The organism is Acinetobacter sp. 1124_18A (assembly GCF_052824995.1).
Genome location: NZ_VTDF01000010.1, coordinates 57,672 through 115,342 on the forward strand (window position 1 = coordinate 57,672; position 57,671 = coordinate 115,342).

Annotated in this window: 56 protein-coding genes, 1 tRNA gene and 2 pseudogenes (2 of these 59 cut by a window edge); 27 read left to right on the plus strand and 32 right to left on the minus strand. The window is 38.0% G+C overall.

The genetic code is table 11. The features are described 5' to 3' along the window. The 3 genes and pseudogenes from FY048_RS16600 to FY048_RS16610 all read left to right on the plus strand — a co-directional run. On the plus strand, positions 1 to 35 hold the end of the coding sequence (locus tag FY048_RS16600) for a LysR family transcriptional regulator (protein ID WP_250375220.1). Its footprint begins 850 nt before the window's first position; the window shows 35 of its 885 coding nt (coding positions 851–885); its start codon lies beyond the left edge, outside the window; the stop codon is at positions 33 to 35. 304 nt (positions 36 to 339) lie between these two features. Then, on the plus strand, positions 340 to 1,527 hold the full coding sequence (locus FY048_RS16605; protein ID WP_440202896.1) for an ammonium transporter: 1,188 nt from the start codon (positions 340 to 342) through the stop codon (positions 1,525 to 1,527). Between the two features lie 210 nt (positions 1,528 to 1,737). Further along, positions 1,738 to 2,446, plus strand: a pseudogene (locus tag FY048_RS16610) (phosphatase PAP2 family protein). 1 nt (position 2,447) lies between these two features. Here the strand turns inward: FY048_RS16610 and FY048_RS16615 are convergent. The 6 genes and pseudogenes from FY048_RS16615 to FY048_RS16640 form a co-directional block, all read right to left on the minus strand. After that, complete coding sequence (locus FY048_RS16615; protein WP_446091900.1) at positions 2,448 to 3,782, minus strand: ATP-binding protein; 1,335 nt, start codon at positions 3,780 to 3,782, stop codon at positions 2,448 to 2,450. A gap of 24 nt (positions 3,783 to 3,806) precedes the next feature. Then, entirely contained in the window at positions 3,807 to 4,481 is a 675-nt protein-coding gene (locus FY048_RS16620) for a response regulator transcription factor (RefSeq protein WP_446091860.1), read from the minus strand. A 14-nt stretch (positions 4,482 to 4,495) separates the two neighbouring features. After that, entirely contained in the window at positions 4,496 to 6,145 is a 1,650-nt protein-coding gene (locus FY048_RS16625; RefSeq protein WP_446091861.1) for a phosphoethanolamine transferase, read from the minus strand. A 182-nt stretch (positions 6,146 to 6,327) separates the two neighbouring features. Beyond that, positions 6,328 to 7,626: a DcaP family trimeric outer membrane transporter gene (locus FY048_RS16630; protein ID WP_446091862.1), complete on the minus strand. Its 1,299-nt coding sequence runs from the start codon at positions 7,624 to 7,626 to the stop codon at positions 6,328 to 6,330. A gap of 272 nt (positions 7,627 to 7,898) precedes the next feature. Beyond that, positions 7,899 to 8,090, minus strand: a pseudogene (locus FY048_RS16635) (hypothetical protein). 73 nt (positions 8,091 to 8,163) lie between these two features. After that, positions 8,164 to 9,423 (minus strand): MFS transporter, encoded by a 1,260-nt coding sequence (locus tag FY048_RS16640; RefSeq protein WP_446091863.1) that lies wholly within the window; start codon positions 9,421 to 9,423, stop codon positions 8,164 to 8,166. Positions 9,424 to 9,550: 127 nt separating this feature from the next. On the opposite strand from FY048_RS16640, the gene FY048_RS16645 reads away from it, so the two are divergent. From FY048_RS16645 to FY048_RS16660, 4 genes are all read left to right on the plus strand, one after another. Beyond that, a complete protein-coding gene (locus FY048_RS16645; protein ID WP_446091864.1) occupies positions 9,551 to 10,177 on the plus strand; it encodes a lysophospholipid acyltransferase family protein in 627 nt (208 codons plus the stop codon). A gap of 66 nt (positions 10,178 to 10,243) precedes the next feature. Beyond that, the gene (locus FY048_RS16650; protein WP_446091865.1) at positions 10,244 to 11,161 is read left to right on the plus strand and encodes a patatin-like phospholipase family protein; all 918 of its coding nucleotides are present in this window, start codon (positions 10,244 to 10,246) and stop codon (positions 11,159 to 11,161) included. Between the two features lie 104 nt (positions 11,162 to 11,265). After that, positions 11,266 to 11,727 carry an NfeD family protein gene (locus FY048_RS16655; RefSeq protein WP_446091866.1) on the plus strand — a complete coding sequence of 154 codons (462 nt, stop codon included), beginning with the start codon at positions 11,266 to 11,268 and terminating at the stop codon, positions 11,725 to 11,727. A gap of 28 nt (positions 11,728 to 11,755) precedes the next feature. Next, positions 11,756 to 12,610, plus strand: a complete 855-nt coding sequence (locus FY048_RS16660; protein ID WP_446091867.1) for an SPFH domain-containing protein — start codon at positions 11,756 to 11,758, stop codon at positions 12,608 to 12,610. Between the two features lie 64 nt (positions 12,611 to 12,674). Here FY048_RS16660 and FY048_RS16665 read toward each other — a convergent pair whose 3' ends face one another. From FY048_RS16665 to prpF, 3 genes are all read right to left on the minus strand, one after another. Continuing rightward, positions 12,675 to 13,043: an MmcQ/YjbR family DNA-binding protein gene (locus FY048_RS16665; RefSeq protein WP_446091868.1), complete on the minus strand. Its 369-nt coding sequence runs from the start codon at positions 13,041 to 13,043 to the stop codon at positions 12,675 to 12,677. 57 nt (positions 13,044 to 13,100) lie between these two features. Beyond that, positions 13,101 to 14,012 (minus strand): polyprenyl synthetase family protein, encoded by a 912-nt coding sequence (locus tag FY048_RS16670; RefSeq protein WP_016137086.1) that lies wholly within the window; start codon positions 14,010 to 14,012, stop codon positions 13,101 to 13,103. A 160-nt stretch (positions 14,013 to 14,172) separates the two neighbouring features. Further along, a complete protein-coding gene (gene prpF / locus FY048_RS16675) occupies positions 14,173 to 15,360 on the minus strand; it encodes a 2-methylaconitate cis-trans isomerase PrpF (protein WP_446091869.1) in 1,188 nt (395 codons plus the stop codon). A 378-nt stretch (positions 15,361 to 15,738) separates the two neighbouring features. Between prpF and FY048_RS16680 the strand changes: the two genes are divergently transcribed. Next, entirely contained in the window at positions 15,739 to 17,094 is a 1,356-nt protein-coding gene (locus tag FY048_RS16680) for an amino acid permease (RefSeq protein ID WP_016137088.1), read from the plus strand. 117 nt (positions 17,095 to 17,211) lie between these two features. Here FY048_RS16680 and FY048_RS16685 read toward each other — a convergent pair whose 3' ends face one another. Next, positions 17,212 to 17,466, minus strand: coding sequence for a TIGR03643 family protein (locus tag FY048_RS16685; protein ID WP_446091870.1), 255 nt, complete (start codon positions 17,464 to 17,466; stop codon positions 17,212 to 17,214). 310 nt (positions 17,467 to 17,776) lie between these two features. On the opposite strand from FY048_RS16685, the gene FY048_RS16690 reads away from it, so the two are divergent. After that, a tRNA-Arg gene (locus FY048_RS16690) sits at positions 17,777 to 17,849 on the plus strand. Between the two features lie 13 nt (positions 17,850 to 17,862). Here FY048_RS16690 and hchA read toward each other — a convergent pair. The 4 genes from hchA to FY048_RS16710 all read right to left on the minus strand — a co-directional run bounded on the left by hchA (position 17,863) and on the right by FY048_RS16710 (position 21,865). After that, positions 17,863 to 18,738 carry a glyoxalase III HchA gene (hchA, locus tag FY048_RS16695; protein WP_446091871.1) on the minus strand — a complete coding sequence of 292 codons (876 nt, stop codon included), beginning with the start codon at positions 18,736 to 18,738 and terminating at the stop codon, positions 17,863 to 17,865. Positions 18,739 to 18,946: 208 nt separating this feature from the next. Further along, positions 18,947 to 19,960, minus strand: a complete 1,014-nt coding sequence (locus FY048_RS16700; protein ID WP_446091872.1) for an NAD(P)H-quinone oxidoreductase — start codon at positions 19,958 to 19,960, stop codon at positions 18,947 to 18,949. Between the two features lie 32 nt (positions 19,961 to 19,992). Further along, on the minus strand, positions 19,993 to 20,889 hold the full coding sequence (locus FY048_RS16705) for an AraC family transcriptional regulator (protein WP_446091873.1): 897 nt from the start codon (positions 20,887 to 20,889) through the stop codon (positions 19,993 to 19,995). Positions 20,890 to 21,046: 157 nt separating this feature from the next. Continuing rightward, positions 21,047 to 21,865, minus strand: coding sequence for an undecaprenyl-diphosphate phosphatase (locus FY048_RS16710; protein WP_446091874.1), 819 nt, complete (start codon positions 21,863 to 21,865; stop codon positions 21,047 to 21,049). Between the two features lie 348 nt (positions 21,866 to 22,213). Here FY048_RS16710 and FY048_RS16715 point away from each other — a divergent pair, with 348 nt between their 5' ends. After that, complete coding sequence (locus FY048_RS16715) at positions 22,214 to 23,014, plus strand: PaaX family transcriptional regulator C-terminal domain-containing protein (protein ID WP_446091875.1); 801 nt, start codon at positions 22,214 to 22,216, stop codon at positions 23,012 to 23,014. Between the two features lie 104 nt (positions 23,015 to 23,118). Further along, positions 23,119 to 24,111, plus strand: coding sequence for a fatty acid desaturase family protein (locus tag FY048_RS16720; protein WP_446091876.1), 993 nt, complete (start codon positions 23,119 to 23,121; stop codon positions 24,109 to 24,111). A gap of 48 nt (positions 24,112 to 24,159) precedes the next feature. Here the strand turns inward: FY048_RS16720 and FY048_RS16725 are convergent, their stop codons facing one another. Further along, positions 24,160 to 25,185 (minus strand): AraC family transcriptional regulator ligand-binding domain-containing protein, encoded by a 1,026-nt coding sequence (locus FY048_RS16725; RefSeq protein WP_446091877.1) that lies wholly within the window; start codon positions 25,183 to 25,185, stop codon positions 24,160 to 24,162. Positions 25,186 to 25,341: 156 nt separating this feature from the next. Between FY048_RS16725 and FY048_RS16730 the strand changes: the two genes are divergently transcribed. After that, entirely contained in the window at positions 25,342 to 26,040 is a 699-nt protein-coding gene (locus tag FY048_RS16730) for an NAD(P)H-dependent oxidoreductase (protein WP_446091878.1), read from the plus strand. A 579-nt stretch (positions 26,041 to 26,619) separates the two neighbouring features. Then, the gene (locus tag FY048_RS16735; protein ID WP_446091879.1) at positions 26,620 to 27,942 is read left to right on the plus strand and encodes an OmpP1/FadL family transporter; all 1,323 of its coding nucleotides are present in this window, start codon (positions 26,620 to 26,622) and stop codon (positions 27,940 to 27,942) included. Positions 27,943 to 28,000: 58 nt separating this feature from the next. Here FY048_RS16735 and thrH read toward each other — a convergent pair whose 3' ends face one another. After that, complete coding sequence (thrH, locus tag FY048_RS16740) at positions 28,001 to 28,618, minus strand: bifunctional phosphoserine phosphatase/homoserine phosphotransferase ThrH (protein WP_003655338.1); 618 nt, start codon at positions 28,616 to 28,618, stop codon at positions 28,001 to 28,003. Between the two features lie 184 nt (positions 28,619 to 28,802). Between thrH and FY048_RS16745 the strand changes: the two genes are divergently transcribed. Continuing rightward, entirely contained in the window at positions 28,803 to 29,537 is a 735-nt protein-coding gene (locus FY048_RS16745; protein ID WP_004639063.1) for a phosphoadenylyl-sulfate reductase, read from the plus strand. A gap of 171 nt (positions 29,538 to 29,708) precedes the next feature. Next, on the plus strand, positions 29,709 to 31,094 hold the full coding sequence (locus FY048_RS16750; protein WP_042897680.1) for a WS/DGAT/MGAT family O-acyltransferase: 1,386 nt from the start codon (positions 29,709 to 29,711) through the stop codon (positions 31,092 to 31,094). Positions 31,095 to 31,122: 28 nt separating this feature from the next. On the opposite strand, the gene FY048_RS16755 is transcribed toward FY048_RS16750, so the two are convergent. From FY048_RS16755 to FY048_RS16780, 6 genes are all read right to left on the minus strand, one after another. After that, the gene (locus FY048_RS16755; RefSeq protein WP_002116397.1) at positions 31,123 to 31,296 is read right to left on the minus strand and encodes a PA1571 family protein; all 174 of its coding nucleotides are present in this window, start codon (positions 31,294 to 31,296) and stop codon (positions 31,123 to 31,125) included. Between the two features lie 139 nt (positions 31,297 to 31,435). Beyond that, a complete protein-coding gene (gene rng, locus FY048_RS16760; protein ID WP_252612065.1) occupies positions 31,436 to 32,890 on the minus strand; it encodes a ribonuclease G in 1,455 nt (484 codons plus the stop codon). Between the two features lie 107 nt (positions 32,891 to 32,997). Beyond that, positions 32,998 to 33,558 (minus strand): Maf-like protein, encoded by a 561-nt coding sequence (locus FY048_RS16765; protein WP_035365917.1) that lies wholly within the window; start codon positions 33,556 to 33,558, stop codon positions 32,998 to 33,000. Next, positions 33,546 to 34,037, minus strand: a complete 492-nt coding sequence (gene mreD / locus FY048_RS16770; RefSeq protein WP_016137108.1) for a rod shape-determining protein MreD — start codon at positions 34,035 to 34,037, stop codon at positions 33,546 to 33,548. Before mreD ends, FY048_RS16765 begins: the two co-directional genes overlap by 13 nt. Then, positions 34,024 to 34,881, minus strand: a complete 858-nt coding sequence (gene mreC / locus FY048_RS16775; protein WP_016137109.1) for a rod shape-determining protein MreC — start codon at positions 34,879 to 34,881, stop codon at positions 34,024 to 34,026. The genes mreD and mreC overlap by 14 nt, the downstream gene beginning before the upstream one ends. A 16-nt stretch (positions 34,882 to 34,897) precedes the next feature. After that, complete coding sequence (locus FY048_RS16780; RefSeq protein WP_016137110.1) at positions 34,898 to 35,938, minus strand: rod shape-determining protein; 1,041 nt, start codon at positions 35,936 to 35,938, stop codon at positions 34,898 to 34,900. Between the two features lie 133 nt (positions 35,939 to 36,071). Here FY048_RS16780 and gatC point away from each other — a divergent pair, with 133 nt between their 5' ends. The 8 genes from gatC (at position 36,072) to FY048_RS16820 (ending at position 42,915) form a co-directional block, all read left to right on the plus strand. After that, positions 36,072 to 36,386, plus strand: a complete 315-nt coding sequence (gene gatC, locus FY048_RS16785) for an Asp-tRNA(Asn)/Glu-tRNA(Gln) amidotransferase subunit GatC (protein ID WP_000107699.1) — start codon at positions 36,072 to 36,074, stop codon at positions 36,384 to 36,386. Between the two features lie 53 nt (positions 36,387 to 36,439). Further along, positions 36,440 to 37,918 carry an Asp-tRNA(Asn)/Glu-tRNA(Gln) amidotransferase subunit GatA gene (gatA, locus tag FY048_RS16790; protein ID WP_446091880.1) on the plus strand — a complete coding sequence of 493 codons (1,479 nt, stop codon included), beginning with the start codon at positions 36,440 to 36,442 and terminating at the stop codon, positions 37,916 to 37,918. After that, positions 37,918 to 39,387 carry an Asp-tRNA(Asn)/Glu-tRNA(Gln) amidotransferase subunit GatB gene (gene gatB, locus FY048_RS16795; RefSeq protein WP_446091881.1) on the plus strand — a complete coding sequence of 490 codons (1,470 nt, stop codon included), beginning with the start codon at positions 37,918 to 37,920 and terminating at the stop codon, positions 39,385 to 39,387. Before gatA ends, gatB begins: the two co-directional genes overlap by 1 nt. 112 nt (positions 39,388 to 39,499) lie before the next feature. Beyond that, positions 39,500 to 39,967: a hypothetical protein gene (locus FY048_RS16800; RefSeq protein WP_446091882.1), complete on the plus strand. Its 468-nt coding sequence runs from the start codon at positions 39,500 to 39,502 to the stop codon at positions 39,965 to 39,967. Between the two features lie 139 nt (positions 39,968 to 40,106). Next, on the plus strand, positions 40,107 to 40,514 hold the full coding sequence (locus FY048_RS16805; protein WP_336040490.1) for a hypothetical protein: 408 nt from the start codon (positions 40,107 to 40,109) through the stop codon (positions 40,512 to 40,514). Further along, positions 40,511 to 41,119, plus strand: coding sequence for an Nmad2 family putative nucleotide modification protein (locus FY048_RS16810; protein ID WP_336040489.1), 609 nt, complete (start codon positions 40,511 to 40,513; stop codon positions 41,117 to 41,119). The genes FY048_RS16805 and FY048_RS16810 overlap by 4 nt, the downstream gene beginning before the upstream one ends. Continuing rightward, positions 41,106 to 42,254 (plus strand): hypothetical protein, encoded by a 1,149-nt coding sequence (locus FY048_RS16815; RefSeq protein ID WP_336040488.1) that lies wholly within the window; start codon positions 41,106 to 41,108, stop codon positions 42,252 to 42,254. The genes FY048_RS16810 and FY048_RS16815 overlap by 14 nt, the downstream gene beginning before the upstream one ends. Beyond that, positions 42,241 to 42,915: a uracil-DNA glycosylase gene (locus tag FY048_RS16820; protein WP_336040487.1), complete on the plus strand. Its 675-nt coding sequence runs from the start codon at positions 42,241 to 42,243 to the stop codon at positions 42,913 to 42,915. Before FY048_RS16815 ends, FY048_RS16820 begins: the two co-directional genes overlap by 14 nt. Positions 42,916 to 42,979: 64 nt before the next feature. Here FY048_RS16820 and FY048_RS16825 read toward each other — a convergent pair whose 3' ends face one another. From FY048_RS16825 to FY048_RS16835, 3 genes are all read right to left on the minus strand, one after another. Next, positions 42,980 to 43,498, minus strand: a complete 519-nt coding sequence (locus FY048_RS16825; RefSeq protein ID WP_446091883.1) for a hypothetical protein — start codon at positions 43,496 to 43,498, stop codon at positions 42,980 to 42,982. Positions 43,499 to 43,608: 110 nt separating this feature from the next. Continuing rightward, complete coding sequence (locus FY048_RS16830; protein WP_446091884.1) at positions 43,609 to 44,379, minus strand: hypothetical protein; 771 nt, start codon at positions 44,377 to 44,379, stop codon at positions 43,609 to 43,611. Positions 44,380 to 44,417: 38 nt separating this feature from the next. Beyond that, the gene (locus tag FY048_RS16835) at positions 44,418 to 45,482 is read right to left on the minus strand and encodes a DUF1176 domain-containing protein (protein WP_446091885.1); all 1,065 of its coding nucleotides are present in this window, start codon (positions 45,480 to 45,482) and stop codon (positions 44,418 to 44,420) included. Positions 45,483 to 45,604: 122 nt separating this feature from the next. Here FY048_RS16835 and FY048_RS16840 point away from each other — a divergent pair, with 122 nt between their 5' ends. Beyond that, the gene (locus tag FY048_RS16840; protein WP_446091886.1) at positions 45,605 to 46,354 is read left to right on the plus strand and encodes a DUF4850 domain-containing protein; all 750 of its coding nucleotides are present in this window, start codon (positions 45,605 to 45,607) and stop codon (positions 46,352 to 46,354) included. Between the two features lie 39 nt (positions 46,355 to 46,393). Here FY048_RS16840 and sbmA read toward each other — a convergent pair whose 3' ends face one another. The 6 genes from sbmA to FY048_RS16870 all read right to left on the minus strand — a co-directional run bounded on the left by sbmA (position 46,394) and on the right by FY048_RS16870 (position 52,514). After that, positions 46,394 to 47,590 carry a peptide antibiotic transporter SbmA gene (sbmA, locus tag FY048_RS16845; protein ID WP_446091887.1) on the minus strand — a complete coding sequence of 399 codons (1,197 nt, stop codon included), beginning with the start codon at positions 47,588 to 47,590 and terminating at the stop codon, positions 46,394 to 46,396. Between the two features lie 237 nt (positions 47,591 to 47,827). Then, positions 47,828 to 49,063 carry a threonine ammonia-lyase gene (locus FY048_RS16850; protein WP_446091888.1) on the minus strand — a complete coding sequence of 412 codons (1,236 nt, stop codon included), beginning with the start codon at positions 49,061 to 49,063 and terminating at the stop codon, positions 47,828 to 47,830. Positions 49,064 to 49,266: 203 nt separating this feature from the next. Further along, on the minus strand, positions 49,267 to 50,241 hold the full coding sequence (locus tag FY048_RS16855; RefSeq protein ID WP_446091889.1) for a patatin-like phospholipase family protein: 975 nt from the start codon (positions 50,239 to 50,241) through the stop codon (positions 49,267 to 49,269). Between the two features lie 170 nt (positions 50,242 to 50,411). Next, positions 50,412 to 51,887, minus strand: coding sequence for an alanine/glycine:cation symporter family protein (locus FY048_RS16860; protein ID WP_446091890.1), 1,476 nt, complete (start codon positions 51,885 to 51,887; stop codon positions 50,412 to 50,414). Between the two features lie 98 nt (positions 51,888 to 51,985). After that, positions 51,986 to 52,153: a hypothetical protein gene (locus FY048_RS16865; protein WP_446091891.1), complete on the minus strand. Its 168-nt coding sequence runs from the start codon at positions 52,151 to 52,153 to the stop codon at positions 51,986 to 51,988. 157 nt (positions 52,154 to 52,310) lie between these two features. Then, positions 52,311 to 52,514 (minus strand): hypothetical protein, encoded by a 204-nt coding sequence (locus FY048_RS16870; RefSeq protein WP_446091892.1) that lies wholly within the window; start codon positions 52,512 to 52,514, stop codon positions 52,311 to 52,313. Between the two features lie 509 nt (positions 52,515 to 53,023). Between FY048_RS16870 and FY048_RS16875 the strand changes: the two genes are divergently transcribed. Next, positions 53,024 to 53,731 carry a nitroreductase gene (locus tag FY048_RS16875; RefSeq protein WP_446091893.1) on the plus strand — a complete coding sequence of 236 codons (708 nt, stop codon included), beginning with the start codon at positions 53,024 to 53,026 and terminating at the stop codon, positions 53,729 to 53,731. A 25-nt stretch (positions 53,732 to 53,756) separates the two neighbouring features. On the opposite strand, the gene FY048_RS16880 is transcribed toward FY048_RS16875, so the two are convergent. Then, positions 53,757 to 54,971 carry a multidrug effflux MFS transporter gene (locus tag FY048_RS16880; RefSeq protein WP_446091894.1) on the minus strand — a complete coding sequence of 405 codons (1,215 nt, stop codon included), beginning with the start codon at positions 54,969 to 54,971 and terminating at the stop codon, positions 53,757 to 53,759. Between the two features lie 127 nt (positions 54,972 to 55,098). On the opposite strand from FY048_RS16880, the gene yccS reads away from it, so the two are divergent. Together yccS and FY048_RS16890 are read left to right on the plus strand one after the other, a co-directional pair. Then, positions 55,099 to 57,273 (plus strand): YccS family putative transporter, encoded by a 2,175-nt coding sequence (yccS, locus tag FY048_RS16885; RefSeq protein ID WP_446091895.1) that lies wholly within the window; start codon positions 55,099 to 55,101, stop codon positions 57,271 to 57,273. A gap of 100 nt (positions 57,274 to 57,373) precedes the next feature. Beyond that, a protein-coding gene (locus FY048_RS16890; protein WP_446091896.1) for a hypothetical protein crosses the window boundary here: on the plus strand, positions 57,374 to 57,671 show its 5' portion. It continues 278 nt past the right edge of the window; only the first 298 of its 576 coding nucleotides appear in the window; its start codon is at positions 57,374 to 57,376; the stop codon falls past the right edge of the window.

Consider the following 57,671-nt stretch of genomic DNA (forward strand, 5'->3'; position numbering starts at 1 on the left):
TTGAAGTGGCTCAAGAAGTTTGGTCGAATCATTAGTTCAAATACAAACAACTCTTTTAAATTTTAATAACGAACTTTTTTAGGTCAATTTACAAGCACATTAGTTGATTGTTAACATAAAAGCATGAGTATTGCTCTTATCTCGAGCAATTCGCTGCACCATTTGTCGTCAAAATCCCATTATCCAATCTAAATTGGTGCGCTTATTGCATATTCACTTTTATGCAATTGAGTTTGTTTCGACAAACTTAGGTTTTTAGATTCCTTAAATCTATTTTGGTGCAATTTACAGACCCAGATTTGTTCCAAAATGGAATTTAGCACTTTTTTCGAGCATGCTATGCAAAATGTAGATCTATTTTTCTTATTACTTGGTGCTGTTTTGGTTCTTGCCATGCACGCAGGTTTTGCATTCTTGGAACTTGGTACGGTTCGCCATAAAAATCAGGTGAACGCACTAAGTAAAATTCTGACTGACTTTGCCCTCTCTGCAATCGCATATTTCTTTGTTGGCTACTATATTTCTTATGGCCAACATTTCTTCCATGATGGTACTGTTTTATCAAGTGATCATGGCTACAACCTTATGCGTTGTTTCTTTTTACTCACTTTTGCTGCTGCAATTCCTGCCATTATTTCGGGTGGTATTGCCGAACGTGCAAAAATGCGTTCACAAGCAATTGCAACACTCGCTTTAGTTGCGCTGGTTTATCCATTTTTCGAAGGCATGGTCTGGAATGGTAACTACGGTCTGCAAAAATGGTTAGAAGCAACTTTTGGTGCAGCTTTTCACGACTTTGCAGGTTCAGTCGTGGTGCATGCTATGGGTGGTTGGATTGCCCTTGCTGCCGTGATTTTATTGGGTGCCCGTTCTGGTCGTTATAAGAAAGATGGTCGTGTAAGTGCTCATCCGCCATCTTCTATTCCATTTTTAGCGCTCGGTTCATGGATTTTAATTGTAGGTTGGTTTGGCTTTAACGTGATGAGCGCGCAACGTGTTGATGCAATTTCTGGTCTAGTTGCCATTAACTCACTCATGGCTATGGTCGGCGGAACCATTACAGCAAATGCGATTGGGAAAAATGACCCTGGTTTCTTACACAACGGCCCACTTGCGGGTTTAGTTGCAATCTGTGCGGGTTCTGACATTGTTCATCCGGTCAGTGCGCTTGTTATTGGTGGTGCAGCCGGTGCAATGTTCGTATACCTATTTACCTACACACAAAACAAGCTCAAAGTTGATGATGTGTTGGGTGTATGGCCTTTACACGGCGTATGCGGCGCATTTGGTGGTATTGCAGTGGGTTTATTTGGTCAAAAATGGCTTGGTGGTTTAGGCGGTGTATCTTTTGCCTCACAGCTCATTGGTACAGTACTTGCGATTGCTATTGCGCTCGCTGGTGGCTTTATTGTTTATGGCCTACTCAAAGCAACTATTGGCATTCGTTTATCTCAAGAAGATGAGTTTAGAGGTGCAGATTTATCTATTCATAAAATTTCTGCAAACTCTGAAGAAGGTATGTTTTAACTCAACAATTAATAAGCAGGATCAAAATATCCTGCTTATCATTACGTTTTAAAGTCTTTGCTCACCCAAATTAATTAAAAAAATAATATATAGCTATGAATTATAAATATTATTTTTAAGTCTTAACTTTATTTCAACATTAATTTTTGTTTAGTTTAAGATCAATTTAAGTTTTATTTTATGTAATGCCCTCAACTCACACTCAAATTGATGTTGCACGGCAATGAATCAACAAAAACAATTTTTCCAACTTCAGCTTATTTTTCTTGCCCTTAGTTTTTTTATACTTTTATTTATATTTCCCGTGGGTGGGAAAATTGATATGTATTTCATCCAGCCTTGGATGGATTCAACAGGTCATTTTTTTAATCGGGACAATTGGTACCTTGTAAGGGTTAATCATGAAATCGTAAAACAAATTATTACTACCGTTTATGTGATCTTTTTATTTCTGTGGATTGCGTCATTTAAAGTCGAAAAATTGAAACTTTATCGCTGGCAATATGGCTATATGTTTTTTGTCAGCATGATTGGTAGCGGTGTAGTTGGCTTATTAAAATCACAATCTGCTCACGCTTGCCCTTGGAATATGGTTCATCCGACTGCTTTAACTTATGTATGGGATTTTACCGCTACACATGGTCATTGTTTTCCAGGTGGTCATGCAAGTGCAGGCTTTATTTTAATGACAGGCTTTTTTGTTTATCGCCTTGAGCAACCAAAACGTGCTTATTTTTATCTCATCGCGGGCATTATCTTAGGCTTTCTGATGGGCTGGGGACAAATGATGCGTGGCGCCCATTTCCTTAGCCACAATTTATGGACTGGCTGGGTCGTTTGGGCAGTGAATATCTTATTTTATAAAATTTGTATTCACCGCTTTGAGTTTGAAAAACGAATCAAGCAAGAACTTGTTTAAATCAAGTTCTTGCTTCATGAATATGTAGAGCTTTAGGCAGTTTAACTAAAACACAAAGTCCGCCAAGTTCTAAGCTTCGATCTAGTGTCAAAGTTCCGCCTAAACGCTGAGTCGCTCGGTCAACAATTGATAAACCTAAGCCACTGCCCACTTCAAGGTGGTGGTGTACACGATAAAAACGCTTTAAAACCTTATCATAATTTTCAGGGTCAATCCCTGCACCGCTATCTTCAATTTGTATACACGCTTCGCCATCTGTGGCACTAAAGACTGAAATATTAATCATTCCTTCATGAGGCGTGTATTTAATTGCGTTATCAATTAGGTTAAAAATAATTGAGTGTACTGTTGGCTCAACACTATGCATTTCAATAGGTTCATTGCGGACAAATCCTAGATCAATATCTTTTTGCATAGCTAAATTAACAAGCTGTTCAACACAATTTAAAGCGACATCATTGAGTTGAAAAGTTCTGGTCGGTTCAATCACACTTAAAGACACATCTTGCTTAGCCAAAGCCAAAAGCTGTGTAACCAAATGCTGAATACGCGCTAATCCTTTACTTAAGTTTTGCAGCGCTTCATGCTCAGGAAATTGACTGATTAAAATTTTGGTTTGTAAATTTAAAGCTGTGACAGGAGTCCGAAGTTCATGAGCAGCATCTGCAATAAATTGTTTTTGCTCATTTTGAGCTTTAGAAATACGCTCAAACAGACGGTTCATTTCATCAATGGTCGGCAATAATTCTTGAGGATAGTCTAAAACTTCAATGGGTGTTAATTCTTCCGAATCGCGTTCCTTCAACTCATTTTTAAAGTCATCTATCGGCTTTAGGCCTCGACCAATAATTGCAGCTAAAGCAAAAATCGCAAATGGCAAAATAATTAAATACGGAATAAACATACTTCCTGCGAGCTCCCAAGCAAAAGCTTCACGAACTCGTTCTTGTTGACTGACCTGAATCTGGTAATCTTTTAAAGGTAAAATATAAGTTCTTACTACGCCTTGACTAGTTTTATGCGAGTAGAAACCAGCTTGGGTAACAGGTGCAACCAGCAGATGTAAACGGTGAGATAAATGAGCCTGATCTTTATAGGCCCAAATATCTAAAAACAAATCTTCTTCATGATAAGTTCTATGTAAATCGAACTTACTACTTACTGTCCTTAAAGGATACTCAGCTGTTCGCTCTGCTAAATACTGCATTTGAGTATCTAAAATTTCATCAACTTCTTGAAGTGCAACTTTATAGGCACTAAAAATTAATATACAACCTAAGACAACACTGAAAATTGAGGTGCCCCAGATCAGTCGTTTCTTTAATGAATAATGCACTATCATGAAGTTCCAAAATTTAAGTTACGATTGCCCTAAACGGTAACCCAACCCTCGAATAGTTCGAATAAAGTCTTTACCAAGTTTAGCTCTCAAGTGATGCACATATACTTCAATCGTATTACTGGTCACTTCACTATCGAAATCATATAACTTATCTTCCAGATTTGCTTTAGAGAAGATTTTATTTGGATGGCTCATTAAAGGAATAAGAATCGCCCATTCACGGTTCGACAAATCAATCCGTTGGCCTTTAAAGGTTGCAATATGTTGTTCAACATTTAAAACCAAATCGCCATTTTGTAAAAGTTGTTCATGATTCGCAAGCTGAGCCTCTACTCCAGTACGACGCAATAGCGCATGAATACGGGCAAGTAACTCATCAAACTCGTATGGTTTTATCAAGTAATCATCTGCACCGTGGTTTAATCCATCCACGCGGTTTTGCAACTGGTCTCGTGCCGAAATGATTAAAACTGGAGTGACAGCTCTTTGACGGATTTGCTTTAAGACCTGCATACCATCCATCATCGGCAAACCTAAGTCTAATAAAATGATATCAAACTTATTTTTGGCCAAGTGAGCCAGACCATCCAAGCCATTATTGACCCATTCCACCTCAAATTGATGATATTGCAGCAACGTTATTGTTGACTCAGCAATCATAAAATCATCTTCAATCATTAAGATTTTTGTCATGTTCTAGGCTCGCTTTAATTCACATGGGCACATGAGTGCAACATGTCCAGTTGAGGGTTAATGACCTGAGTTTTCACATCCAGCATACTTAACAAACTTGGGAATAAATTATCCTGACTTAACTTTTGTTTCGTTTGTTGGCCTAAACAACTCACTTGCGCAAGATTGTGCTGTTTCCAGTTATCAGAGAACCACATAATCATTGGTACATGTGTTTGTTGAGTTGGTGCGATTGAGTAAGGCGCCCCATGTAAATACATACCATGTTCGCCAGTTGATTCACCATGATCAGATAAATACCATAAACCTGTTTGATATTTCGATACTTCTTTTAAATTATTAATCATCTGACTTAATACATGGTCTGTATATATGATTGAATTATCATAGCTATTTATTAATTCGGTTGGAGAACAGCCCTGTATCGCATTAGTATCGCAAGTCGGTTTAAACTTTTGATATTCCGCAGGCGCACGCTTGTAATAGGCTGGACCATGACTTCCGACTTGATGTAAAACAATTAAACGTGGACGCGTGTCTTCTTTAGGAATAGTAGCTAAATATTCATTTAAGCTATCAATTAAAATATCATCAAGACATTCGCCATCTTTACACCATTTTTGCTGTAGCTTTTCTGGAATTTGATATTGCTCAACACGATCACATGCGCCTTTACAACCAGAATTGTTATCAATCCAAGTTACTTGGTAACCCGCACGCTTTGCAATATCCAATAGGCCTTCACGATGACTTGCTAATTGCTCATCATAGTTAACACGTGGCATGCCAGAGAACATGCATGGAACTGAAACAGCAGTTGCTGTACCACACGAACTTACTTGAGAGAAATTCAAAATATCTTGTTTAGAAAGCTCTGGATTCGTATTTTTAGCATATCCATTAAGTGAAAAACTTTCTGCACGTGCAGTTTCACCCACTACAAGCACCATTAATTTAGGCAAGTTCTTTTGTGTAGGCTGAACTTGATGAGCATCTTCACCATATTTCACAAGAGGAAGATTCTTCTTAGGTGCCTTTTTATGATAATAAGACATTAAAGAAGAAATGGTGTTTTGAGGAGAGATCATACCTTTTAAATCACGATGCTCTCTAAAGATTGCTGCAAAATCAACATAATATGTAAACAGCAAACCACCTACAAGTGCGAAGGCAATAGCTATAGATAATACTTTCTTAACTAAGAGAGGAACTATTCTTTCTTTTTTGATCTTTACCTGAGTAATCAAGAAAATAGGTAAAACAACAAAGAAAACTGTCCAAAGTCCAAAGCGTAATGAAACTAAATCAGAAACCTCAGATACATCTGTTTGTATCATATTTTGAATCTGATCAGGCGAGATGATTACACCTAAGGTATTGACAAAATAAGAGCTAAAACCACCAATGAAGACCAGCAAAATTGCAAAAAACTTGGCCGTCCATTTCCAGTTTAGAATCTGTAAAAGTGCATAATAAGCAGCAATAAGAATAACAACAGTAGCTGCTAAAAATAGAATAGCCTTTACTCCAAAATATGGAGTTAAAAGATGTACTTTGTTATAAAAACCAATATTTAGAATTGCACCTAACCAAATGGCTATAATGAAATTAAACATAAACAGTGAAATCTGTTTATTTTTTAAGGTAGAAAAAAAATTCAGCATCTTGGGGGGAACTACAATCTTTTTATGATGCTTTACTGTAGAAATTGAAACTTAAAAATGACTTAAATAAAAAATGATCTAATACATAAATCTTAAAAAATACTTATTTCAAAATTTTTTCTAACAAAAAGACGAGGTTAAATTTAACCTCGTCTTTTTTAATTTTTAACTAAATGTAGGTCTTAGAAACTATATTTAGCCATTAAACCAACACGGTTATCTTTGTAAGACTTACCATCAAAGGTATCACGCTTACCGTTTACATATTCCAGACCCAAATCAATTGGTTTAACTGGTGTATAAATCACGTTAAGCCATGCTTGTTGAACTTTTTCATTTGCAGAGGCATTTAATCTTGCAAAATCAGTACCGTCATCAGCGAATTGAGCACCATAAGCTAAAGTTGAACGTAGGTTAGGTAAAATCTTATAAGTTCCACCCACTTGTACTGCTACAAATTTATTCTGCTCAATAGAATTACCTTCTACTGCGTAAGGAGTGTTACTACCATATAAGTAACTATTATCACCCACAACATATGATGCATCAGCAAAGAGTTTTAAAGGATCAGACACTTTAAAGTCAGTACCAAGAGCTACGCCCCAACCAATTTTATCATCATCAGCAAGCTGTGATTTATAATTTTCAACTAATGCACGAGCTGAGGCAGAACCTCTGCCGTCTGCATAGCCTTGAGTGATTTTAGCAGTTAATGCAGGTAGGCTATACTTAATACTATCGCCTGTTACTGAAGTAGTGCTATCACCTTTTTCAGCAGAAACAAATAATTGCGTAGTTGGACCTAACTTGTAGTTATAACGTACTTGAGGTACACGTTTAGTACCACCACCAATGTTTGTCGAGAAGTCGATCATTTCTGGTGCATGGTTAGACAAGAAGTTTGAAGTTGTTTGACCAAACAACCAGTTGTTATATGTTACATACGCATGACGAACACGTAGGTTTTCAGATTTGCTATTGTCACTACTTGCAAAGTCGACTTCGAGTTTACCACCAACTTTGGCATCATTTACTGGAGCAGTAAAATCTAAACCAAGGCGTGTCGTTTTAGCAGTCGCACGTAATTTATCATGTGTTTTACCATCTGACTTGCTTACATCAGCAAAGTCACCGTCTGCACCTTCAATAATATAGTTAGCGTCGCCACGAACAAAACCATATAGGTTCACATCAGCGCCAGCTTTAGATTTAAATCCTGCTAACGGCGAAACTGGTGCAGCAACTGGTTGTGCCTTAACTTCAGCTAACTGTACTTGCTGTTGTTGCTGTACTTGCTGTTGTTGTTGCTGCACTTGGCTTTGTTGTTGAATTAAAGCTTTTAAAGCTTCAACTTCTTTACGAAGCTGTTGAATTTCCGCTTTGTCGGAAGTCGCAGCATGTGCCCCACTCATCATTAAAGCTGTAACTGTAAGAGCTAAACTTTTAACAACGAAAGATTTACGATTAAGGAATAGATCCATCAAAAACTCCAAAAATATATTTTATGTTGCCTATCCATGCCAAGTTGATTTACGCCATTAAATTAGGGGGCTAAAAAATCAACTCTCCTCCACTTTGGTTACATTAATTTTATTACCGCAACCAAAACCAATTTCAACGTTATGCAAGACCAAAACCAATAACCAAAGACATAAAAAACTTACTTTGACTTACAGATTTTTACCTTAACTTCATGTTGTAACGAATCCTACACAACTCTCTTATCTTATAGAATGATTAAATCGTTATTTCATTATTCTTTTTTAGACTTTAGGCTAATATCCAATCTACTTGAACATTTTTCTACCCATTTTAATTGATTCACATGATTTTTCTTGTTAACGAAATCCATTTTTACTCCAGTTAGCTTCCATTTGCTACCCAATCAAGATGGCACAATTAATAGCGCATTTAAATAGCTAAAAACATACATTTTTAAAAACATAGACAAAGGTAGTAGATAATGACTAGATCACTCATTACTCGATATTAAATTTCTTTATTTCATTTAGTTAAGATTATTTTTCTTGTAGTTTTGCATGTTTCCAGAGGGAAATAGGGAGCAAAGTAACAGTACCAATAATGACAATAGCTATCAAATAATGGAAATAACCGAAGGCATCTCCAAACACTCCACTCAAACTATAAAGACCCCCACTCACAGTCGCCATGACCGAAACCTGAAAGGTAAAATCGGTACCCGCATATTCTTTTCGACTGTAGTGCATCACTAAAGTCAACATAACCACCAACAACATTGCAGAGAATGCATCCTCTAAAGCATTGACTGTATAAATCGCCCAGACATTGAGCTGAATTTTCTGTTCGTAGGCATAAGCTAAATAGGTATACGCAGCTAAGCTCATGATTTTAAATATTGAAAAAACAATTAAAGCAGTAGGTCTAGAGAAGTATTTAAGCAGCCCGCCTGCTATTGCCGCCCCTGCCAGTGCAGCTATTGCACCGAGCATGGTGATATAAACACCAATTTGAGTAAAACTTAACCCCATATCAACCATTAAAGGTTTAAGCAGTGGCCCAGCTAAACCATCTGCTACTTTAAAAGTAATGAGTACAACTAACCAAGAACGAAGCTCTTTATTTTGAGAGAAATAACTCAAGTAGGCCTTAATCTTTATCACTAAGTTTTGTTGGTTAAGTTTGAGTTCGCGATTTGAATGAGAAGCATGGTCAGGTTCTCTAAATAATAAAACAGGTAAAGTATTTAAAAACACCAAAGCCGCTAATAGCAAAAAAGTGGGTTGCCATGTCAACCAGTCTAAACACCAGAGTACGGCACCGCCCCCGACAATAAACCCTAGTCGGGAACCAATCACCTGAAATGTATTTCCCCAATGTTGCTGGTCATGTTGCAACAAATTAACTGCCAAAGCATCGGTCGCAATATCTTGCGTTGCTCCGGTTAAGTTCATAAAAAGAAGCGAAATGAAAAAGGCGAATAAATAAATGGGCTGGTCTAAAGCTTGGATGGGGAAAAAAGACAAAATGCAAAGTACACCCACCATTAAAAACTGAGTAGGTAGAATCCAACTACGATAGTGTCCTAAACGGGAAAGTGCATGTCGATCAACCCACGGCGCCCAAAAAATCTTGATTGACCAAGGCAACATTAATAGGCCAAAACCACCAATATGGGCAAGTGACACACCTTGTGCCCTCAAAATAACGGGTAAAGCATGGGTCATAAAACCCACAGGTAGCCCTTGCGCCCAATATAAGGAAAATAGCAGAAGATAAAGATTTTGCTGCCGAAACATATATACCTACTTTTTATTTCTTTAATGAGGAATAACATCAAATGTCATGTTGTTCTTACATTTTGCCAATGAAGCATATATTTCAAAAGACTAAGATAAAACAAGGACAAGTTAAAATTTAAAAAATATGGATCAACATTTCCCTAATTTACCTGATTTGGTACCCCAACGCGGCACTGCGTTAAGCCGAGCACTATTTAAGAAACTTTTTTTAGCGCAAGGTTGGACAATTGAAGGCGAAGTTCCTAATTTTCCAAAAGCAGTGGCGATTATTTCCCCTCATACTTCCAATATTGATGGATGGTATGGCTTTCTTGCGATTTTCGGCTTAGGTATCCAAATTACGGTATTAGGTAAAGATGCCCTTTTCAAACCACCTTTTAAACGGGCATTAGACTGGGCTGGTGTCATTCCTGTTAAACGTGACACAGCCAATGGACTTACTGAACAAGTCGTTGCAACCATTCAAAAATATAACAAGATCTGGATTGGGATGGCGCCCGAAGGCACACGTAAAAAAGCAAAAAAAATGAAAAGTGGTTTTTACCATATTGCCGCAAAAGCCAATATTCCCATTGTGATGTTTTCTTTTGATTATGACCGTAAGACGATTCACTGCTTAGGTCACTTAGAGCCAAGTGGTAACTATGATGAAGATCTCACCAAGATTTTTGAGCGTTATAAAGGAAAAATCTCACCCAAAAATCGCAATTGGCTTGCCGAACCTTTACAAAATCTAGTGAAAAAAACCTAGCAAAAATTGAGCGAATCTGGTCTTATGGCCCTTCTTAATTTATCTCGACATAGATTATTTTTAAAGATGAAAATTGCTCAATTTGCCAGTATTGGATTTATCTCTCTAGCACTCTTTGGCTGTGATAAATTTAGCAAAACACCAACGCCGACTACCTCAATTAAAGCCCGTGAACCTGTCATTGCGCTTGCTTTAGGTGGCGGTGGAGCAAAAGGATTTTCACATATTGGTGTGATCAAGGTTTTAGAGTCTCATGGAATTAAGCCTAAAATTGTAACGGGTACCAGCGCAGGTAGCTTTGTTGGAAGTATCTACGCGAGTGGACAAACACCTTATCAATTGCAAAGTCTGGCTCTGAAATTACAAGAGTCTGATATTCGTGATTTAACACTTAATCGCCAAGGTATTATTCTTGGACAAAAGCTACAGGACTACGTAAACCGTAACGTAGGCAATAAACCGATTGAGAAGTTCCCAATCCGTTTTGCGGCTGTGGCAACTCGTCTTGATAATGGTCAAAAGGCAGACTTTATTAAAGGTAATGCAGGCCAAGCAGTACGTGCCTCTTGTAGTATTCCAAACGTGTTCGTGCCAGCCACAATCGGCAATCAAAAATACATAGATGGCGGATTAGTTAGCCCAATTCCGGTTAAAACAGCTCGTGATATGGGTGCAGATATTGTGATTGCAGTTGATATTTCAGCGCGTCCGGCAGGTAATCGCCCAGCTAATATGTGGGGATTACTGGATCAAACAATTAATATTATGGGTCAACAAAGTATTAATGAAGAACTCAAGCAAGCCAATGTTGTGATTCAGCCTAAAGTGGGTCATTTAGGTACACTTGACCTCAAATCAAGTAATCAGGCAATTTTGGAAGGTGAAAAAGCTGCTCAAGCTCAAATTCGCCAAATTGAAACCGCAATTGCGAACTTCAAAAAATCTCCAGCAGCATTTAAGCCAGCACCACGCCCTAAATTCTAATAGAAGTGGTTTTTTTCTATCCACATTTCCTATCATCTGCTACAGTGGTAAAAGTGATATTGAGTCACTTTTACTCACATAAAGATATATAAAAGAGCAGATCTATGGAGTTTGTTGTACAACCTTGGCATTGGTTTGTATTGGGTATCTTACTTATTCTGTCTGAACTAATTTTACCTGCCTTTGCCGCACTCTGGTTTGGTATTGCCGCCATTATGGTGTGCATTCTCTATTGGTTATTTCCAGATATTAGCCTCACAACACAAATTGTATTGTGGATAATACTATCAGTGCTATGCACCATTCTTTGGTTCAAATTTATTAAACCCTTATCAATTGATAAAACGAAAGCGGGATTGCCCCGTGAAGCAACGATTGGTCAAATTGGAATGGTGATTCAAACTGGTCTAGACCATGATCAAATTATTGTTCGCTTTCCAATGCCTATTTTAGGGGCCGATGAGTGGAATTGTCGGAGCACTACTCCTGTTAAAGTTGGCGATCGAGTCAGAGTTATTGATATTTCGGGTAATGACTTAATTGTTCAATCCCACGGTACTTCATAAACATTAAAGATAAAGAGAGGGTATTTTCATGCCAGTTGGTACTATTATTGTTTTAGCCTTTTTGGCGTTTGTGGCTATTACCATTTTTAAAGGGGTTCGTATTGTTCCTCAGGGCTACAAATGGATTGTCCAACGTTTAGGTAAATATCACACGACCCTTAATCCGGGGCTTAATTTTGTGATTCCCTATATCGATGAAGTGGCTTATAAAATTACCACGAAAGATATTGTGCTAGATATTCCGTCACAAGAAGTGATTACACGTGACAATGCCGTATTGCTCATGAATGCTGTAGCATATATTAATTTAACCACACCAGAAAAAGCTGTTTACGGTATTGAAAACTATACATGGGCGATTCAAAACCTTGTACAAACCTCACTGCGTTCTATTGTAGGTGAAATGGATCTAGATGATGCATTGTCTTCACGTGATCATATTAAAGCTAAGTTAAAAGCTGCAATTTCTGACGATATTTCAGATTGGGGCATTACACTGAAAACAGTCGAGATTCAAGACATTCAGCCGTCTCATACCATGCAAGCTGCCATGGAAGAACAAGCTGCGGCAGAACGTCAACGTCGTGCTGCTGTTACTAAAGCCGATGGTGAAAAACAGGCTGCTATTTTAAGTGCAGAAGGTCGTTTAGAAGCCTCACGTCGTGACGCAGAAGCACAAGTTGTTTTAGCTGAAGCATCTCAAAAAGCGATTTCAATGGTGACCAGTGCAGTTGGTGATAAAGAGATTCCAGTTGCTTACCTTTTGGGTGAACAATATGTAAAAGCAATGCAGGATATGGCGAAATCTAACAATGCTAAAACTGTGGTTTTACCTGCCGATGTTTTAAATACAATTCGTGGCATCATGGGAAAACATAATTAATTCAATTACTTAAAGTAAGTAATTAAAATCAAAACGGTGACTATCATGTCGCCGTTTTTTTATATTATTGGTTTTTTAATCTTTGCTGATCTTTCAAAGGTAATTTCTTTACGACTAAATCATAAGAATCGTGAATTAAATCTTGCAGTAAATCGCTAGTTAAACTCTTATGCGGTGTAATCGAAATCCAATGCTTTTTATTCATGTGATAACCCGGAATAATAAATGAATAAAGCTCCTGATATTCCTGACTTTTATATGGATCACATTTGACATTAATCATTTTGACGCCAGCTACTTCTGTCGTCAGCATGAACATTTTTTCTAAAATTTTAAAAACTTCATAGTCAGGTCCAAATGGATGAGCATGTTGGCTAAAAGGAAGATTACGTGCAATTTCAATTGCTTTTTGATGGAGTTGTTCACCATTCATTTTTTTCTCCTTTATTCATTTCACATGAATAGAAGCATCAATATTGATTTAATATTATTAATTCGTACGCGCCAAAAGAAATTGTGAGATATCAACTAATTCTTTGGCATTGTCACCAAAATGAGCTAAAGCCTCAAAAGCTTGATCATGCAATTCTTTGGCATAAATCTGTGCTTGTTCGAGACCCATTAACGCTGGGTATGTCGATTTTTGAACTTGTTCATCCTTTCCAGCAGTTTTACCCAAAGCTTCGGTACTCGAAGTAATATCCAGAATATCGTCTAACACTTGAAAAGCCAGTCCAATGGTCTGCCCATATTGGCGTAATTTTGGAATTGCCTGATCTGTTCCAGAAAAGATGGTGACTGCCCCCATCATAATTGCAGCCTGAATGAGCGCACCAGTTTTATTACGATGGATATTTTCAAGTTCGTCTTGAGCAATTTGCTTAGCTTCAGCTTGTAAATCTAACACCTGTCCACAGACCATTTTAGAGGTGGCTGTTGCTAGAATCTGGATTTGTTTTAATACAATCGCAGCATCAGTACCCTGTCCTTGTTCATCGAACAAACGGCTACCTAAAACCTCAAAAGCCATTGACTGTAAAATATCACCAGCGAGTAAAGCAGTATCTTCACCAAATGCAACATGACACGTCGGCTGACCACGACGTAGTAAATCATTATCCATACACGGCAAATCATCATGAGCCAGTGAATAACAATGAATTAACTCTACAGCAACCGCAGCACGGCGAGCCGCAGCAAAATTTGGATTTGGCTGTAAAGAAGCAGTGGCATAACACAAAGCCGGACGCACACGTTTTCCACCAAGCATGACTGCATGGTGTACTGCACTTTTTAAAGGCTCTGGAATTGAGAACGCGGCCAGTGTCGTCAATAAATCTTGTTGAATACGTTGTTGAGCTTGTTTTAAAACATCCGCATTAACTTGAGAGAGTGATGACACAGTCGCCTCGATAAAATCAGTAGAGAAATTTTATTGAATGTAATGAAGCATTCATGCGCTACATCATACACGATTCACTGTGAAAAGTGGGTGATGAGTTTTTGAAGGTAAACGTAAAAAAGCCTCTACAAAATTGAGAGACTTTTTTACTTAATGACTTTTAGAAACTGTCACCCGGAACACGCACCCAACCTTCCATTAACACACGTGCACTACGGCTCATAATGGCTTTTTTCACGACCCATTGATCATTAATACGTTCCGCTTGAGCACCAACACGTAATGTTCCAGATGGATGTCCGAAACGTACTGCTTCACGTTCGCCACCACCAGCCGCAAGGTTTACTAACGTTCCCGGAATGGCAGCCGCTGTACCAATCGCAACCGCTGCGGTTCCCATCATGGCATGGTGCAATTTACCCATCGACAAAGCGCGAACCAATAAATCGACATCACCCTCTGAAACTGGCTTACCACTTGAAGCGGTATAGTTTTTAGGTTTAGAAACAAAAGCAATTTTTGGTGTGTGCTGACGCGCAGCCGCTTCTGAAATATCTTTAATTAGGCCCATCTGTACCGCGCCATATGCACGAATTTTTTCAAAACGTGCCAGTGCAGTTGCATCACTATTAATATGATCTTGTAATTCTGTACCTTGGTAACCCAAATCTTCTGCATTTAAGAAAATGGTTGGGATTCCGGCATTAATAAATGTCGCTTGAAAACGACCAATATCAGGAACATCTAATTCATCAACAATATTCCCTGTCGGGAACATATCGCCGCCTTCTTCGCCATCATCGGCAGGATCTAAAAATTCAATTTGAACTTCAGCGGCAGGAAACGTCACCCCATCGAGTTCAAAATCACCAGTTTCTTGAACTTGACCATTGGTGATAGGCACATGTGCAATAATAGTTTTTTGAATATTTTTTTGCCAAATTCGAACAGTGCATAGGCCATTTTCTGGAATACGATCTGCATCAACCAAGCCATTTGAAATCGCAAAAGAGCCAACCGCAGCGGTTAAATTACCGCAGTTACCACTCCAATCTACAAAAGCTTGATCAATTGAAACCTGACCAAACAAATAATCAACGTCATGTTCTGGCTGGGAGCTTTTAGCGAGAATAACAGTTTTGCTAGTACTCGAAGTGGCTCCCCCCATCCCATCAATTTGTTTTCCATATGGGTCTGGGCTACCAATGACACGTAGTAAGAGCTGATCTCTTGCTTGTCCTGCAACTTGGGCTTTTTCCGGCAAATCATCAAGCTTGAAAAAGACACCTTTACTGGTTCCACCACGCATATAAGTGGCTGGAATTTTAATTTGCGGTACTGAGCTCATATCAACTGTTATCCTTACTATTATGTTCTTCTATATCAAAACAAGCATTCTTGCTTACCCTTCTCTGCATCTTAAATTGTTTTAAGGCCAAGAGATAGCGATCTGCTTTATACATCAATCGTATTGACGCGAGCATATTTTGAGAATTTAGCAATATGCTTGCAATGACTTAATCTAAGCAAAATCTAAGAAAAAAAGTCTATATTAAATTATATTTTTTAGAGCACTTTTCACTCTATATTGAAATATTAAAAGTAAACCAATGATTTTAAATATATTTTATTATTACTTTTCAGTCACAGCTTATTAATTTGTAGTCTAGGCTAAAATAACTCCATCTATTAGAATAATTTACTTATTCATTGTGAGTGAAGACCTTTGACCAACGAATCTTCTACACTGCAACGAGGACTAAAAAATCGACATATCCAATTAATTGCTATGGGTGGAGCAATTGGTACCGGATTATTTTTAGGCTCGGCGCAAGTGATTCAATCTGCGGGACCATCCATTATTTTAGGATATGCCATTGGCGGCTTAATCGCGTTTTTGATTATGCGTCACTTGGGAGAAATGATTGTTGAAGAACCTGTTGCAGGATCGTTCAGCCATTTTGCTTATAAATATTGGGGGAAATTTCCTGGATTTTTAGCTGGATGGAATTATTGGATACTCTATGTTCTGGTTGCGATGAGTGAACTCACCGCGGTAGCCAAATATATTAATTATTGGTGGCCTCATATTCCAGCGTGGACTTCTGTCTTATTTTTCTTTGTCGTGATTACAGCCGTAAACTTAACCAACGTTAAATTTTATGGTGAATCTGAATTTTGGCTCGCCATTATTAAAGTAACTGCGGTCATCTCTATGATTATCTTTGGCCTTTATTTGTTGTTTACAGCAGATGTGGGTTCAAGCATTTCATTTAGTAACCTATGGACACATGGTGGATTTTTTCCAAATGGCTTTAGTGGTCTGTTCTATATGTTAGCTTTCTTAATGTTCGCTTTTGGCGGCATTGAGCTAATTGGTATGGCAGCAGCAGAAGCAAAAGATCCGAAAAAAACTATTCCAAAAGCAATCAACCAAGTTGTTTTCCGTATCTTGATTTTCTATATCGGTTCACTAACAATTTTGCTTTCATTAGTGCCATGGAACCAGTTAGATCTTGGTGGCCTCGACAAAAGCCCATTCGTCATGATTTTTAGCCAAATGGGAATTGGTTGGGCTGCACATCTTCTTAACTTTATTATTTTAACTGCTGCTTTATCTGTTTATAACAGTGGTATGTTTGCAAACAGCCGCATGTTATACGGTCTAGCTCAACAAGGTAACGCTCCACAAGTTTTCAAAAAAGTAAACAAACAAGGCGTACCTGTTCCAGCCGTATTACTTTCTGCATTATTAATTTTTGGCTGTGTACTGTTGAACTACTTTGTACCCGAAGATGCATTAAGTCACTTAATGTATATCGTCGTTGGTGCATTAGTATTGAACTGGGCAATGATTAGTTTGACTCACCTCAAATTTAGATCAGCAATGAAAGCAAAAGGTGAAAAAACTCACTTCCCTGCACTTTGGGCACCATTTAGTAACTATTTGGTTTTAGGCTTTATTGCAGTTGTTCTCTACATTATGTGGAGCCAAGGATTCAAAGAATCAGTGATGATGATTCCAATCTGGATCGTTCTCATGTTTGTACTATTTAAATTATTGAATTCTAAAAAACAATAATATTATATTTCGTACCTAAACACTAAAAAGCCTCTATTTCGATAGGGGCTTTTTAGTGTTTAATCAGCAAATTACGCGCTGTAAAAATTAAAATTTCATCGACAATAAAATTAGACGTTATGCATATTTATACTGACGCGAACAGTAAGCTCGTTCAATTTCTGGTGAACGTAATTGCTGATGCTTAGTTTTACGCCCTGCCATACGTTTGCGCCAGAGTTTAAAACTATTGGTTTTGAGGTTGTATCTCATTAAACGAATAACTTCGCTTTCACTTAAGCCATATTCTCGCTCAATTGCTTCAAATGGAGTGCGATCTTCCCATGCCATTTCAATAATTCTAGATAAGTCCTGTTCATCATTTTTTTTCATGTCACGCCCTTTTGAATTATACGATAGCCAAATCTGATTTTTGACAAACAACCTTCTAGGAATAACTTCACCTACCCGTTTGCTTGTCTTAAACCTTTTCGTGTTTTGCTTCAGATCATAGAAAGATCAACATGAATTTTTTGTGATTTTTTAGCTTTCTAAACTGTTTTTCTACAAGTCATAAGTGTTCGAAACCGTTGAATGGTTCAACTTTATCTTTATTGCCCACTATGGCAAAAGTTTTAATAACTAAAACGTAAAAAAGCCATTGCCTTTGCAATAGCTTTTTTGTTTATAATCAGAAAATTATGCGCCCTTAGCTTAACTGGATAGAGCAGTTGCCTCCTAAGCGACCGACGTGGGTTCGAGTCCCGCAGGGCGCACATATTTCATAACTTAATCCTTCACTTCAGCCAACAATGTTTCAGCTGCAAGTTTTCCTAAATTATTAGAAGCAAGCGGACTATCACCAGTTAGCAATTTACGGTCTCTATGACATTGACCTGTAATCCCCTTATTTAAAATTTCGACACCGAGTTTTTCAAGGTTTTCACCCACTAGCCAAGGTAAAGCACCTGGCATATAACCAATATCAATATTTGCTCCTTTATCTAATGAGTCAGGGAATACACAAATTTGATAGCCTTTAAAAATATAGTTTTCTGGCTGTTCATCTACTGCCGCAGCCAGTAATGAAGCTGGACCATGACATAATGTAATAATAAATTTATCTTGTTCAACCGCCCATTTAAGAACTTTTTTTACCTCAAGGCTATGTGGAATTTTAGCTAATACACCATGCCCACCCGGAATAAATACAGCCGCATATGGTGAGTTTTCCCCCACTGCATTTTCTAAAATATCAGTTAGCTTTAATGGATTTTTTAATTTATCTGCGTATTTCTGAAAAGTATCTAATACAACTTGTTCTTGCTTTGGCATTGCCCACATTTCAAGTTTGGCAGGATTCCCTGAAAGTGTCGCAACATCAATTTCAAAGCCTGCATTATCTAAATGAAACATCGGTAAAAGCATTTCTACAGGATGATTGCCTGTTGAAAAGAACTTACCGTTTTGCATCTGGATATAGCGTTCATCAGTCGCAATCATTAAAACTTTTTTATTGCCCGTATACGGCGTTGAATAAGTCGTGCCATCGTAATCGGTTTTAGGAGCAGTATATTGACTTAATGAATAAGGTGATGGGAAAAAGGCGTTATCTTCAGCCAAATCTGGAGTAGGATTTTTATCATCAATATTTGCGGTATTCATTGTTACTATCCTTTTTCATCAGTATGGAAAGAAATAATAAAGTAGGGACCAATTTTTATTTCTTGCTCAATTTATAGGTGAAGTCATGGAACTGGTGCAATCTGCCAATAGAATTTGGCAATTTTTATAGAGAAATAGGCATAATTTAGAATTATAAAATTCAGTTTAGGCGAACCTGTCGTTCGCCCAAACTTCAATGATTACAGCTTTACGCATTCATTTCTAAAACGATCTTTCCAATATGATCACCTTGCTCCATACATGCGTGAGCACTTTGTACATCTGAAAAAGCATACGTTTTATAGATTTGAGGTAAACATTTATCTTGAGCCAATAATGGCCATACATGCTCATGCAAAGATTGGGCAATTTCTGCTTTTTCTTGGCTATTACGTGCTCGCATCGTCGAACCCGTAATTGTGGCGCGTTTTAAAATCAGTTTTTGTAAATCAAATTCTTTTGCGATTCGACCACCCATAAAACCAATAATGACAAGTCGACCATCGCGTTTTAATAGATTCAAGTTTTTCGAGAAATAAGAACCACCCACAATATCCAAAATGACATCAACACCTTGGTCTTGAGTATGTTTCAAAACTTCTTGCTCAAAATCTTGGGTTTTATAGTTAATTGCTGTGGTGAAACTAGAGAGTGCTTCAACTTTATCTTCACTACCAACGGTAGCAAAAGTTTTAATCTCTAAAGCTTGGCAAATGGCTAAAGCTGTGGTTCCAATACCACTTGCCCCACCATGAATCAGTGCAGTTTCATTTTCTTTTAAACGACCGATATCAAATAGGTTTGCCCAAACCGTAAAAAATGTTTCTGGAATCGCAGCAGCTTGCGTAAATGATAAATTTTCAGGTATTGGTAATACTTGAGTTGCAGTTACCGCACAGTACTCAGCATAACCACCGCCATTTGTTAGAGCACAAACTTTATCTCCAACCTTAAATTGATCTACTTGTTCGCCCACAGCAACCACAACACCAGCGACTTCAAGTCCTGGTATTTGAGTAACACCCTTTGGCATCGGATATAAGCCCATACGCTGCAAAACGTCAGGACGGTTAATTCCAGCAGCCTTTACCTCAATTAAGACTTCATCTGCTTGAGGTGCGGGAACAACACTAGCATCTTGAACTTTTAGAACCTCAGGTCCACCAGGAGCCGTAATTTCAATAATTTTCATGGTTGTTGGAAGGGTCATAAAATACTCCATGTTTGATTTATATTTGAAAATACTAATCTACGTTAAATAATTGAGGACTTGGGTGGAACGCCAAACAGTCGCTTAAATTCTCGGCTAAATTGAGAGGCACTGACATAACCAACTTCATAGGCTGCTTCTGCCACCCCCATTTTATTGTTCATGATCAACTCACGTGCCTTATGTAACCGAGTAATTTTGATGTACTGTAAGGGCGAATAATTCGTCACCTTTTTAAAAGTTTGATGAAAAAGCGAGAGACTCATGCCCGCTTGTTTCGCCAATTCTTGAACCGTTAAGTTATGATAATAATCACGCTGAATAATTTCACAAATGGTGTAAATCACGCCATTTCGACTTGCCATAGCCGATAAACTCTCGACTAGACTGTTACCTGAAGCCTGCACCACACGATAAACTAACTCTCTTTTAACTTGCTCACCCAATATAAAAGTATCTTGTTTAGAACGAAGTAAATTGAGCAATCTGAGAGCAACCTCTGAAATGGTCGCATTCATGTCAATCACTCTAAGCCCGCAGCTTAATTTTAAATCTTCTGAGTGAGCATCTTCAGTAACCACTTGTTGCTGTTTATCCATTTTAGTAATGAGATCAGTCATCATTTGTGGTTCAAATTTTATTGCTATCGCCAGCATTGGTTCATTATTTTCAACAACAGTATCGCAATCAAACGGTATTGCAATTGAGATGAATAAGCACTGCCCTTGCTGAAATGGAAAGATTTCTTTACCAATATACCCTCGCTTTAATCCCTGTATAACTAAAACAATTGAGGGTTCTTGCAGCACGGCAACAGGTGGTGTGGAATGATCTACACGCATTAAAGTGATGTTAGAGATAAAAGTAGGATAGAGTCCTTCTGCTGGAGCCAAGTGCAAAAATGCATCGACCAAATGTTCTGTAAGATGATTTTGCGGCATAGTTTTATTGTGAGAAGTAATCTAATAATCAATATAACAATGAACCTAAAATGAAAACATCTGTCTTACGTTTACTTTGTATAAATAGGCAATTCAAATCAATTTTTAGGCATAAAAAAACCTAGAACATTCTAGGTTTTTCACTTCATCAGATTATTTAAGCCGATAAATTAAAGAACATTGCTGCAATCAAAATAATTACACCGAGTGCAATTCGATACCAAGCAAATACGCGTAAGGTATGACGCTCTACAAACAGAACCAATGCTTTTACAACAAACAATGCGGCAATAAAAGCAGCAACGAAACCTACCCCAATATTAATCATATTATCGGCGGTCAGTACGTCAGCATTTTTAACCAAATCAAAAGTTGCAGCGCCCAACATGGTTGGCATAGCAAGGAAGAAAGAGAATTCTGTAGCTGCTTTACGTGACAAGCCCGCAAACATTCCGCCCACAATTGTTGCACCTGAACGTGAAGTTCCTGGAATCATGGCAATACATTGAGCAAGTCCGACTAAAAGTGCTTGTTTAAAAGTAATTTTGGTTGCATCGAGTGTCTTATGTTCAAATTGTCTAGATTCAACCCAGAAAATAATAAGCGCCCCGACAATTAAGGCAATCGCCACCACAATTGGGCTGAATAAAACACTTTTAATAAAGTCTACTGCCAAAACCCCAATAATAACTGCGGGGAAGAAAGCGATAAGCACACTGATAGCAAAATGACGTGATTCCACATCACCACTAAAGAAGCCTTTAATCAAGTTAACAATTTTTTGTCGGTATAACCAGCACACTGCCAAAATAGCACCTAACTGGATTACGACCTCAAATACACGACCACCGTCTGAATGGAAATCGATAATATGACCAAATAAAATTAAATGGCCTGTACTCGAGATTGGTAAAAATTCAGTTAAGCCTTCGACAAAGCCTAAAAACAGTGCTTTTATAACTTCAAAATTTTCCATCACTTGCTCAAAAAGTTAATCACCAGAAAAGTCTAAAAATTTGTTTTATATCATGTATAAACCATAATTTTGGCCTAGTTCATGCCCAATATCAGATCATTTCTAGCATTTGTGGTTATTGCCCTTAGCAAAAGGCGGTTTATTTAAAGGGGAATAATGTATCACATCATCATGACAATCTTAGGTTAACTATCGTAAAAAGATGAACTTGCTTAAGAACTACAAAATTTCCTATTTTATAGCTAAAGATTTTTACGCTTATTGACCCTAAAAATGATCTTAAAAAGACATTACAAAAACATGATATTATTTTTCTTACATGCAACTCATATCAAAAATTCTATCTGAATGAAAAATACCAAAATTAATGCACGTCATCTTATTATCGATTTATTTCTTTCCTCCGCTTATCCTCAGCTCACCATTAAACAAATATTGATCGCCGCTAAACTTTTTAATATGAGTGACAACGGTATTCGTGTTGCTACGACTCGGCTATTAAATGAAGGCATGATAGAAAGCGTCGAGCGCGGTATTTATCAACTTTCGCCATCCACCAAAGACTGGGCAAAAGTCATTTTGAATCGTAAAAATGGCATTAAACAGACCAAAGAATGGCAACAGAATTATCTGGCAGTATTTACGGGGACATTAGGGCGTATAGATCGGACCGCTTTAAAAAAGAGAGAACACACTTTACGTCAATTTGGTTTTAGAGAACTCGAAACTGGAATTTATATACGCCCAGACAATTTAGCTTATAGCTTTGAAAAAACATGTGAAGAGCTCGTTTTAGCGGGTCTTGAAAATGAAGCCAAAATTTCTATTATTCAAAAATTTGACTCAAAAACAGTTTCGTTAATTCCTTCTTTATGGGATACCAAGCAGCTTGAAGAAAATTATGAAATGTATAGTCAAGATATCCAAGAATGGCTTTTGAATTATAAAAATTTATCCTTAAATGAGGCTGCTACTCAAGCTTTGTTATTAGGACGTGAAACGATTACCTTACTCATGAATGATCCTCTGCTACCCCATCCATTTGTTGACGAACATGCCCGCAATCAGTTTGCTCAGAATGTACAACAGCTCGATTCAATTGGACAAAAGCTGTGGCAGAAAATTTATGAAAATGAATTAGCCCATTAAAGGGCGATTTATTTTTTACAAACAAATATTACACTTTTTAAAATTTTATGATTATATTAGTAATATAAAATATGGATACCAAAATCTGATTTGGGAGAATAAAAATGAATGCACAAGTCAGTGTGACCGATCTCTTTAGCAGAGAAGAAATACAGGAACTCACACAACCCTCAGATGCATATGGTGCTTGGGCTGTTGCAAGTACGTGGGCTGTTATTGGCGGAACATTTGCCAGCTTAATCATGATGTGGGATTACTTACCGAGCTGGGGCAAATTACTTGCTTGTATGCTTGCTTTAGCAATATTGGCTGGTCGCCAGTTATGCCTAGCGATTTTAATGCATGATGCATCGCATAAAAGCTTGTTCAAAAATAAAAAAATAAATGACTTTGTCGGTGAATGGCTATGCGCCCGTCCAATCTGGAATGATCTACAAAAATATCGCGTACATCATGTTCGTCATCATGCAAAAACGTCTACTCCAGATGACCCCGATCTTTCTTTGGTTTCTGGTTTTCCTGTTGGTAAAAAATCTCTTGCTCGTAAATTCTTACGCGACTTAACGGGTATGACTGGATTAAAATTTAGCTTTGGTCGAGTGTTAATGGATCTCGATTTAATGAAATGGACGGTTGCAAATGATCAAGTCTGGCTGGACCGAAGTAATAAAGATCTCGTTGACTATACTAAAAGTCTTATAAAAAACAGTAGCGGAGCCATTGCAACCAATGTAGCTCTTTATGGTGTTTTAAAAGCTTTTGGTCAACAACGTTTTTATTGGTTATGGCCCCTAGCTTATTTAACACCGTTTCCATTATTTTTAAGAATTCGCTCAATGGCCGAACACGCAGGGATGCAAACAAGTAATACAGCTCTGACGAATACCCGTACAACACGTGCAGGTTGGATTGCTAGAAGCTTTGTGGCCCCTATTCATGTTAATTATCACATGGAACACCATTTAATGGCTTCAGTACCCTACTTCAAATTGCCGCGCATGCATCGTCTATTGAGAAATCGCGGCCATGTTCCAGCGCCACCTAGCTATTTTGAAGTAATTGAATCACTCTCATCTAAGCCAGAAAAATCTATTTAATGAATTCAATTGATAAGTGAAAGGCCATGAATTTTAATTTGTGGCCTTTTAACTTAAATCATCCATCTTATTTTTGGTTTGGAAATATTTAGGCGTGACACCCATCCAACGCTTAAACGCACGAGTGAAGTGAGAAGTCTCGGTATAACCCAGCATTAAAGCCACTTTTTCAATCGACATGTTATTTTGAGCTAAAAGTTTCTGAGCATGCTCTTTTTTCAGGGAGTCTACCAAGAGGGTAAAACTAGTGTGATCAAGAGCTAAATAGCGCTGCAGGGTTCGCTCTGACATATTCATGATTTGAGCAACTTGCCCAACTTTCAATGCCTCAATCTCCCCATTCAAAAGCAATTTTTCGGCAACTTGTTTGACTTGTCCTTTCCAACCACTTTTTAACTTTAATTTCTCTATATCCCGCTTACATTGTGCATTTAACAAAGGCGCTAGCATTGGGTCTGCCGTTAAGACAGGCTGTGCTAAATACTCTTTTGGAAATATCCAACGATTACACTTTTGATTAAATAAACAAGTGACAGCCAGTTGATGACTTATTTGTGAAAAACCTATTGGTTCTGGCATTTGTAATTCAACTTTTCCTAAATGAGAAAGTCCTGTTAATTTTTTTGCAATTTGAACGAAACCGACTAACAAAAAAATGTTGGCATTTGGACTCAGCTGAAATTGATTAACAGGCTGATGAATTGACCAACATGCATCATTATTTTCTTGTTTTAATTCTGGTTTAAAAACTTTACAACGTGAGCCAATGAACTGTTCAAGAATTTTCAACGCTTCTCCTAAATTTGGAGAAACTATGGCGGCCATCCCGACTGAACCATAACATGAAGCAGTCATGCTTAAAGCTAAATACCCTGCTAGTGCAGGCTCTTTGCATAACTCAATCGCCCGTTCAATAAGCTGATTTAAGATATTGAACTCAACATACCAGTAAGGCTTTTTTAATTGTTCTAAGGTTATTCCACTTCCATCTAAAAGCTGCTCACCAGAGACATCCCACCGCTTAACAGTCTCGACAATTAAATTAATATAAGTTCCGGGTAATTCTGGATTCATGAGCAACCCAATGAGCAAAATAAAATGGCGTGAAATGGTAAAAACTGTCAGTTCAGGAACTATGCCATGCTTTTAAATTGAGGCATAGTGATTCAAAACAAAATCCGCTGAATTGCACTAGACAGCACAATTTCTGAAAAGAACACAGGTCGCCTTATGAACATTCTGATTGTCCATGCTCATCCAGAACCACAGTCTTTTACTGCTGCTCTAAAAAGTACAGCCAAGCAAACCTTAGAAAAATTGGGGCACACACTAGAAGTTTCAGATTTATATTCTATGCAATTTAACCCTATTGCGTCCAAAGAGGATTTTTTAGAGCTCGACCAACCTGATTATTTTAACTATGCCCTCGAACAAAGAAATGCCGGTAAAAATCAACTTCTTGCTCCAGATATTCAAGCAGAAATTGAAAAGGTAAAAAAAGCTGATTTAGTGATTTTAAATTTCCCACTTTATTGGACATCTGTTCCAGCAATTTTAAAGGGCTGGATTGATCGTGTGTTCGTCTCTGGCTTATTTTATGGCGGTAAACGGTTTTATAACCACGGTGGAATGTCAGGTAAAAAAGCAATGTTGTGCTTAACACTTGGCGGTAGAACACACATGTTTGGAGAGAACTCAATTCACGGTCCAATTGAAAATTATTTATCACCGATTCATCGGGGTACTTTGGCATATGCCGGTTTTGAAGTTTTACCGCCATTCATTGCTTATCACGTACCCTACATTAGCCAAGAAGCACGAGAAACCCTTCTCGAAGATTATGCAACTTATCTGATCCATCTAGACAAGCTTGAACCACTAAAATTTCCGAAGCTTGAGCAATTTAATGAAAAACTATATCCACTCTAACGCTGTGTTTTAGGTCTAAAAATAGAATAGCCGGATCTATCTTTATATTTTTGGTTATTCTTTCTATTAGTCTATCCCAAGCAGGGAGATCAAAATCGCTCAAAAAAAATAGATCAAATGGTAAAAAAATTAAGAATATAAAAGTTAATCAATAATATACAGATGTAGAGAAACTAGACTTATCAACTAAAAATGACAACTAATACGCATTTCACAATCAATTAATTCATATTTTTACAAAAAAATCTTTGACCATTTTTCTTGGATTTGTGACAGAAATGTCACTAAAACAAACTGGTTTATTGATAGATTAAAAATATAAATATCAATGAATTAAAATAATTTAATAATGAAAATATTCCTTCATATTTCATTCATTATTGGCACTATTTGTATAAAAAGTGAGTACTCCTCAGTTCATATAACAGATTTACTCTTATTGTAATTATGCTATTTTTGTTACATGGAGTTATCAAAGCTTTTATAAGTTGTAATTAGAAGCTTTGAAGGCAACACAGTTTAAACGGTTTAACTCTGTTACTTTTAAAAAAATGTCTTGAAGTTCAAGGAAAGATTAAAATGAAATTAAAACATCTGAGCACTGCAATGATTTTAGCAACGCTGCCTGCAACTGGGGTTTTTGCAGCAGCTTTGGATCGCTCTGGACAGTCAATGTCTGCATTTTTGCAGCCTGGTAACTACTTTGAAGCTGGTATTTCCGCTTTAGATCCAGATGTATCAGGTAAAGATACTTCTGGAAATGCAACAGGAGATATGGCAAATGACTACTATTTCCCTAGTGCAGCATTAAAATTACAACTCACTGATAAATTCTCTTTTGGTTTACTTTACGATCAACCATTTGGATCTGACTCAGAATATAGTGGTAAAAATAATTTTGTAGCAAATCCAAATGACCGTCTACTACCTTCACCTTTAAGTCCAACATTGGGTCAAGCTGGCTTAGGTAATACTATTACTGGCGGTACATCTGTAGAAGTTGATACACAAAATCTTGCTTTAGTTTTTGGTTATCAACCGACAGTAAACTGGAATATTTATGGTGGTGGTGTATACCAAACAATTAAAGGTAATGTTCATTTAAGAGGTTCAGCTTATAGCTTATATAATGGCTATGATGCTGACATTAAAGAAACTGGTGGAGCTGGCTGGTTAGCTGGTGTAGCTTATCAAATTCCAGAAATTGCTCTTAAGGCTTCTTTAACTTATCGCTCTGAAATTGATCATGATGTAAATATCAAAGAGAACATTCCTATTGTAAACTTAGTTGCTGCCAACCCAGCACTTCTATTTGGTGCTTTAGGAATTACTGATCCTGCAACTCAAGCCGCTATTGGTAAACAACTTGCATCACTTCAAAGTGATGGTAAAACTACGATCACAACACCACAGTCTGTGAATCTTGATTTCCAAACAGGGATCATGGCAAATACTGTAGCATTCGCCAATGTACGCTGGGTAAACTGGAAAGACTTTGCAGTACAGCCACATAAGTTTGGAATTGTTTCAAAAGCAGCAGGTGTATTATTACCTCAATTAGGCAAACCTAATGGATTTAATTTAGTAGATTATTCAGATGACCAATGGTCTATCACTGCTGGTGTAGGTCGTAAACTTACCGACAAGTGGGCGGGTAACGTTTCTGTAGGTTGGGACTCTGGCGCAGGCAATCCTGTAACCACTTTAGGACCAACGGAAGGTTACTGGAACGTAGGTTTAGGCGTTCAATATAGCCCTACTCCGCAAACATTTATCGCTGGTGGCGTAAAATATTTCTGGTTGGGTGATGCAGATGCAGTTACAGGCGCTCATTCAGCTGCCGGTACATTTGATGACAACAACGCAATCGCTTATGGTTTAAAACTTGGTTATAAATTCTAAGTTTCAAAACTATTCAGATAAAAAAGGCGCTTTAAGCGCCTTTTTTATTATTTATCTCTTATGCTGGAATGCTACGCTTTGAAACTGAACGGATTGCTTCTTTTAATGCATCATAGCCGTGGATAGCTGGAAACTGCGGAAATTCAGCAATTACGTTAGCAGGTGCGTCAAATAAGAAACCATGGTCAGCTTCACCCAACATGGTTGTATCGTTATAAGAATCACCAGCAGCGATTACACGGAAATTTAAACCATGTAGCGCCTTAACCGACTCACGTTTTTGATCTGGTTGACGCAATTTATAAGCAGTGATCATTCCTTCTTCATCTGTCTCTAATTTATGACAGAAAATTGTTGGCCAACCCAATTGCTTCATTAAAGGATGTGCAAATTCATAGAAGGTATCTGACAAGATCACGAGTTGGAAATGAGTACTTACCCATTCAACAAATTCTTTTGCGCCTGGTAGAGGCCCCATCTCAGCAATAACTTCTTGAATGTCATTTAAGCCTAGACCGTGTTGTTTTAAAATATTAAGGCGCTGAGTCATTAAAACATCATAATCCGGAATATCACGAGTTGTAGCCTCGAGTTCTTTAATCCCTGTTTTTTTAGCGAAATTGATCCAGATTTCAGGAACTAAAACCCCTTCAAGATCTAGGCATACGATTTCCATGAATGCTTCCAACGTTGGTTAAAAATTGCTGTATCATACCATTAAGATTTTCAGTTTTGCGTTGTTATTGATCAAATCAATTTTATTCATAAGGATCGAAATTAAAGTGCTAAGCAGTTTATCAACTATCCTTTAAAATATTTTTCATAACTCAATGCGCCCAAGCCTTTTGCCAGGAACACACATGACCGTTATTCCGACTATTGATATCGTAGATGCTCTTGCTGCTGAATATGCAACCAAAAGCCCTCGAGAAATTTTAGAACTTGCCTTAAGCCAACAAGGTGAAATCGCAATTTCTTTTTCGGGAGCAGAAGATGTTGTTTTAATTGATATTGCTTCACGTTTGGGTAAGCCGTTCCGTGTCTTTAGTCTCGACACTGGCCGACTCCATGCCGAAACTTATCAATTTATTGAAACTGTCCGTAAACACTACAATATCAATATCGAAATTTGTTTCCCTGAATCTGAAGCTGTTCAAAACATGGTAAACGAAAAAGGTTTATTCAGCTTTTTTACAGATGGGCACCAAGAATGTTGTGGTATTCGAAAAGTTCAGCCATTACGTAAAAAACTTGCAACTCTAGATGGCTGGATTACGGGCCAACGTAAAGATCAAAGCCCTGGTACACGTACAGAAATTCCAGTAGTACAAGCTGATGCAGGTTTCTCTGGTCCAGATAAGCAACTCATTAAATATAATCCTTTAGCGAACTGGACAAGTGCTGAAGTATGGAGCTACATCCGTATGATGGAGATTCCATATAACCCTCTTCACGAACGTGGTTTTGTTTCTATTGGCTGTGAACCGTGTACACGAGCGGTATTACCGAACCAACATGAGCGTGAAGGTCGCTGGTGGTGGGAAGAAGCGACTCAAAAAGAGTGCGGATTGCATGCAGGCAACATGAAAAAGTAATTTGTTATCAAAAAACCACTGCTAAATCAGTGGTTTTTTTTATGTCATGTTCCGTACACAAAGTCATATTTTATCTACTCTAAACGCTATATACTTAATTTTACGGTTCTATAATTCTAATAAGAGCTCAGATAAGGGCTTCTTAGAAAAATGCATGAGGCACAATGATTTATGCGTCCATTACACCCAATTGATTTCATTTTTCTGTCACTTGAAAAAAGACAGCAACCCATGCATGTCGGTGGATTATTTTTATTTGAAATTCCTGAAAATGCACCTGAAACTTTTGTACATGATTTAGTAGAAGATATTAAACGCTCAAAAAGCATCCCTATTCCGCCCTTCAATAACCGTTTAAATGGTCTATTTTGGGATGAGGATGAAGAGTTTGATATCGATCATCACTTTCGCCATATTGCTCTGCCTCATCCTGGCCGTATTCGTGAACTGCTGGTTTATATTTCACAGCAACATAGTTCATTAATTGACCGCGCAAAGCCACTTTGGACTTGTGACATTATTGAAGGAATCGAAGGCAATCGTTTTGCCATGTATTTTAAAATCCATCATGCAATGGTTGATGGCGTTGCGGGTATGCGTTTGATCGAGAAATCACTTTCAAAAACACCTGAAGAGAAACACGTCGTTCCTTTATGGTGTGTTGAGAGCAAAAGAACTAAACGACTCAAAGTACCGACACCAAGTACAAGTAAAATTAAGAGTATTTTAGGCGGTATCAAGTCTCAACTCGATATAGCTCCTAAAGTCATGCAAGAGCTATCTCAGACTATATTTAAAGAAATGGGCAAAAATCCTGATTACGTTTCTACCTTTCAGGCGCCAGTGTCGATTTTGAACCAAAGAGTGAGTGCTTCACGTCGCTTTGCTGCCCAATCCTTTGAATTGAGCCGCCTTAGAAAAATTTCAAAAGCATTAGGCGTGACGATTAACGATGTTGTACTTGCAGTATGCTCTGGTGCTTTACGAGAATATTTGATTAGTCAAAATAGCTTACCTAAAAAGCCTCTTATTGCGATGGTTCCAGCTTCATTACGCACCGATGATTCTGATATGAGCAACCGGATTACCATGATTCTGGCAAATTTAGGAACTCATAAAGATCAACCGTTAGAACGTTTAGAAATCATTCGTCGCAGCATGCAGAATTCAAAGCAACGCTTTAGCCGTATGACTGCGAATGAAATTTTAAACTATAGTGCGGTTGTTTATGGTCCGGCAGGATTAAACATCATGTCAGGAATGCTTCCTAAGCGTCAGGCGTTCAATTTAGTCATTTCCAATGTACCAGGACCACGTGAGCCGCTTTATTGGAATGGGGCGAAATTAGATGCTCTCTACCCTGCTTCAATTGTCATGGATGGACAAGCTCTAAACATTACCATGACCAGTTATTTAGATAAGCTTGAAGTTGGACTAACGGCTTGTCGAAATGCTTTGCCAAAAATGCAAAACCTTTTGACTCACTTAGAAGATGAGATTCAACGTTTTGAAGAAATTATTGCAGAGAAGCAGCTGAAACATCATTCAGCAAGTTAGAAAAATTAAGGGGCTTTGAAACGGCCCCTTATTTTTTGATTGTGCGGCACTGGTTAAGCAACTGATGACATACTGAACGAATCATTGCAGTTGTGATCGGCACTTCTTTACCTTGGTCATTCAACATATAGCAGCTATTTACTGGCGTGCTTTCTAAAACATGTTTAAGACCGTTGCTAATTAGGTTTTCACTTACATTCATGGGTTATACCTCTTATTGTTTGCTAAGACGTTAAATAGGGAGAACGTCTACGGCTACTGTATGTAAGTAGTATTTAAAATTCATGAATGAAAGTAAAATTTCAGTTGTAACAAGGATTAAGCGATATCTTGTTACAACTTTAACTTAAAATGATATCGTATTGCTCTTGCGTATATAAATTTTCGACCTGAAATTTAATGACACGGTTGATGAAATGCTCTAAATCGGCCACTGCTGGCGCTTCTGCTGTTAATAATCGGTCAATCACAGAAGGATGAGCAACGACAGTAAAGCCACTCGTTGACTCAAATGCACGGGTATATCGTAATATCTCACGAAATATTTCGTAACACACTGTCTCTGCTGTTTTGACAAAACCACGCCCTTGACAGGTTGGACACGACTCACACAGCAAATGTTCTAACGATTCACGTGTTCGTTTACGCGTCATTTCGACCAACCCAAGTTCTGAAACCTGAGTAATTTTGGTCTTGGCATGATCGCGCTCAAGCATTTTTTCAAACTGACGCATCACCTCTTCACGGTGAATTGCCTCTTGCATGTCAATAAAATCAATAATGAGAATACCACCCAAATTACGCAGTCTAAGTTGACGCGCGATAACTTGAGTCGCTTCCATATTGGTTTTAAAAACAGTGTCTTCAAGACTACGACCACCGACATATGAACCGGTATTAACATCAATCGTTGTCATGGCTTCAGTCTGGTCGATCATCAGATAACCACCCGATTTCAAAGCAACGCGCGTTTGAAGGGCTTTTTGAATATCTTCTTCGACATTATAAAGATCAAATAGCGGTCGCTCACCCGGATAATGAATGAGTCGATTCTGCATATTCGGAACAAATTCTTCGACAAACTCAAGAAGCTTGGCATGAATTTCTCTCGAATCGACATAGATCTTTGCAGTCTCTTCGCTTGCTAAATCTCGAATAATACGCTGAGGTAATGGCAACTCTTCAAAAATTAAGGAAGGAACTGCAACATCAATTTGCTTACGTTGGATGTATTCCCATAATTTACTCAAATAGCACATATCACGTGCAATTTCTGCCTCATCTACACCTTCGGCAGCCGTACGTACAATCACACTACCCGGCAAATTATGTTCAGATTGAATACCTTCAATAATATTACGTAGTCGCTCTCGCTCTTCTTCAGACTCAATACGCTGCGATACACCAATATGGTTACCGTAAGGCATTAAAACCAGATAACGAGAAGGAATTGAAAGATCTGTGCTGAGACGTGCGCCTTTCGTTCCCAACATATCTTTCATTACTTGGACAGTAAGAGTTTGTCCTGGATGTAAGAGTTCAAAAACGTTTGGGGTGGGCTGCGAACGTGGCCAAACCATATCATTGATATGTAAGAAAGCTGTTCGAGATAAACCGATATCAACAAAAGCAGCCTGCATGCCCGGAAGCACTCGCACGACTTTACCCTTGTAAATATTGCCGACTAGACCGCGCTTGACTGTACGCTCGACATACAGCTCATTAACAGTTCCATTTTCGATTAATGCCACCCGACACTCCATAGGCGTGACATTAATAAGTAATTCTTCTGACATACATAAACTCAAAGCATTATAAAATTTTTATTAAAGAGTCAGAGAAGCTGTTAACTTTGCCTAATGTTTATCGACAATGCTATTCAATTAAGAATGATAACAACCCCTTATGTCTTTACTCTTTTTAATAACTGTGCAAATTCGTATAAAGGAAGTCCTACCACATTACTATAACTTCCTTGAATTTGGGGAATATATTGAGAAGCAATCCCTTGAATTGCGTATCCACCCGCCTTCCCCACAGGCTCACCTGTAGTCCAATAATCTTCCATATCTTGCGTAGTCAGATGCTGGAATTCGACTTGTGTTTGCACTACCTGACTTAACAGTTGTTGTTGCGTAGCAATGCATAGTCCAGAAAACACATCATGCCAACGTCCAGATAATTGTTTCCATATCTCAAAAGCATGGCTTTTTGATTCGGGCTTACCAATAATTTGACCATCAAGCCCAAGACTTGTGTCGGCAGCAATAACAATTGCTTCTGGAAAAAGTTTTAATACAGTTTGTGCTTTTTCTCTCGCTAAACGTTCAACATAATGATGAACCAGCTCATTTTCATGTACCGACTCATCAATATCAGGACTATAGATTTCAAAATCTAAACCCAGTTGTTGCAACAGCTCTTTCCGACGAGGAGAGCTAGATGCTAAAACTATATGCGCCATTTTGCCAAACAATAATAGACGATTGGCCATGTGATGATACTTGTCATCAATGGTTGCCAATGTCTAGCAATCGAAAAATGAATTCCACCCATGGTCTGGGTTACCCACATAAATGCTAAATGAGCAATAATGACCAGAGTTGCAATTGTCCATAAATTACCAAAGGTTAAAATACGGCGCTCGCGAATTAAAAATCGGGTAAGAAAAGCCATAATTACAAAGCTTAAAGCATTGAGACCTAAAGGAGCATCAAGCAATAAGTCTGTAAAAATCCCCATTCCAAACGCAAACCAGATCCCACACCACGTTGGCTGACATACCACCCAAAACAGCATAATCATCAACATGAATAATGGGCGCCAACCTGAAATATCGTAGGATAGCGGGTAAACCATGAGCACAGAAGCCACAATCACAGAGATAATTATTACCCATAATGGATCTTGGCGCTTTTCTCGCTTCAGTTTAGCGATCGGCATATGGCTGCTCCTGCGCTAATGACTCTGAGAAAAGTATAACTACATGGTGCCCTGTTGCTAGTTGTGCGGCTGGTGTAACATCAATTTCTGCAAACTCACCTGAATTATGGCGTCTTACTTTGGCAACTGTACCCACTGCGTACCCTGCTGGGAAATGTTCACCCAAGCCTGAGCTAAATACTTTATCGCCCACTTGAATATTCGCACTCGTCGGGACATATTCCATTTTTAAACGGCCCAAATCACCTGTACCAGAAACAATCGCACGCATTCCAGTGCGTTCAAGACGGACCGAAAGTGAGTGTTCTTTATCTGATAACAACATTACACGTGAGCTATGAGGATATACATTAATGATCTGCCCCATAATCCCCTTATCATCCAGAACGGTTTGACCGACCTTTAAATGGTCCATAGAGCCACGGTTAACAATGATGATATGACGCAATGGGTCTGCATCTGTCCCAATCACTTCGGCAATCTCCATACGTCCATCAATAATTAATGGAGTATCAAGAAGACCTCGCAAACGGGTGTTTTCAGCTGACAATTCAGAAAGCTTTTGTAAGCGGACTTGAGCTTGTAAAAGCTCAGCCTGCATCGCAGTATTTTCACGACGCAGTTGTGCTTCAGATTTTGTTTGTTGATTCAGCCATTCTCTCGACAGTACTGGATAACTGGCCAATGCATAAATTGGGTTATATGCAGCGTACAAGACATCCCTTGCTGGCTGAATTACATACGGCATGCGCCAATCAAAGAACAGCACAACCAAGCATGTAATAACCGCAATAATGAACGAGCGGAAAGATGGCGGCTGTCTTGAAAAAATATTCGGTTGCACCGCCTAATCCTTAAACTTAACCAACAAAAAGCATGTCATGGTTCGGATTGTCAAAGAATTCCAATACTTTACCACCACCACGGGTCACACAAGTAAGAGGATCTTCGGCAACCATAACAGGTAAACCAGTTTCTTGAGCTAACAATTTATCGAGGTTACGAAGTAACGCACCACCACCTGTCAACACAATACCGCGCTCGGCAATATCAGAAGAAAGCTCTGGAGGAGTTTGCTCAAGTGCTGATTTCACTGCGCTTACAATGTTTTGTAATGGATCAGAGATTGCTTGAGTAATTTCGTCAGAAGTTACAGTAATTGCACGAGGCACACCTTCTGCAAGGTTACGGCCACGTACTTCGATTTCTAATGTTGTGCCATCAGAAATAGCCATACCTACTTCTTTTTTAATGATTTCTGCTGTGGTTTCACCAATCACGCAACCATGAGCTTTACGAACATAATTGATGATTTGCTCATCAAAAACATCACCGCCGATGCGTAAAGAGTCAGCATAGACACAACCTTGCAATGAAATAATTGCAATTTCTGTTGTACCACCACCAACATCCACAACCATAGAACCACACGCCTGTTCAACTGGCATACCTGCGCCAATTGCAGCAGCCATAGGCTCTTCAATCAAACGAACATCACGCGCACCAGCATTAAATACTGCTTCACGAATCGCACGACGCTCGACCAAAGTTGATTTACATGGTACACATACAACCACACGAGGTGCAGGTGGGAACAAACGTTTTTCGTGAACTTTACCAATAAACTGATTTAACATGGTTTCAGTCACTTCAAAATCCGCAATTACACCGTCTTTCATTGGACGAATTGCAGAAATATTCGCAGGTGTACGGCCTAACATTTGTTTCGCGTCCAGCCCTACTGCAGCAACAATTTTTTGTGAACCACTGTGACGAATTGCCACAACTGTTGGTTCATTTAATATAATGCCGCGGCCTGGTGCATAAATAAGTGTATTTGCTGTACCTAAATCAATGGCTAGATCCGGCGAAAACAAGCCAATTAGTCGTTTTAGAATCACGGTTCGTTCTCAGTTAAACTTTCATGTGGATGCAAGGTGGCAACTTTAAACTAAATGTGATGATTTGAACAAGTCAATCGCTTATTATAACGCACGATATTTTGAAAATTTTTAATACTGATTAGGTGATGTTATGTCTACATCGGATGCACAGCATTCAGCAGATTTAAATGCACAAACAGTTTCAGCAATCGCCAATCTTGCTCGATTGTCGCTCAATGATACGCAATCTGCTGAATATGCTCAAAGTCTAAATAAAATTTTAGGCATGATGGAAACCTTAAAAGGCATTGATACTGAAGGCGTAGAACCTTTAAAGAGTCCTTTTGATAATCCTCAACCTTTACGTGCTGATGTGGTAACTGAAAGCAATCATCGAGATGAGTACCAAGCAGTTGCACCAGCAACTCAAGATGGTTTGTATCTTGTTCCTCGCGTGATTGAATAACTTTCACTCAATTAACCCATCTTCCCTATTTTGAATGTAAAGAAATTTTAATCATGACTGATTTACATCGCTTATCAATTCGTGAACTTGCTGAGGGCTTAAGCCAAGCGAAGTTTTCATCTCGCGAACTGACTGAACATTATTTGCAACGTATTGCGAAACTCGATTCACAAGTTAAAAGCTATGTGACGGTTACACCGGAACAAGCGTTTGCAGAAGCAGATGCTGCCGATGCTGCATTAAAAGCGGGTAATGCAACAGCTTTAACGGGTATTCCTCTTGCTCATAAAGATATCTTTTGTACCAAAGGCATTAAAACGACTGCTGGTTCAAAAATTCTTGATAACTTCATCTCTCCTTACGATGCAACTGTTGTTGAAAAAACTAAAGCTGCTGGTCTAGTCACTTTAGGTAAAGTGAACATGGACGAGTTTGCCATGGGTTCAACTTCGGAAAGCTCGTATGTTGGAGCAACGAGCAACCCATGGGCACTTGACCGTGTTCCGGGTGGTTCATCTGGTGGCTCTGCTGCTGCCGTAGCTGCTGACTTAGCACCTTTTGCTACTGGTACTGACACAGGTGGTTCAATTCGCCAACCTGCTTCTTTCTGTGGCTTAACAGGCTTAAAACCAACCTATGGTCGTGTATCTCGCTTCGGGATCATTGCCTACGCATCATCACTTGACCAAGCAGGTCCAATGGCACGTTCTGCTGAAGACTGTGCTTACCTGATGAATGTGATTGCAGGTCACGATGCAAAAGATTCAACTTCTGTTAAAAAAGAAGTCGATGACTACATTGCGAACTTAAATGGTACATCTGTAAAAGGTTTACGCATTGGTATTCCTAAACAGTACTTTAACGTTGTTGGTTTAGATGCTGACGTAAAAGCTCGTGTTGAAGAGTCTTTGAAAAAGCTTGAAGAAATGGGCGCAACACTTGTTGAGATTGACCTCAACATGACTGAAGCCTATGTCCCAACGTATTACCTCATCGCGCCAGCAGAAGCATCTTCTAACTTATCTCGTTATGACGGTGTTCGTTATGGTCACCGCTGTGAAAACCCAGCTGACTTGATGGATCTTTACAAGCGCTCACGTTCAGAAGGTTTTGGTTCAGAAGTTCAACGTCGTATCCTTATTGGTACTTATGCACTCTCTGCGGGTTATTACGATGCTTACTATGTGAAAGCACAAAAAGTACGTCGTTTAATTCAACAAGACTTCTTAAAAGCATTTGAAAATGTAGACGTGATTGCTGCTCCTTCTGCACCAACGACTGCTTATAAAATTGGTGCAAACTTAAGTCCAACTGAAATGTATTTAGGCGATATTTATACACTTGCAGTGAACTTAGCAGGCTTACCAGCGATTAATGCTCCTGTTGGTTTTGATAAAGACAACTTACCTGTAGGCCTACAATTGATTGGTAACTACTGGTCAGAATCGCAATTGTTGTCAATTGTTCATCAATACCAACAAAACACTGACTGGCACACCAAACGTGCGGCAATTGCTGAGGAGAATGCATAATGGCTGAAGCTCAAAAGTTGAAATTAATTGACGGTTGGGAAGTCGTTATTGGTATCGAGATCCACACTCAGCTTGCAACCAATTCTAAAATTTTCTCTGGTTCATCAACTGAATTTGGTCAAGACCCAAACACGCAAGCAAGCCTTGTAGACTTAGCAATGCCGGGTGTACTCCCTGTTTTGAATGAAAAAGTAGTTGATCTTGCAATCCGCTTTGGCTTAGGGATTGATGCATACATCGATCAAGCATCTGTGTTTGCACGTAAAAACTATTTCTACCCAGATTCTCCAAAAGGCTATCAAATTAGCCAAATGGATAACCCGATTGTTGGCTTAGGCCACATCGACATCCAGCTTGAAGATGGCACAACCAAACGAATTGGTGTAACTCGTGCTCACCTTGAAGAAGATGCGGGTAAATCGATTCATGACCAATTTGAAGGTATGTCTGGCATTGACTTAAACCGTGCTGGTACACCTTTGCTTGAAATCGTTTCTGAACCTGACATGCGTTCGGTTGAAGAAGCCGTGGCATATATCAAATCAATTCACACACTTGTGCGTTGGTTAGGTATTTCCGACGGTAACATGGCTGAAGGTTCATTCCGTGCGGACTGTAACGTGTCTTTACGTCGTCCGGGACAACCATTTGGTACGCGCTGTGAGCTGAAAAACCTCAACTCATTCCGTTTCATTGAGCAAGCGATCAATGTTGAAATTGAACGCCAAATGGAAATTTTGGAATACGGCGGAAGTATTGACCAAGAAACTCGTTTGTTCGATCCAAATAAAATGGAAACGCGTTCAATGCGTTCAAAAGAAGAAGCAAACGATTACCGCTACTTCCCAGATCCAGACTTGTTACCAGTGATTATTGCAGATGAGCAAATTGAAGCTGCTCGCGCTGCACTTCCAGAGTTGCCTGCTGCACGCCGTGCACGCTTTATCGCAGACTTTGGTGTTACCGAGTACGATGCACATGTACTTACGCTCTCACGCGAAATGGCAGACTTCTTTGAAGCTGTTGTGGCTGCTGCGGGCGGTACTGCACAAGGTAAAGTATCGGCAAACTGGGTAATGGGCGAATTCTCAGGCGCATTAAACAAAGCAAACCTAGATTTGGCAGACTCTCCTGTTTCTGCTGAACAATTAGGTGGCATGATTGCACGTATTGTTGATAACACCATTAGCGGTAAGATTGCAAAACAAGTCTTTGGCTTTATGTGGGAATCGGAAGGTAAATCTGCCGATGACATTATTGCGGAAAAAGGCTTAAAGCAAGAAACTGATACTGGTGCAATTGAAGCAATCATTAAAGAAGTACTTGCAGCTAATGAAAAAATGGTTGAAGAATACAAGTCTGGTAAAGAAAAAGCCTTTAACGGTCTTGTTGGTCAAGTCATGAAAGCTTCTAAGGGTAAAGCTAACCCTGCTCAAGTAAATGAATTAATGAAAAAATTAATTGGTTAATCTGATCAGTTCTAGAAAAGAAAACCCGCTTTAGAGCGGGTTTTTTATCTATTTTAAAAACTTAATGAATCCACAATAATTTTAAGCTAAAACTATGCTGAATAGGTTACTCATGACAAATAGATTACTCCTGAGTGCCTGTTTGCTTTTGATCAGCAATTCTAATTTTGCACAAACACCTCAAGTCCCTAAAGCCGATAAGGATGCTATCTTTAAAGCGGCAGGTTTTAAAAAAAGTAAAAAAGGCTGGAAAAGTGATTGTTCAGCCGGTGAAGTTACAGCTTATGCCGATTTAAACGGTGATGGGCTGAAAGATGCAATCGTTTCAGATTACGGCATCATGTGTTATGGCAATACAGGCGTTGGTTATTATGTTGTGGCCCAGCAAAAAAGTGGTCAATGGAAAACCATTTTAAAAGAAGCAGGTATGCCTGAGTTTTTAAAAACGAAAGGAACAGATGGCTGGCCTGATATTGAGAATGGTGGGCCTGGTTTCTGTTTTGCAATCTATCGTTGGGATGGTCAAGCTTATAAAGTTAACCGCTATGAATATGAAGGCAAGGCTTGTGAACCAAACTAATAGAGTTTTTAATTAGGCAGATTAACAAATAAAAACAACCATCAAAAGCTGTTACATAAAAATCTTTTCAGTAGATCTTATTATACATTTAAAAACAAAAATGATACATTTGGTTTATAACAAAATAATGGAAGTTAATATGACAATTATTCTACACGGTACAAACTCTACAACCTTGACGGAGAAAATTAAAAAGGTTTTGACTTCTCCTTATACTAGTAATATCTATACAGAAAATTTAGATGCTAAAAGTCAAGCTATCATCGTTGTTATAGATCAAGATTTATCTTTATTCCAAGAAGATATTTTAGTTAAGATTAGAAGTTCTCTATATACAATAGGCATATGGTCTCAGGATGCTTCATCAAATTATCTACCTAAAAAATTAGAAAATTTTTTTGATTCAATCATTTGTGAAGAAAATATTAACAAATTAAACTCATTATTAGAAAAAAGAAATGTTTTATTGCAAGCACCAGATTGTTCAGAAATCGAAATAAAAGATATTACTAGAGTTAACTGTCAAACAGGTAAAAAATTAAAATGAATTTTTTTTCATATGTAGTAGATAGAGATTTTGGATTTGCACCCAACCCTTTCTTTGGTTATTGCACACTAGCCGACTGTAAACCAAGAACACGAAAAACCGCCCAAGTTGGAGATATAATTTTTGGATTAGCTGGAACTAAGTATCGAAAAGCCAATTCAAAAAAAATAATTTATGCAATGCAAGTTACTGAAATTTTAAGCTTTGATGAATACTTCAAAGATCCAAGATTTGAATTAAAAAAACCAATTATAAAAGCTAGTCCCAAAAGACAATATGGGGATAATATTTACTATAAAGGAAAAAATAGTGAGTATGAACAAATTGATTCACATCACTCTTATAAAAATGGTGTTCAACATCTAAGTAATACTTTACACGACACGAAAGTTGATAAAGTCTTAATTAGTGATAACTTTGTTTATTTTGGCAATAACTCTTTAGATATCCCCTTAGATTTATATATTAATAGCGATACTTATCGAAATATTTCGATTAAAAGACATCATAAAAATAGATTTCATTCAGATTTTAAAGAGGATTTAAGAAACTATTGGGATAAATTACCAAGAGGAATATGGGGAACTCCAAATGAGTGGAAATAATTTTATTGAAGAATATCAAAATCTTGTTAAGAACACCTGTCAAATTGAGATAAATCGCTTCGATTATGCTTTACTCGGACTATATGGAGAAATAGGTAGCTTCTTGTCTATCTCTAAAAGAAAAATTAAAGAGGAAGCTTTAGGAGAGATAACCAAGATCACCCAACTAGAAATTGAAGAAGAACTTGGAGATATTTTATGGTATTTTACAATGGCAACGATTGAGTTAGAATTTTCCTTGGAGGAATTAGTTCAAAAGACAAGTCAAATATTATATAAACCAGAATTTCTTGAGAAAATAGAAGCTAAGTACCTACCTTTTATTGTCGAAAAAGATTCTTTACAGGATCATCAGAAATTTAAAAACCAACTATTATTTAGCTTAAATGAAAAATCCAAGGAATTAAAAAGCAAAGAGGAAAATAGCTTCACCGCTTTTCTTAAAACTTTTTGGAGAATTTTGTTCTTCTATCAAAAAGATTTAAAAAAAATCATAAATACCAACTCAAAGAAAATTAAGAATGATAATTTTGATTGGGATAAAATTAAATCTGAGTACCCAGATATTGAGAAAACTTTTGATCATAGTTTCCCCGAGGATGAACAGCTTCCTCATAAAATAAAAATTGAATTTGTTCAACGATCTTCAGGTCGTATTCATATGAAGTATGGGAATGTATTTCTTGGTGATCCACTAACTGATAATCATAAAGACAAAGATAATTATCGTTATCATGATGTATTTCATATCTCATACGCAGCAATACTTCACTGGTCTCCTGTATTTCGCTCCTTATTAAAAAGAAAGAGAAAAAGCAAGCCTGATTTTGATGAAAATGAGGATTCTGGTAGAGCTATTGTTGTGGAAGAAGGGATTTCTGCTTGGATTTTTAATCAAGCAAAAGAGTATAATTACTTTGAAAACCCTAAAGATATATCAACAAAATTAATAAAGAATGTCCAGCTTTTCGTAAAAGGGTATGAGGTAGAAAACTGCCCTCCCGCATTATGGAAAAAAGCGATTTATGAGGGTTTTAAAGTATTTAGAGAATTAACAAAATATAAAGTTGGAATTATTAATATTGATTTAATAAACAGATCCATAGAATTCGAGAAAATCCATGATGAGAAATAAATTAAAATCTTTCATACATGAAGTATCAAATCAAGATTTTAAAAATTCATTTAATCCGTATAAAGATACATGTGAAAATTTTGACACACAAAATTCCTGTAAAGTCCGTAAAAAAAATTTAGAAAAATATTTGAATTATTTTTCTAAATTAGATTCTATTGATTTATGGATAGGAAGGGATTTAGGTTACAAAGGTGGAAGAAGAACTGGAATCCCTTTTACCAGTGAGAATAATATTGAGACTCTTAATTTAAAACTAGGATTAGACTTAAAAGTCGTATCAAAAAATAAAATCATTTCATCCGAAGTCTCTGCCAACACAATCTGGGAGATTTTCAGTGATCTTCCTAACAATATAATTTTTTGGAATATTTATCCTTTTCACCCTCATGAAACCAACAATCAACTTAGTAATAGAAAATTCAACAGGGAAGAGGAAATTTTTGGTTTAAAAATACTCTATTCTTTGATTACTTCTTTAAAGATAAAGAGAATTATTTGTATTGGTAATGACTCAGCTAATTCATTAAAAAAAATTAAAATAGCTGACATCCCCATAGAAAATGTACGGCATCCTAGCTATGGCGGAGTCACAATTTTTAAAAATCAAATGAAAAGTCTGTATCAAATAAATAATAAAAGACAAATGAATCTTTTTTAAGATTCATTTGTCTTTTTTATTGTATTCTCGATTATAAAATTAAAAGTATATATCTCTTCTTAAATTACCTTGTAACACCCAACTTATTCCAAATATCAGGTGTTAAAAAAGTCATGACCAATTTATTTAAATCAATATAACGCAATGTGCCTTGCAACTGCTGTCTTACCGCTGGATCTTTAACAATATCCTGCCCTGCACTCTGACCTAACTGCTGAAAAGCCTCTCCAACAGCCTTAACACCTTCGGCTTGAATCACGGCCTTAGTCTGTGTTGAGCACTGCTCCACAATCACACGCTGTAATACCTGTGCCAATTTCTGATCCAACTGAGTTTTCTGCTCAGGCGTGACATTACTAAAAGACTTTAAATCTGGATGCGCAGCCAAAGCACTAAAAGTCCATTGCAACACTGTGGTCTTATCCGCAGCAGTCGTCGCTTTCACTAAACAATCACTCAGTTGATCGACTGTTGGCCCTGCCATCGCCACTTGGGTTGTACCCAACACAGCCGCAGCCATCAACACAGAACGACTCAAATGAGAAAATTTACGGCGAGCAATCGCATAAACTTGACGTGACATAGGTCTAGCTCCAATAAACAATCTGTTCTTTGTATCACAGAGCTAGTGGTGTTACCTGTTATGACTCTGTAAATCATCTATTTCTTCAAATTTAACAATTACTTTAATAATTAGCCCATTCCCGCATAATTCCATGCTTCTGGAATATTTGGCTGTTCTGGTGCTTTATTTAAATCAATATTTAAGTTTCTACTACCCTGATAAGATTTTTCATTTGAATCTGAGGCAGGTGATACGCTTAAACTATAACGATAGCGGAATTGCCACATTAGCGGTTTGACTGGGCGAATATCCAAACTTAAAGAATCCTCATCATGACAATTTCCTTGAGAACTTTCATAATCTTGCTCAGAAAAACAAGCTCTGATCATCCGACTAAAACTAAATGGATAGTCCGCAATAAATTGATGTGTAGTGCCAGCATCTGTTAACTCATAAAAACTAGCGCGCTCAATATTCGCACCGCCTCCTGAGTACATTTCAGAAAATGAATCGATTACAGCAATTGCATAACGATTTTGAGCCATGGGAAAAAGCTTAGGAAAGATAAACTGCCCATCAGATGTGCCCTCCTTTTGAGTAGAGAGATTTACATGCCACTGTTTCGATAGATTGAGTCCCGTTGCAGAGTTGTTAAATTGAAGAATATCTTCACCTGACAAAAGCCATAACTGCCGATCTGCTGTTTTTAAAACCCGCCATTGGTCCGGATGCTCGCAGAGATTTTTAACTTGTATGCAAAGTTGTTCCTGCTCATTCTGACTTAATTGTGTTTTTTTAAACTCTAAAATACTTAAGGGTGCAGCAAAAGCAGGCTTGGCAAAACAAGCAAACATTCCTGCTATAACTAAGAAAGCTATCTCTATTTTACTTTTACTCATTTTTTCTTTTCCTAATGAGATTTTTTTCAACAAAATGGCTATTTTACAATAGCTTCAATTCGATCGAGCTCCCACACTCCACCTGCTGCCAAACCTTTACACATCCCTGTCCACATATTTTTCGTATGTACAAAACTCTTGCCATCCCACACCCATTCTTCACTTGCCCAACAATCGCCTATACCTCTTCCTTTTTGAGCACTACTAATAATACCGCTATCGAAATCAGAAGCTGTTTCTGTCACAAACGTTGCTTTACCAGTCAAAGACTCATCGAGTACCCATGCCCCATACCCTTCGTTATAAGCCCCTCTCCAACACAGCGTAGTCGCGAGAACTTTCTTATTGGTTAGTTTATATAGCTCGATTTCTTGTGGTTCAGCTCCATCACTATTACCACCATAAACTCCTTCACAAAAGTCTTCTTTTGGATCTGGATTAACTGCCATCAAGCTACGGTGTATTACTTGGTACTGCTTGCTTTTAGGCTGTAAAGTTAAATAAGGTTTAACTGTAGTTTTAATATGTTTAACAACCAGTTTTGGCTCAGGCATAAGTACTTTAGTTTCATTGGCACTGCCCTTTTTAACCAAAGCACCAACAGTGCCAATACGCTTCTGAAAATCATCCATTTTTAATAACACAGCGGTCATTCCTGCATCGGAAATTTTCCATTCATGCTGTGTATTTTTAAATACAATTTCAGTTTTCTGTTTAGACTGTTGTAGTACAGCGTTGATTTGCGAACTGTTTAATTTACCCATTATTGGCAAATCGATACCATCTATAGTCACAGCACCTAAATCTTTACCATTTATATAAAAATGAATATTTTTAAGCTGATTAGCTGGCAAGCTTTGCTCATAGTCGGATAAAGCAAATTCAGCTTGCACAGCTTGTTTTGGCCCTGCTTTACGTGTTAATAAAATTGATGCTGGATTATCTCCATTTTCTTCATTTTGATAGCCTGCGGCTTTACATGTACCCGTATTGCTACAAGAGATTTCCCACTCTTGGTGTGAAAATGAAATACCTTTTATGTCTTGAGCAAAACTATAAGAACTGATGACTGATAAACAGCAAATTGAAAGCATTTTTTTCATTTTTTCATGTCTCTGCTGGGCTGTTTTATTATTAAGTTAAAACAGTTTAAAATTTTGGATTACCGTCTAGTTTAAAAGAATATGCTAGGTTTATATAAAATTTAAATGATTACTTTTTTAAAATGAAAAAACTGAATTTTTTATTATGCACAATATTAGTCAGCATCACTTCGACTGCCTATGCAGAAGTAGAAAGCTTTACGCCTCATTTTCCAAAATTTTCTAGCTCTGCTGCAACCCGCAAAGCGGATAATCAGTTTTACGCTCTAGGAGAGGCAAAGTTTTTAAACGGCGTTGCAGTCCCGTTTTATGGTGTTACAGCACAAAGCCCAACAGAGAATGGTTTACTCAAAGATTTTGAAGCCTGTACACCTAAAAGCTGCCATTTTAATTTTAAACTCGATGCTCAGCATGCCAAGCGACTCAAGCTTCTTGCATTACCTGAAACAGGTTTAGTGCTCGTTCCAAGAAATTGGCAAGATGTGCAAGCAAATGCAGGTGCTAACGGGACGGGTTTTGCTTTAGCAATGAGTGCAGATCAAAAACAAGCAATAGAACTTTATGATTCTTCATTTTGTGTCGGTTGCGGACTACCAAACGCAACGCTCTATTTCCCAGAGTTGTTAAAAGAAAGTCTTGAAAATGAATTCGGTGGTTATAAAGACCCAAAAAAACTAATTAACATTGTTCATCCTTCTAAGAAAATGGCTTTTTTTAGTTATCAAATTCCCCAAGTGAACAATAAAACGCATGGTATTGCTAAATACCATGATGAAGACACTTTTAACTATAAAGAAATTCAAGTCACCTTAGATAAATCACAACAGTCATTGGTTGGCCCTATCCTTAATTTTTATAATGCAACGCACTAATCTAATACGTATAAAAAAACCCGCTTTCGCGGGCTTTTTTTATTTATGTAGTATCGACTCAAAAGCCTTTAAACGCTTATAAATCGAAAGTAGTTCAATAATCGTTTTCCATGAACTAATTAAATATTGGAAAGATTCACGTACACGTCCAAACACATTTGCAATTTGCTGAATTAAACCTAATGTAAGTTTACCGGCAGCAATTGATGGGAAAAGAACAACTAAGTTATATAAAATATCAAGTTGACCGTACCAAATCGCTGTCATATTAAAATAGGCATAATGAAAGTAAAGTCTGAAATAATTTTTCCGTACATTACTAAATAATTCACGCAAGGTAGCAGGTTTTGCGCGGTCTGCATGGTCTTCGCCATAGACCAATTCCTTACGATATGCAGCCTCTACTTTTTGATTGTTAAATTGCAAGCCTGGTAACTTTACACCCACGACCATTAACAGAACAGTTCCGAAAATTGACCAGACTATTGCCGCCCATACTAAAGAATGATCTAACTCTCCAATAAGGGGTAATGTAGGAACGTATTTAGATAAATGAAATAAAATAGGTAAAAACGCAATCAATGTAATGATTGCTTTCACCAGCTCAACACCTAAATCTTCCAAAATAGTTGCAAAGCGCATCGTATCTTCTTGCACACGTTGTGAGGCACCTTCTACATGACGCAGCTTTTCCCAATGTTCTGTGTAGTATTCATTCATTGCCGTACGCCAACGAAATACATAATGACTAGTAAAAAAAGCATTAATCACGGCTAGAGTTACAGCCACCATTGCAATATAAAGAAACACTAAGGTCTCGCTATAAAGTGCCGAAACATTTCCCCCGCCACTCGAAAGCATTTTTTGAATTAAATCCCAAAATGGTACATACCATGCATTAATCGCAACACTGACCTGAACACTGAACCAGATATTAAATAAAATAAATGCAGAGCCCCATATAGACCAACGCTGCCATGGATTATTAGAAATTATCTTCCAAAAACCAGCAAAAAGAGCAGTAGAGACTAAAAACCAGAGATAGAACCATAAAAAAGCAGGTGACCAAAATCGACTTACACCAATAGGTAACTCAGCATCTGCATAACCATGAGGAAAGCCTACATACTCCCCCCAATGATCCCCACCTGTATACCAGAGCACCATATTTAGCGCGAGCCAAACGACCACAGATATAAAGAAATATCGTGGTGATGGAAAAAATGATTTGAACATTAAGCGTGGATATCCTTATATTTCTTCAAATTTACAATGAGAAGAATACTAAAACCTAAACCTTAAAATTGTGAAGGGCAAAGTTTAGAGAATTGTCAGTTTTTCTCGTTTCATTGAAGGATTTGATCGTTTTTTTGTAAATTCATCCCTTTTTGGCAATTTAATCCATTTAAATTACCTCGTATATGACTCTCGATAGAGCCATATACGGCTTTTATAACACAGCAATATCAGAGATTAAATCTCTTCTTTACGCACAATATAGCCTTCCAACTGCATTGCCTGAATGAGCAAATCTAGGTCTGAAGCGCTTTTAAGCTCAACATCAACACTCACGGCACTTTCTTTGGCGCGGCTGGTTGCTGCAAAGCGTTCATGACGCAATTCATAAATATTACCACCCTGCTCAGCAATAATTGCGGTTAAGCGGGCTAAAGCACCCGGATTATCTGGTAATTCAACACGAATACGGACCATTCGACCTGTACGTGTTAAATGACGTTGCAATACAGAAACCATAACGCGTGTATCAATATTGCCACCAGACAGCACTACACCCAACTTATGACCTAAAAATAGATCAGGACGAGACATAATTGCAGCAATACCTGTCGCACCTGCCCCTTCACATACTGTTTTCTCAATATTAAGTAACAGTGCAATTGCCTCTTCAATCATGTCTTCTGTGACAACAACAATGTCATCAACATATTCTTTGGCAACTTGAGTTGTAAGCTCACCCGGAGTTTTTACCGCGATACCTTCTGCAACTGTCGAACCCATTGAAACTGCATGCTGATAATTGCACAGTATTTTTGCCATACTTGGGTATACAACAGATTGCACCCCAATCACTTTAATTTTGGGATTTATAGCCTTAGCAGCAATCGCAATACCAGAAATTAGGCCACCCCCACCAATTGGTACAACTAAAATGTCTAGTTCAGGCACAGCTGCAAGCATTTCAAGTGCAATGGTTCCTTGACCTGCAATAACTTCTGCATCGTCGAATGGATGGATAATCGTTAAAGATTCTTCTTGTGCTAAACGATGCATTTCAGCAGCAGCTTCTGAAAAATCTTGTCCATGCAAAATAACGCGTGCTCCGTATTCACGTACTCGCTGCACTTTTACATTAGGCGTAGATTTCGGCATCACAATGGTCGCTGTTACCCCTGTGCGCTGAGCATGATATGCTACGCCTTGCGCATGATTGCCTGCCGAAGCTGCAATTACACCATGTTGTTTTTCTTGGTCAGATAAACACAACAGTTTATTCAGTGCACCCCGTTCTTTAAAAGAAGCTGTAAATTGTAAGTTTTCAAATTTCAGCCACATCTCAGCCCCTAAGGTTTTAGAAATGGTTTCTGAGAAAACAAAAGGAGTTTTTACGACTAAACCTTCCAAACGCTCTGCGGCAGCATGAACATCATCTAATGTTGGAAACCCATTTTTAACCTGTTGCTGTATCATTTATCTAGTCAGCCTCAATACATTACAAATCAATTATTTTTTAAAAATGACATCAATATTTTATATTGGTCATCAGAGTTTTCAGCATATCCAACATGTACCTAATATACAAAAATTTTTATTCCAAAAATTAAGGATTTAAACTCACATAAAAAAAGCCCTAATCAGGCTTTTTATTTAATTTTCAAAAGATTAACGTTAAATTATTGAGTTTGTGCACTTAACCCTTCAGTAGACATATTCTGTTCAGCTATTTTTTCATCAATAACAAACTGAATATCGGAAAGTTTGGCATTGGCTGCATCGATGCCCGATTTCATAGTAGCTTCACGGCCTTTTACATCAAAAATATGCGCTTTTTCTCTTAAATCTGGCTGAATAACAACGTCTGCATATTGTAATTCTTCTGCTGCTAAACGACCTTGCATAATATTAATATTCTGGTTAAACAGTCCCCAGACATTCGATGTTTCTGTGTAAATCGGCTGAGCTAAAATATCAACAGCAATAATGACATCAGCGCCTAAGTCACGTGCGACTTCAACTGGTACAGGACTCACCAACCCGCCATCTACATATTCAGATTTGCCAATTTTAGTGGGTACAAACATGCTCGGAATTGAAGCAGATGCCCTAACCGCTTGCCCTGTATTGCCATAGTTAAATACGGTTTTAGTACCATGCTTTAATTCAGTTGCAACCACATACATTGGGATTTTCATTTTTTCGAGTGGCATGTTGTTTACTTGCTGGTTCACGTAGTTTTCTACTTTTTTACCATCAAAAAAACCTTTTAGTCCGATACTAATATCACGCACATCGCCAGCTTTCATTTTTAAAGCAGTATCACGCAATTCAGCAGGACTTTTACCACTGGCATAAAGTGCTCCAACAATACTACCGGCACTGGTACCTACAATAAAATCTGGTCGAATACCATGTTGTTCCAAAACCTCAATCACACCGATATGGGCATAGCCTCGTGCTCCACCGCTACCCAATACGAGCGCAACAACAGGACGCTTTTGCTGTTTTTTAATTCTTGCAAATGGCTGATCAACAGAGCGAGCATAGGCCTCCGTCATTTGCGGTTTTAGAGCAGCAGACAAGTGTGTAGTGGTCTGGCACCCTGCCAACACTATAGAGAGTCCGAGAACCCACAATTTAAGCTGTTTCATGGCCTATCTTCGCACTATGAGGTTTAAGTTCGGATTGCAATTTTAGTTGCTAGTCTCGTGAAAAGCTGTATCGAATTTATTTAATTTGTCATGTTTAAAATTTAGACTCAAGTATTTTATCTATCCCCTCTATAAAAAAGGCCCCTTATTTATAAGAGGCCTTTTTTAACTTACCAGATATCTGAATCGACTTTTTTCTTCAATTCCGGATATTTATCAATTTTAAACTCAGGCTCTTTAATGCCTTTCTTCAATTGTTCACGGTAATCTTTCAACAATGTGCGTGCAATCGGTGTTAATAGTAAAATTGCAATCAAGTTAATGGTTGCCATGATACCCATAAACAAGTCGGCCATAGACCAAACAAGTGGAACACTACCAATTGCACCGAAGTACACCATCACCAATACAAAAATTCGGAAGATGAACATGACTTTCGGATTGTTATTAATAAACTGCATATTACCTTCTGCATAGGCATAGTTACCTAGTACAGCTGAATAACAGAATAAGAATAATAGAACAGCAAGGAAGTCCGACCCCCAATGCCCAACTTGAGTTTCTAAAGCACGCTGTGTTAATTCAACACCGACAAAAGCTGTATCGTGGTAAACACCAGAAACCAAAATGATGATTGCAGTACTTGTACACACAATGAAAGTATCTACAAATACACCGAGCATTTGTACCAAACCTTGGTTTACAGGATGTTTTACATCAGATGCAGCCGCTGCGTTTGGTGCAGAACCCATACCAGCTTCGTTAGAGAATAAGCCACGCTTAATCCCTTGCATCATTGCCATTGACACTGCCGCACCAAAGAAACCACCTGCTGCAGACTTAAAATTGAAAGCATCGGTTACAATCAGCTTTAAAATATCAGGCAAAATTGCATAGTTACTGATTGCAATATAAAGAGCAACAGATAGGTAAAGACCTGCTTTTAAAGGTACAAACATCTCTGCAAATTTAGCGATACGCTTAATACCACCAAAAATTGCTAATGCAACTAAAACTACAAGAGCAAGACCAACCCATGAAATTTCTAGATCAATGCCACCTAAATGAGCAATAAAATTAGCTTTGTCCCAACCCCAAGCATGTGAAGATGCATTGGCAATCGCATTGATTTGAACTGAGTTGAATACGAAACCATAGGTAAAGATTAATGCCAGTGCGAAGACCACACCAAAGGTTTTACTACGTAAACCTTGAGTAATATAGTACGCTGGTCCACCGCGGAACTGTTTAGTCTTGCTATCTCTAACTTTAAATAACTGAGCAAGCGTAGACTCAATAAAAGCAGAGCTCATACCAAGAATAGCAGTAACCCACATCCAGAACACTGCACCGGGACCACCAATTGCGATAGCGATTGCTACACCAGCAATATTACCTACCCCAACACGGCTCGCGAGGCCAGTTACAAACGCCTGAAAAGGTGTAAGACCATGCTCATCTGCGCCTTCGGTACGACTGCTTTTCATCACTCGGATACTTTGCAGGAACATGCGAATTTGCACAGCTCCTGTTAAGACTGTATAAAAAATCCCTACAGCCAGCAAGAAAATAACCAAAAAGTCCCATAAAGGGTCATTCAAAAATTTTACCCACGACATTAGTGTGGCATTGAGTTGTTCATTCATACTCGGTCCGCTTACGTTCCTTGCTAATGTGCTAAAAGCACATGCCAAAATACTGCAATAAACAAAAAGCCCCTAGAAACCGGGACTTTTCAGTAAATTCAAGAAAAAACTTTTAATGTCAATTGAATAGCAATTATCGTCACAAGTTTAAGCAACATCATGTCCAACACTAAGCCTTTGAAGGTTGCATGAGAGAAAGCGACCTTCAGATAAAATAGTATCATTGCACTACTGAACTTTTCCGCTTGCGGAAAAACAGTATGCATCGACTCAGCTACAAACTTGGAAACTAACAAATGACCACCGCTAAATAAACTCGTCTAATGATTCCCATCAGTTAAGCGAGTTTTACAAAATCTGGATTTAAGCCAATAAGCATATTTACATATACTTTTGAGCAAATGTCTAAACTGGATATAAATTTCAAAGACTGTAACGAGCCATCGCCATAACGCGACTATCTGCGCCCTTTTCTCTCTGATCAAAGAAGAGTGCGTTTAGACCTGTACTAAGCTGTTGTATTTTTTGTGACTCAGTAGTTGCTTGAGTTACGTTCATTTTCATGGTTGCAATGGTAATCGCCAATCCTTGTTTCATGAACTGCTTGTTGATGAGTGATAGACTCATGTAAAGCTCCTATACCTCGTGTATTTCTCCATTTCTGCAACTAAATCCTTTTGGTAAAGGGATTTTATTTGCAGCCAGCATTTCCTAACGTGAGTATGGAGAAATCATACCTGCGTAAAAAAGTCGGTATTATGCAGAAATTTAAAGTTTTGTGTATATTTTTCATTAAAATTTTATATAAAAAATGGTCATCTTTTATATAAAACGATCCGTTTTGTACTGTTTTTAAACATATTATACCTTTTTTTCAATTGAATATTATTCACCCACTCACTGTTATGCTTTTATTTTTATAACCGACAAAATCACACTATTTTGTCTATTTAAATCTAAAGTGGCATATTCGAATTATGATTAATCAGACAATATGTCTAAACTAATTAAATTATCATACCTGTAAGAATATCTCTTTTCTAATATTTTTTGCTTATAAATGAAGTACTTTCAAAGCATGAAATTAAGCTTCAAAAAAGGTATGAAATATTTAAGAAAAAGATATAGGAGCACTCATGAATCTGGAACAAGTTCGCCTCGTTGATGAAGCTATCACTTCTCGACATTCTGTCCGCGCTTTTTTAAATACTCCAATTAAACCAGAAGTCATTAAAGATATATTACAAGTCGCAAGCCGAGCACCTTCTGGAACAAATACTCAACCATGGAAAGTCTATGTAATAACAGGCAACAAGCGTAATGAAATGGTTGAACGTGTCTGTGCAGCACAAATTGAGGTTTCAAAAAACCCAGAACTTGCAGAACAATATAAAGAAACTTTTGCCTATTATCCTGAAAAATGGATATCACCATTTATTGATCGCCGCCGCGAAAATGGTTGGGGACTCTACGGTCTACTCGAAATTAAAAAAGGCGAAAAAGAAAAAATGGCTGAACAGCAGTTGCGTAACTTTAAACTGTTCGACGCCCCAGTCGGCCTTTTCTTTACAGTAAATAAAACGATGGGAATCGGGTCTAAAATGGATATCGCTATGATGATTCAAAACGTGATGGTTGCTGCCAGAGCACGTGGTTTAGATACATGCCCACAAGCAGCTTGGAACCATTTTCACCCTATTGTTTTAGATATCTTAGGTGCATCGGATGATGAAGAACTCGTATGTGCAATCGCGTTGGGGCATGCTGACCCTAACCACATTGTAAATACTTTCATTACTCCTAGAGAACCAGTTGAAACTTTCACAGTTTTTCTAGACGAATAAGATCTAAGTCGCCATTCTTTTTAAACTATGAGAATGGCTTTGCTTTTACTTGTTGCACTGCTTTCAACACAACAATGAACCCACTCAGTGTAAATAACACCATCATCACGCCCATGTTGAGCGATGCAGACCAAATAAGAAAGTTAAGCAGTATCCCACCCAAGAGACCACAAGCGAATTGCATACTTCCCATGATTGCACTGGCTGTTCCTGCGCGAGCACCTTGTTTGGACATTGCGAGCGCCATTGCATTTGGTCCTGTTAAACCAATGCCTGAAATAGCTAGAAATAGTCCTAACATAACAAGCCATAAAGGCGCATCGGGAATTAAACCTGCAACAAATACGATAATGGCTCCAGTCACTTGCACGACTGAACCTGCTTTTAACCGTTTAGTAATTTCAACACGTGATGTTAAATGCTTATTTAAAGATGACATCAACATAATGCCAAATGCATTTAGTCCAAATGCGTAAGCAAACTCTTGCTGATTAAGTCCGTACTGATCCATGAAAACCGCTGGTGCTGAGCTGATATAACAAAATAGCGCGGCTCCTGTTAAACACCCTGCAAACATAGGTAAGCGGAAACTTGCATCTTTGAAAATAGCCCCATATAGGGTCACTACTTGATATGGTGAAAGCTTTAATCTTTTATCAGTGGCCAAGGTCTCTTTAAAAAAGAAATGTACGCACAACCAACATATGACACCAACAATTGAAAGAGCGATAAAAATAGCTTGCCAAGGGAACCAGATTAAAATCCATGCTCCAATCATAGGTGCCAAAATTGGTGCAAGTCCCATTACAATCATCATGCTTGAAAAAGCTTGCGCTGAGCCTTGAACATCTAATTTATCGCGTATTGCTGCACGAGCCATAACTACGCCGACACAGCCACCTAAAGCTTGCAAAATACGTGCAGCAATCAAGCCCCATTCATTTGTCGCCAACACGCAAAATAAGCTTGCGACTGCATAAAGCGCGAGACCAAAATAAAGTGGTTTTTTTCTACCAATTCGATCGCTTAGAGGACCATAAACTAATTGCCCAACAGCTAAACCAAAAAAGTAAGCTGGTAGTGTATTTGCCACCATTTGTGTACTTACCCCAAAATCATGCGCCATTTGTGGCAAAGCGGGTAAATACATATCGATGGATAATGGCCCTAAAGCCGTAAGCAAAGCGAGCAACATAATCCAGCCAATAGAGTATTGACGCTGGGCTGTTTGTTCAGACATAACGATATTTCATTTTTCAATCATTTGCATACAGACAAGCTTACACTGTCTATCGTATGATTTGTGCAACATTGGTGTAGAAATACACAAATCCTTTATCACTCAGGTTGATCAGCAAGGACTTCCTTTGAAATCTTGGTTTAAACGCCTAAAAAGAGCGACTTATAACACAACATTTATGTATAACGTGCGAATGCTGATAGCCTTTTCAGGAACTGCTTTCGTGCCTTATTTTTTGGGCTATCAATTAGCAACAATTCCACTTACTTTAGGTGTAGTCGCGGCAGGCTTAAGCGATATTGATGATCGCTTTTCCGTGCGAATCATGAACCTGATTTATACTTATATTGGGTTCTTCGTTACCGCAGCTTCTGTACAACTACTTTTCCCCTACCCAATGGCTTTTGCTTTGGGGTTAATTGCGTCATGTATTGGCTGGATTTTACTAGGCTCATTAGGACGTCGTTACGCAACCATCTCTTATGGCTGTCTGGTTGTTTCAGTCTATACCATGCTAGGTGTTCACCTTTTTGATCATTGGTATATCCAACCTGCCCTTTTAGTTGCAGGTGCTGCGTGGTACGGCCTCATAGCTACTATTAGCTTTTTATTATTTCCAGTTCGACAACTACAAGACAAACTGGCTGCCTCTTATGCATCTCTAGGTGATTTTCTATTTGCAAAATCAAATTTGTTTGATGTAGATATGACTGCTGCCAGCTATCAGCAAAGTATGATCGAATTGTCATTAGAAAACGGTAAGTTAATTACGATTTTTAACGACTTAAAAACAGCTTTATTAACTCGTTTAAAAGGCGACCGTGGGCAAAAAGATACACGCCGAAGCTTACATTATTATTTTGTTGCACAAGATATTCATGAACGTGCTGACTCAGCCCATATTGACTATCAAAAATTAGCCAAAATTTTTCAGCACAGTGATATTTTATTTAGATTCCAACGAATTTTGGCGATCCAAGGCAAAGCTTGCCAAGAGTTAAACGAATGTATTTTGCAACGTAAGCCTTATAACCATAATAAAAGGTTTAAACAAAGCTTTGAAAACCTACGCCTTTCATTAGAAAAGTTACGTCGTGATCAGCATTACGATCTTTTATGGGTAAATGCTCTTTTCGCTTTATACCAAAATTTAAAGTCTATCGACTCCCAATTACTCAACTTGGAAACCGAACAACACATTCAATCGGATAAAGTAAAACAAGCAGAAAACCAGCTTAAAGATGATGATTTACAAGGATGGAATGATATTATCATCCGAATAAAACAGAATTTAACTCCCGAATCTGTGCTGTTCCGCCACGCAATTCGTGTATCGATTGTTTTATTTATTGGATATGTCTTTATTCAAATGACTCATATTGAATATGGCTACTGGATTATGCTTACAGCTCTATTTGTAAGCCAACCCAACTTTAACGCGACCAAACGCCGCTTACGTCTACGAATTGTTGGGACATTAGTTGGTATTGTAGTTGGACTTGCGATTATCTTCTTAATTCCTTCGACCGAAGGACAACTATTCATGTTGATATTAAGTGGAGTCCTGTTTTTTGAATTACGCAGTAAACAATATGCGCAGGCAACTGCCTTTATCACCATTTTGGCATTAATTAACTTTAATCTAGATGGTTCAGCTATGGCTGCAGCGATTCCAAGATTTGTAGATACTTTAATGGGATGTGCTTTAGCTTGGTTTGGCGTGACCTTTATTTGGCCTGACTGGAAATTCCGACGTTTGCCCCGTAACATCAGACGCTCACTGCAAGCCCAATGTAACTATTTAGCCGAAGTCGTCAAACAATATCATGAAGGTCGTAATCATGCGCTAAATTACCGAATTGTACGTCGAGCTGCGCATAATACAGATGCTGAAGTTGCTTCACTTATTTCAACTTTAGCGACTGAACCAGACTTTGATCCGACTCGTAAATCCGATATTTTTGAATTTTTGTGTTTAAACCATACATTTTTAAGCTATATCGCGGCACTTGGAGCGCATCGAGAAAACATTCAGGATCAAGCTGTCCTTAAATTATTAGACCAAGCGCTGGATGATATTCAAGGGGCTCTATTAAGAGATGAAATGCCTGATCTTACAGCACAAAATATGCTCCAAACGATACGTCAACGTCTAAGCCAAAATGATGAAGATGACCAAAAATCACTCATTATTTTACAGCAGCTCTCGCTCATGCTTGGTGTGTTGAACCGATTTAGTATGTTAAAACAACGTCTAAGTCATGATCTTGATAATGATGCCAGTGAGCTTGCATCATTATAAATTTGAGTCGGAATTTAGTATCAAATTGGCATAATATCCTTTCCTGACTTATGCCAATTAGTGCTAAACTTAAAACAGTTTACAATTTGTTATTTGCACTATGACCGCGAAAACTTTATACGCTTATACGCTTCAGCCTGTTCCCTATGACGTGTCAGAAGCTGAACAACGTAATGCACAGCTTCTTATCTGGCGCAGTACCAATAAAATCAGCACAAAAATCTGGGCGATTATGGGTGTAGTTTTAGCCCTAGCTATTTTGGGTCTTGTTCTTATCAAGAATTACTCTACTATTTTTTGCTGGGTTGCTATTGTTTCTGTAGTACTTTACTACCTAGGTCGTAAATACGGATTAGAATGGTACGTTAAACGCAAAATGAATGAATTTCCGGTACAGG

Coding starts and splice junctions, on each gene's coding strand:
- FY048_RS16605 (WP_440202896.1), top strand. CDS start 340: ATGCAAAATGTAGATCTATTTTTCTTATTACTTGGTGCTGTTTTGGTT.
- FY048_RS16620 (WP_446091860.1), bottom strand. CDS start 4,481: ATGACAAAAATCTTAATGATTGAAGATGATTTTATGATTGCTGAGTCA.
- FY048_RS16625 (WP_446091861.1), bottom strand. CDS start 6,145: ATGCTGAATTTTTTTTCTACCTTAAAAAATAAACAGATTTCACTGTTT.
- FY048_RS16630 (WP_446091862.1), bottom strand. CDS start 7,626: ATGGATCTATTCCTTAATCGTAAATCTTTCGTTGTTAAAAGTTTAGCT.
- FY048_RS16640 (WP_446091863.1), bottom strand. CDS start 9,423: ATGTTTCGGCAGCAAAATCTTTATCTTCTGCTATTTTCCTTATATTGG.
- FY048_RS16645 (WP_446091864.1), top strand. CDS start 9,551: ATGGATCAACATTTCCCTAATTTACCTGATTTGGTACCCCAACGCGGC.
- FY048_RS16650 (WP_446091865.1), top strand. CDS start 10,244: ATGAAAATTGCTCAATTTGCCAGTATTGGATTTATCTCTCTAGCACTC.
- FY048_RS16655 (WP_446091866.1), top strand. CDS start 11,266: ATGGAGTTTGTTGTACAACCTTGGCATTGGTTTGTATTGGGTATCTTA.
- FY048_RS16660 (WP_446091867.1), top strand. CDS start 11,756: ATGCCAGTTGGTACTATTATTGTTTTAGCCTTTTTGGCGTTTGTGGCT.
- FY048_RS16665 (WP_446091868.1), bottom strand. CDS start 13,043: ATGAATGGTGAACAACTCCATCAAAAAGCAATTGAAATTGCACGTAAT.
- prpF (WP_446091869.1), bottom strand. CDS start 15,360: ATGAGCTCAGTACCGCAAATTAAAATTCCAGCCACTTATATGCGTGGT.
- FY048_RS16685 (WP_446091870.1), bottom strand. CDS start 17,466: ATGAAAAAAAATGATGAACAGGACTTATCTAGAATTATTGAAATGGCA.
- hchA (WP_446091871.1), bottom strand. CDS start 18,738: ATGAATACCGCAAATATTGATGATAAAAATCCTACTCCAGATTTGGCT.
- FY048_RS16700 (WP_446091872.1), bottom strand. CDS start 19,960: ATGGAGTATTTTATGACCCTTCCAACAACCATGAAAATTATTGAAATT.
- FY048_RS16705 (WP_446091873.1), bottom strand. CDS start 20,889: ATGCCGCAAAATCATCTTACAGAACATTTGGTCGATGCATTTTTGCAC.
- FY048_RS16710 (WP_446091874.1), bottom strand. CDS start 21,865: ATGGAAAATTTTGAAGTTATAAAAGCACTGTTTTTAGGCTTTGTCGAA.
- FY048_RS16715 (WP_446091875.1), top strand. CDS start 22,214: ATGAAAAATACCAAAATTAATGCACGTCATCTTATTATCGATTTATTT.
- FY048_RS16720 (WP_446091876.1), top strand. CDS start 23,119: ATGAATGCACAAGTCAGTGTGACCGATCTCTTTAGCAGAGAAGAAATA.
- FY048_RS16725 (WP_446091877.1), bottom strand. CDS start 25,185: ATGAATCCAGAATTACCCGGAACTTATATTAATTTAATTGTCGAGACT.
- FY048_RS16730 (WP_446091878.1), top strand. CDS start 25,342: ATGAACATTCTGATTGTCCATGCTCATCCAGAACCACAGTCTTTTACT.
- FY048_RS16735 (WP_446091879.1), top strand. CDS start 26,620: ATGAAATTAAAACATCTGAGCACTGCAATGATTTTAGCAACGCTGCCT.
- thrH (WP_003655338.1), bottom strand. CDS start 28,618: ATGGAAATCGTATGCCTAGATCTTGAAGGGGTTTTAGTTCCTGAAATC.
- FY048_RS16745 (WP_004639063.1), top strand. CDS start 28,803: ATGACCGTTATTCCGACTATTGATATCGTAGATGCTCTTGCTGCTGAA.
- FY048_RS16750 (WP_042897680.1), top strand. CDS start 29,709: ATGCGTCCATTACACCCAATTGATTTCATTTTTCTGTCACTTGAAAAA.
- FY048_RS16755 (WP_002116397.1), bottom strand. CDS start 31,296: ATGAATGTAAGTGAAAACCTAATTAGCAACGGTCTTAAACATGTTTTA.
- rng (WP_252612065.1), bottom strand. CDS start 32,890: ATGTCAGAAGAATTACTTATTAATGTCACGCCTATGGAGTGTCGGGTG.
- FY048_RS16765 (WP_035365917.1), bottom strand. CDS start 33,558: ATGGCGCATATAGTTTTAGCATCTAGCTCTCCTCGTCGGAAAGAGCTG.
- mreD (WP_016137108.1), bottom strand. CDS start 34,037: ATGCCGATCGCTAAACTGAAGCGAGAAAAGCGCCAAGATCCATTATGG.
- gatC (WP_000107699.1), top strand. CDS start 36,072: ATGTCTACATCGGATGCACAGCATTCAGCAGATTTAAATGCACAAACA.
- gatA (WP_446091880.1), top strand. CDS start 36,440: ATGACTGATTTACATCGCTTATCAATTCGTGAACTTGCTGAGGGCTTA.
- gatB (WP_446091881.1), top strand. CDS start 37,918: ATGGCTGAAGCTCAAAAGTTGAAATTAATTGACGGTTGGGAAGTCGTT.
- FY048_RS16800 (WP_446091882.1), top strand. CDS start 39,500: ATGACAAATAGATTACTCCTGAGTGCCTGTTTGCTTTTGATCAGCAAT.
- FY048_RS16805 (WP_336040490.1), top strand. CDS start 40,107: ATGACAATTATTCTACACGGTACAAACTCTACAACCTTGACGGAGAAA.
- FY048_RS16810 (WP_336040489.1), top strand. CDS start 40,511: ATGAATTTTTTTTCATATGTAGTAGATAGAGATTTTGGATTTGCACCC.
- FY048_RS16815 (WP_336040488.1), top strand. CDS start 41,106: ATGAGTGGAAATAATTTTATTGAAGAATATCAAAATCTTGTTAAGAAC.
- FY048_RS16820 (WP_336040487.1), top strand. CDS start 42,241: ATGATGAGAAATAAATTAAAATCTTTCATACATGAAGTATCAAATCAA.
- FY048_RS16825 (WP_446091883.1), bottom strand. CDS start 43,498: ATGTCACGTCAAGTTTATGCGATTGCTCGCCGTAAATTTTCTCATTTG.
- FY048_RS16830 (WP_446091884.1), bottom strand. CDS start 44,379: ATGAGTAAAAGTAAAATAGAGATAGCTTTCTTAGTTATAGCAGGAATG.
- FY048_RS16835 (WP_446091885.1), bottom strand. CDS start 45,482: ATGAAAAAAATGCTTTCAATTTGCTGTTTATCAGTCATCAGTTCTTAT.
- FY048_RS16840 (WP_446091886.1), top strand. CDS start 45,605: ATGAAAAAACTGAATTTTTTATTATGCACAATATTAGTCAGCATCACT.
- sbmA (WP_446091887.1), bottom strand. CDS start 47,590: ATGTTCAAATCATTTTTTCCATCACCACGATATTTCTTTATATCTGTG.
- FY048_RS16850 (WP_446091888.1), bottom strand. CDS start 49,063: ATGATACAGCAACAGGTTAAAAATGGGTTTCCAACATTAGATGATGTT.
- FY048_RS16855 (WP_446091889.1), bottom strand. CDS start 50,241: ATGAAACAGCTTAAATTGTGGGTTCTCGGACTCTCTATAGTGTTGGCA.
- FY048_RS16860 (WP_446091890.1), bottom strand. CDS start 51,887: ATGAATGAACAACTCAATGCCACACTAATGTCGTGGGTAAAATTTTTG.
- FY048_RS16865 (WP_446091891.1), bottom strand. CDS start 52,153: ATGCATACTGTTTTTCCGCAAGCGGAAAAGTTCAGTAGTGCAATGATA.
- FY048_RS16870 (WP_446091892.1), bottom strand. CDS start 52,514: ATGAGTCTATCACTCATCAACAAGCAGTTCATGAAACAAGGATTGGCG.
- FY048_RS16875 (WP_446091893.1), top strand. CDS start 53,024: ATGAATCTGGAACAAGTTCGCCTCGTTGATGAAGCTATCACTTCTCGA.
- FY048_RS16880 (WP_446091894.1), bottom strand. CDS start 54,971: ATGTCTGAACAAACAGCCCAGCGTCAATACTCTATTGGCTGGATTATG.